Here is a 57,671-nt window from a genome sequence, read left to right as displayed (position 1 = left end):
GGCCCGCCGAGGAGCTGCGGGGGCGGCTCGGCGTGCCGGTGCACGTGGACAACGACGCCAACCTGGGCGCGCTCGGCGAGATGGTCTGGGGCAGTGGCCGGGGCGTGCGCGACCTGGCGTACATCAAGGTGGCCAGCGGTGTCGGCGCCGGTCTGGTGATCAGTGGGAAGATCTATCGCGGTCCGGGCGGCACCGCGGGGGAAATCGGACATATTACACTCGATGAATCCGGCCCCGTCTGCCGCTGCGGCAACCGCGGCTGCCTGGAGACCTTCACGGCCGCGCGCTACGTGCTCCCGCTGCTCCAGCCCAGTCACGGCACCGATCTCACCATGGAGGGCGTCGTGCGGTTGGCGCGGGACGGGGACCCTGGCTGCCGTCGGGTGATCGCCGACGTCGGCCGCCACATCGGCAGTGGAGTCGCCAACCTCTGCAACCTGCTGAACCCGAGCCGGGTGGTCCTCGGCGGTGATCTCGCCGAGGCCGGCGAGCTCGTGCTCGGGCCGATCCGGGAGTCCGTCGGCCGCTATGCGATCCCCAGTGCGGCACGTCAACTGTCCGTTCTCCCCGGGGCACTTGGAGGCCGTGCCGAGGTGCTCGGAGCGCTCGCCCTCGCACTGAGCGAGATGGGTGATTCGACCCTTTTGGACGGCACGGCGACCGGGTCGCTCACCGCGGCGACCCCTGCCTTCACTTAGAGAACGGATGGCACCGTTGCCATCTCGTTAAGGATTTACTTCTTGACGTCGCACGTGTGGCCGAGTTGACTTCCAGCCACCTCGGCCGCAACGACGCGGCCTCGTCAGGGAGGTTTTGTAGAAGTGAACACGCGTATGCGTCGTGCCGCCGTTGCCATCGCCGCCGGTGCGATGGCCGTCTCGCTCGCCGCTTGCGGCAGCGCCGCCGAGTCCGGTGACAAGAAGGACTCGGGCGACTCCGCCGCCAAGGGTGATGACATCAAGGTCGGCCTGCTCCTGCCGGAGAACCAGACCGCGCGGTACGAGAAGTTCGACAAGCCCTTGATCGAGAAGAAGGTCAAGGAGCTCACGAACAACAAGGGCGAGGTCGTCTACGCCAACGCCAAGCAGGACGCCAGCCTGCAGAACCAGCAGGTCGACACGATGATCACCAACAAGGTGGACGTGCTCATCGTGGACGCGGTGGACTCCAAGGCCATCGCCGGCTCGGTGAAGAAGGCCAAGGACCAGGGCATCCCGGTCGTGGCCTACGACCGCCTCGCCGAGGGCCCGATCGACGCCTACACCTCGTTCGACAACGTGACCGTCGGCAAGACCCAGGGCGAGGCCCTCCTCGAGGCCCTGGGCGACAAGGCCAAGGACGGCCAGATCGTCATGATGAACGGGTCCGCCACCGACCCGAACGCCGCCATGTTCAAGGAGGGCGCGCACTCCGTCCTCGACGGCAAGGTGAAGGTCGGCCGCGAGTACGACACCAAGGAGTGGAAGCCGGAGAACGCCAACTCCAACATGGAGGGCGCCATCTCCGCCATCGGCAAGGACAAGATCGTCGGCGTCTACTCCGCCAACGACGGCATGGCGGGCGGCATCATCACCGCCCTGAAGGCCGCCGGCATCGACGACATCCCGGTCACCGGCCAGGACGCCGAGCTCGCGGGTGTGCAGCGCATCGTCACCGGTGAGCAGTACATGAGCGTCTACAAGCCGTACCCGCAGGAGGCCGACGTGGCCGCGGAGATGGCCGTGCTGCTGGCCCAGGGCAAGTCGCTGGACTCCATCGCCAAGGACAAGGTCGACAGCCCCACCACCAAGGCCGTCCCCTCCGTGCTCGTCCCGGTCGTGTCGCTGACCAAGGAGAACATCAACGACACCGTGATCAAGGACGGCATCTACACCGTCCAGGAGATCTGCACGGGCAAGTACAAGGCCGCCTGCGACAAGATCGGCCTCAAGTAAGCAGTCCCCAAGTCCCGTGAAGATCGAGGGAGTCCGTGACCCGGACTCCCCGCACGGGACCGACTGCCACGCGCTCCGCCGGCGCCCCGCACACATCAGCCCCGCAAGCTACGCGGGGCGCCGGACGGAACACCCCCCCAGAAACTTCTGCACAACCTCCCGCCGGGTCAGGCGGCGAAGGAGATGGTTCACGTGTCCGCTACGCCCGTGCTGGCGTTGCGCGGGGTCTCCAAGCGTTTCGGTGCCGTCCAGGCGCTCACCGACGTAGAGCTTGAGGTCCACGCCGGTGAGGTGGTCGCCCTGGTGGGCGACAACGGCGCCGGAAAGTCCACGCTGGTCAAGACGATCGCCGGCGTGCATCCCATCGATGAGGGATCCATCGAGTGGGACGGCAAGGCCGTCCAGATCAGCAAGCCGCACGACGCCCAGAACCTGGGCATCGCGACGGTCTACCAGGACCTCGCGCTGTGCGACAACATCGACGTCGTCGGCAACCTCTACCTGGGTCGGGAGCTCCGCAGGCGCGGAGTCCTGGACGAGGTGGAGATGGAGCGCCGCTCCCGCGAGCTCCTCGACACCCTGTCGATCCGCATCCCCAGCGTCCGGATCCCGATCGCCTCCCTCTCCGGCGGTCAGCGCCAGGTCGTGGCCATCGCCCGGTCCATGCTCGGCGAGCCCAAGCTGGTGATCCTGGACGAGCCCACCGCCGCCCTTGGCGTCGAGCAGACCGCGCAGGTCCTCGACCTCGTCGAGCGGCTGCGCGAGCGCGGCCACGCGGTCATCCTCATCAGCCACAACATGGCCGATGTGAAGGCCGTGGCGGACAAGGTCGCGGTCCTGCGCCTCGGGCGCAACAACGGCGTCTTCGAGGTCAAGTCGACCTCGCAGGAAGAGATCATCTCCGCCATCACGGGCGCCACGGACAACGCCGTCACCCGTCGTGCGGCGCGCACCAATGGGGAGATCAAGAAGTGAGCACCGAGAAGACCTCCACCCCCGCCGAGGACCACGCCGTGGAGAACCCCGAGGCGGCCGCCGCCGCGGTCACCGTGGTCGACCCCCGGCTGCTGGTGCGCGAACAGGGCCTGATGGGCTACTGGAACGAGTTCAAGCGGAAGATGAAGGCCGGTGACCTCGGCTCCATCCCCGTCGTGGTCGGCCTGCTGATCATCTGGGCCATCTTCACCAGCCTGAACTCCAACTTCCTCACCGCCGGCAACTTCTCCGACATGTCCGTCGCCATGGTCGGCACGGGCATGATCGCCGTCGGTATCGTCTTCGTCCTGCTGCTCGGCGAGATCGACCTGTCGGTCGGCTCGGTCAGCGGTGTGGCGGGCGCCGCCTTCGCGGTCATGAACGTCACGAACGGGATGAACGAGGTGCTGGCCCTGGTGCTGGCGATCCTCACCGGCACGGTGGCCGGCGCCATCCACGGCTTCATCTTCGCCCGCATCGGCGTCCCGGCCTTCGCCGTGACGCTGGCCGGACTGCTGTTCTGGCAGGGCTTCATGCTGCAGATCCTCGGCGACAACGGCACCATCAACCTCGACTCCGAGGGCCTGGTCGTCAAGCTGACCAGCTACTACTTCTCGGACGTGGCCGCCGCGTACGGCCTGGCGCTCGTCGCGACCGTGGGGTACTTCCTCCTGGCGTTCTTCGACAACCGCCGCCGTGAGGCCGCCGGTGTGCCGTCCCGCCCGCTGAACGAGATCATCGTGCGGACCGTGCTGCTCGCGATCCTGGCCTTCGCCGCCGCGATCGTGTTCAACCAGTACAAGGGCCTGCCGCTGGCCGTGGTGATCTTCCTCGCGTTCCTGGTGTTCACGGACTTCGTGCTGCGCCGCACCGCGTACGGCCGCAAGGTCTTCGCGCTCGGCGGCAGCGTCGAGGCGTCCCGCCGCGCCGGCATCAACGTGGAGATGGTCCGGATCTCGGTCTTCGCGATCGCCGGCACCTTCGCCGCGATCGGCGGCCTGTTCGTCGCCTCGAAGATCGCCTCCGCCAACCAGGGCGCGGGTACCGGTGAGTTCCTGATGAACGTCATCGCCGCGGCCGTCATCGGCGGTACGTCGCTCTTCGGCGGCCGTGGCCGCACCTGGGACGCGCTGCTCGGTGTGATGGTGATCATCTCGATCACGTACGGTCTGGCGCTGGAGGGCATCGCCTCGCCGGTGCAGTACATGATCACCGGTGGTGTGCTGCTGGCGACCGTCGTCATCGACGCGGTCACCCGCAAGACCCAGAAGACGGCTGGGCGCGCGTAGCGGCTCGACCGCAGGCCCGCGCCCCCGGCGTGCTGCTGTTGCCCGGTGCCTTCGAGGTGCCGGGCAACAGCCGTGTCGTAGGACGGGCGCATCCGGGGTACTGCTGACCGGGTGACGCACGACGCACGGCCCGGAGTCCGTCCGGCGGAGCGGAACATTAGACTCGACCCGCCCGGCAACAGCTCGATCAGCTCTACTGCAAGGAGGCACGGGTGCCGCTGCTGACCCGCATCAGGGGACCGCGCGATCTGGACCGGCTCAGCCGGGAGGAGCTCGACCAGCTGGCCGGGGAGATCCGGACCTTCCTCGTCGACGCGGTCTCCAAGACCGGCGGCCACCTCGGTCCCAACCTCGGTGTGGTGGAGCTCACCATCGCCCTGCACCGGGTCTTCGAGTCGCCCAAGGACAAGGTGCTCTGGGACACCGGCCACCAGTCCTACGTGCACAAGCTGCTGACCGGCCGGCAGGACTTCTCCCGGCTGAAGATGAAGGGCGGCCTGTCCGGCTACCCCTCGCAGGCCGAGTCCGAGCACGACGTCATCGAGAACAGCCACGCCTCCACCGTGCTCGGCTGGGCCGACGGCATCGCCAAGGCCAACCAGATCATGAAGCGCGACAGCCACGTCGCCGCGGTCATCGGCGACGGCGCGCTCACCGGCGGCATGGCCTGGGAGGCGCTGAACAACATCGCCGACGCCAAGGACCGCCCGCTGGTCATCGTCGTCAACGACAACGAGCGCTCCTACTCGCCCACCATCGGCGGCCTCGCCAACCACCTGGCGACCCTGCGCACCACCGACGGCTACGAGCGCTTCCTGACCCGCACCAAGGAGGTCCTGGAGCGCACCCCGGTCGTCGGCCAGGCCCTCTACGACACCCTGCACGGCGCCAAGAAGGGCCTGAAGGACTTCATCACCCCGCAGGGCATGTTCGAGGACCTCGGCCTGAAGTACGTCGGCCCCATCGACGGCCACGACATCGAGGCCCTGGAGTCCGCCCTGGCCCGCGCCAAGCGCTTCGGCGGCCCGGTGATCGTGCACTGCCTCACCGAGAAGGGCCGCGGCTACCAGCCCGCCCTGGCGGACGAGGCGGACCGCTTCCACGCCGTCGGCAAGATCCACCCCGACACGGGCCTGCCGATCGCCAGCTCCGGCGCCGACTGGACGAGTGTCTTCGGCGAGGAGATGGTCAGGCTCGGCGAGGAGCGCGAGGACGTCGTCGCGATCACCGCGGCCATGCTCCAGCCGGTAGGCCTCGACAAGTTCGCCAAGCGCTTCCCCGACCGCGTCTACGACGTCGGCATCGCCGAGCAGCACGGCGCCGTCTCCGCGGCCGGCCTCGCGCACGCCGGGGTGCACCCCGTCTTCGCCGTGTACGCCACCTTCCTCAACCGCGCCTTCGACCAGGTGCTCATGGACGTGGCCCTGCACAAGTGCGGCGTGACGTTCGTGCTCGACCGGGCCGGTGTCACCGGCACCGACGGCGCCTCCCACAACGGCATGTGGGACATGTCGATCCTCCAGGTCGTCCCCGGGCTGCGGCTCGCCGCCCCGCGCGACGCCGACCAGGTGCGCGCCCAGCTCCGCGAGGCCGTCGCCGTCGAGGACGCCCCCACCGTGGTGCGCTTCTCCAAGGGCGCCGTCGGCCCCGCCGTGCCCGCCGTGGGCCGTGTCGGCGGCATGGACGTCCTGCGCGAGCCCGGCACCGACACCCCCGACGTCCTGCTGGTCTCCGTGGGCGCCCTCGCCCCGATGTGCCTGGAGATCGCCGCCCTCCTCGACCGGCAGGGCATCTCCACCACCGTCGTCGACCCGCGCTGGGTCAAGCCCGTCGACGAGGCGATGGCCCCGCTCGCCGAGAAACACCGCGTGGTCGTCACCGTCGAGGACAACTCCCGCGTCGGCGGTGTCGGCTCCACGATCGCCCAGGCGCTGCGCGACGCCGGCGTGGACGTGCCGCTGCGCGACTTCGGCATCCCGCCGCGCTTCCTCGACCACGCCTCCCGCGCCGAGGTCATGGCCGAGATCGGACTGACCGCCCCCGACATCGCCCGCCAGGTCACCGGCCTGGTGGCGAAGCTCGACGGCGGGTACGAGCGGTCGTCCGCGGACGCCGTCGACCCGGTGGAGCCGGCCCGCGACTGACCCGCGCCTCCCGCGTCGCCCGGACGGGCCGCCCGCGTCCTTGTGAAAAGTGGCGCGGGCGGCCCGTTTGCGTGAGGGTGCCCGTACCGGGGCATACGACCTACGCCCCCTCTCGATCATGTCGAGGACGCCACGCGTGGGAGGTACCCGTGACCAGCCCTCTCTTCCGGACGAAGAACGTCGAGCAGTCCATCCGCGACACCGAGGAACCCGAGCACGCGCTCAAGAAATCCCTGTCCGCGCTGGATCTGACCGTCTTCGGCGTCGGTGTCATCATCGGCACCGGCATCTTCGTCCTCACCGGTACGGTCGCCAAGAACAACGCCGGGCCCGCCACCGCCCTGGCCTTCGTCGTGGCCGGTGTCGTCTGCGCGCTCGCCGCGCTCTGCTACGCCGAGTTCGCCTCCACCGTCCCGGTGGCGGGCTCCGCGTACACGTTCTCGTACGCCTCCCTCGGTGAGCTGCCGGCCTGGATCATCGGCTGGGACCTGGTCCTGGAGTTCGCGCTCGGCACGGCGGTGGTGGCCGTCGGCTGGTCCGGCTACATCCAGTCGCTCATGGCCAACGCGGGCTGGGAGATGCCCGCGGCGCTGGGCAGCCGCGAGGGCGCCGACGCCTTCGGGTTCGACATCCTCGCCGCCGTCCTGGTGCTGGTGCTCACCGGCATCCTCGTCCTCGGCATGAAGCTGTCCGCCCGCGTCACCTCGGTCGTCGTCGCCATCAAGGTGACCGTGGTCCTCGTGGTGATCATCGCGGGCGCCTTCTTCATCACCGCCGACAACTACGACCCGTTCGTCCCGGACGCGAAGCCGGTGCCCGCGGGCCAGAGCCTCGACGCCCCGCTCATCCAGCTGATCTTCGGCTGGGCCCCGGCCAACTTCGGCGTGATGGGCATCTTCACCGCCGCCTCGGTGGTGTTCTTCGCCTTCATCGGCTTCGACATCGTCGCCACGGCCGCCGAGGAGACCAGGAACCCGCAGCGCGACATGCCCCGCGGCATCCTCGGCTCCCTGTTCCTCTGCACCGTGCTGTACGTCCTGGTGTCGATCGTCGTCACCGGCATGCAGCACTACAGCGAGCTGTCCGTGGACGCCCCGCTGGCGGACGCCTTCAAGGCCACCGGGCACCCCTGGTTCGCGGGCTTCATCAGCTTCGGCGCCGCCGTCGGCCTGACGACCGTCTGCATGATCCTGCTGCTCGGCCAGACCCGGGTCTTCTTCGCGATGAGCCGCGACGGACTGCTGCCGAGGTTCTTCTCCCGGGTCCACCCCCGGTTCAAGACCCCGCACCGGCCGACGATCCTGCTCGGTGTCCTCATCGCGGTCCTCGCCGGCTTCACCCCGCTGAACGAGCTCGCCGCGCTGGTGAACATCGGCACCCTGTTCGCCTTCGTGATCGTCGCGATCAGTGTGATCATCCTCCGCAGGACCCGGCCCGACCTGCACCGCGCCTTCCGCACCCCCTGGGTGCCCGTGCTGCCGATCGTGTCGGTCGCCGCCTCCCTGTGGCTGATGCTGAACCTGCCCGCCGAGACCTGGGTCCGCTTCGGCGTCTGGATGGCGATCGGCGTCGTCGTCTACTTCCTCTACAGCCGCGGCCACAGCCGGCTGGCCCGGGGCGAGGGCGAGGAGCAGCCCTCCACCCCGCCGTCCCGCTGAGGGCCCCCGGGCGTGCCGTCGAAGTGGCCGGCCCGCCCGGGCCTATCGCCGTACCGTGCGCGGGCCCGTGACGTCCGCGCCCAGGGACGCCACCCTGCGGCGCAGTTCACGGTCCGCCGTGACCACCAGGACCGGGCGGTCGCCGGCCTCCGCCACCAGGGCGACCATGCGGTCGTCGCCGCTGCCGGGGGCCGGCTCCACCCGGACCCCCGGAACCGACTCCACCCCGCGGGCCGCTCCCTCGGTCACCAGCACGATCTCCACCGGACCTGAGCGGTCCGGCAGACCCTCCGCCGCCAGACGGTCGCGCAGCCGCTCCGCGGCCCCGCGCCGGTCGCGCCACCACCCGTCGGGCACCGACCCGACGACATTCGCGGCGTCGACGATCACGAGCAGGGCGGCGGCGTCATCCATAGCGCAAGGGTCCCACGCGAGGGCCCGCCTTCCGGGAGGGCGGGCCCGCCCCGCCCACACCCCGCGAACCAGCTTCCGTAAGGTGAACTGGTGAACGGCAACTGGCTCCTCCGCGGCCGCGACGGCCGCCTCACCGTCTATCTGCCGTCGGACGACGCCGTCCTGTGCCGCGCGGAACTCGCCCCCGGCGGCCCCTGGGAGGCACCCCGCCGGGTCGGCGGCGACCAGGGACTCCACCCGGGACCGGCCGTCGGGCAGGGCGCCGACGGCTACGCGCACCTGGTCGCCTGGCGGCCCACGGCGTCCGGCGAGTCGGGACTGGTGCACTCCACCCACTTCCGCCCGCGCCTCGCCCCGCTGGACTGGATCCCCGTCGGCCACCCCGACAAGAAGGGCGACCGCACCGGGGCCCCGGCCGTCGCCGTCGACGGCCGGGGACGCGCGCACGTCTTCGTCCGCAACAAGGGCGGCGGGGTGAGCCTGCTCGCCCAGAAGGAGAAGGGCGGCTGGGACCCGTGGCGGGACCTCGGGGGAGAGGGCGTCCAGGACCAACTCGCGGCCGTCACGGCGGAGTCGGGACTGATCGGGCTGTACGCGGCCGTCCCGGGCGGGATCGCGCACTGGCGTCAGGAGGAGCCCGGCAAGCAGCCCGTGCGGACGGACGGCACCGATGCCTCCGTGCGTCCGGGCACCCTCCGCGCGCTGGCCACCTCCGCCGCGCACACCACCCTCTTCTTCACCGACGAACAGGGGGAGTTGTGCGCCTGGCGCCCCGGCGCCGATCCGGTGCCCCTCCTCGCCGCGGCCGGCCCCGGCCACGTCTCCGCCGTACGCTGCGCCATCGAGGGGCACGACTGTACGGTGCTCGCCCAGCGCTCCGCGAGCGGCCGCGTCGCGTTCGCCGCCTATCCCACCGAGCAGGAGCGGGCGGGCGCCTGGTGGACCGAGTCGGGTCCTCGGCTGCCTCCCGACGCGAAGGTGGCCGTGGCCCTGGACGAGCGCGACGAGCTCGTCGCGGCCACCCTCGCCCCGTCCACCGGCACCCTTCTGTTCACCCGCCGCAAGGACGAACCGGGGCTGGCGCTCCGGGCGTGGCAGGAGGTCTGAAGACGCTCCGACAGAGGCGGAACCGTGCAGGGGTCGCCCCATCATGTTCGTCAAATGTTCGATCTATGATGGTCTGCGCTCAGCCTCCGCGTAGAACCACTGCTCAGGAGGATGACAGGTCAGTCGCGTCCAGCGGCAGGAGGGGCAGGTCACGTCATGCGGACCAGATCCGGGCGCGGCACGGCCCGCGGCAGATCGGCCGACCGGCCCATCGACGCACGGAGCGAGCGGCAGGCCGCCGAGGAGACCCTCGACGGCCGCTGGCTCGTCCTCGGCAAGGACAACAGGCTCACCGCCTACGCCCGCACCCGCACCGGGCTGCTGCGCTGGACGGAGACCAGGCCCGGGGGTCCGCACTGGTCGGAGCCGGAGTTCTTCCCGGTCCCGGACCTCACTCATGTGTCGGTGGCGCAGGGCGCGGACACCTACGTCCACTTCCTGGGCCGGCGTGCCCGCGGGGACGACGGCCCGCCCGCCGTCGACATCGTCCACGCCATCCAGTACCAGACCGCCCGGCCGGTCACCGAGTGGCGGTCGCTGGGCAATCCGCACAAGGACCGGGAGCGGGCCGCCCGGCTCGGGGCACCGGTGGCCGCGGTGAGCGCGAGCGGCCGGGTGCACGTCCTCGTACCCAACGCGGGCGGTGGACTGATGCTCCGCAGGGAGGGCGCCGGTGGCAAGTGGGAGCCCTGGGCGGACCTCAAGGGCAGCGGGGTGCGGGACGGTTTCGCGGCGGTCGCCCATGCCTCCGGCCGCATCGAGGTGCTCGCGGGCAACCGGGCGCACGCCATGAGGTGGTGCCAGCCGGCGGCCGACGGCGACCTGGGCCAGGAGCCGAAGATCGCGCTGCGGGTGACGCCCGGCACCCTCGCCCTGCTGGAGACGGCGCCGGACCGGGCGACGTATTACTGGGCCGACGAGGAGACGGGCCAGCTCCTCGCCCATCGCCCCGGCAGCTGGGTGATCCCGCTCGGCGGCGCGTCGACCGGCGACCGGGTCGCGGTGCTGCGCGCGGTGCTCGACGGGTACGACTGCACGGTGCTGGCGCACCGGGGACTCGACGGGCAGGTCATGCTCGCCGTGTGCGGCACCGAGAACGAGGGGGCGGGCCTGTGGTGGTCGCCCACCGGTGAGTTCGGTGCGGGCGCCCCGGCGCTGGCCCTGGACGCCTACGGCCGGGTCGTGCTCGCGGTGATCGGCCCGGACGGGGCGCTGCGCGTCGCGCGGCAGGGGGCGGGTCCGGGCCTGTCACTCGATCCGTCGGTGGGTGTCTGACGTACGCACGGCTGTCCGGCGGGGGAGGAGCCCGGTCCTCTCCCCGCCGGACAGCCGCCGTCGACGCGCTCCTTGTGCTCTCCCGGGCGTTCCGGCGCCTCGGGGCCGGCGGTTCAGGACGTGGCGCCGCCCGTGGCGGGAGACTTCTTGGCCGACTCCGGGACGTCCTCGTCCTTGCGCAGCGCCTTCCACAGGTCGTCCGCCTGCGGCTGGGCCGGCACCACCCGGTTGGGATCCTGGGTGTCGTAGGCCACCGGCAGCATGATGGTCTCCATGGAGGCCGGGTCGACACCGTTCAGGCTGCGGCCGAACTCGGCGAGCTCGGTCAGGGAGGCCAGCTCCGAGTCGGTGGTGAGCGCCGAGGTGAGCTGGTCGGCGATCTTGTAGGTCTTGGTGGGGCTGCCGAACAGGTCCTGGCGCTTGATCTCGCTCAGCAGCGCGAGCATGAACTGCTGCTGGAGGCCGATGCGGCCGAGGTCGCTGCCGTCGCCGACGCCGTGCCGGGTGCGGACGAAGGCCAGTGACTCGGTGCCGTCCAGTTCGTGCGTGCCGGCGGTCAGGTCGAGACCGCTGGAGGAGTCGTGGATGTCCTCCTCGACGGTGACCGTCACCCCGCCGATCGCGTCCACCAGGTCCTTGAAGCCGGCGAAGTCGATCTCCATGTAGTGGTCCATGCGGATCCCGGACATCTGCTCCACCGTCTTGACCACGCAGGCCGGGCCGACCTGCGAGTAGATGGAGTTGAACATCACGCGCTTCGCCGACGCGACCTCGGAGCCGTCCTGCTTGGAACAGGCGGGCCGGGTCACGAGGGTGTCGCGCGGGATGCTCACGGCGACGGCTTCGGTGCGGCCTTCGGGTATGTGCATCACCAGCGCGGTGTCCGAGCGGGCGCCGGAGACCTTGCCGGTCTTCAGTGCGGCGTTGTCCCCGGAGCGCGAGTCGGAGCCCAGGACCAGGATGTTCTGCCCGGAAGTGGGCAGCTTCTCGGGGCGGTCGCCGCCTATCGCCTCGTCGAGGTCGACGCCCTTGATGTTGTCGTTGAGGTCGCTGTACAGCCAGTAGCCGGCACCGCCCGCGGCCAGGACGAGCAACACCAGGCTCAGCGCGATCCAGCGCCAGACACGGCGTCGTCGCGGCGGCCGGACCGACCGCCGACCCGAGGTCGGCCGACGGCCGGAGGGCGCACGTCTGGACCGGCGGGGGCTTGTCGACTCCGTCGGGGCGTGCGTCATGGACCTCGGTCCTCTCTCGTCTGCCGGCTCGCTGGTCCGGGCATGGGTGCAGGCCACGAGTGGGGGGAGAGACCGGGCCCCGCCGCGACGATGGCCGCCGAGGCGTTTCCGAACTATAGACCGATTGTCGGGTGAGTCGGCCGAGGGCTCCGGACATCTGCCTGATGTCCGATGTTCAGGAGCATGTCAGGGAACCGTGTAGTTTCTGTCATAGGTGACTACTGTTGACAGCCATCCGAACCCTTGGTGAAGATATGACTGTCCTGTGAAGGTTTAACGTTCATGTGAACTGCGCCGGCCGTGTGCCGGTGTCAGATGTGGTCGTGCATCGAGCCGGGGGGCACGAGGGCTCACGGCCACCAGTGCTCACTCCGGCGTGTCCCGGGTGAGGAAAGGGTGGGTGGCTGTGCCGCTGCGTGCGTCGTCCCTTTGGGGGGCAGTGGCGTGACGGCCGTATCCGACTTCCCCGCCCAGCGAACGGCCGGGACGGCGGGTCCTCGACGGGACGCCGACGCCGGACCGCGGCGTTCCGCCGTGTCGGCGCCCACGACGTTCACCGCCGAGCACGGCGATGTCTACGTCGAGCCGGGGCTGACGCCGCTGGCGGCCCGTGAGGCCAACCGCGCGGCGCTCTCCGCCCTGCTCGACATGGTCGGCGTCCCCCACTTCGCCGTCCGCGGCACGGTCGACCACGGCACGGTGATCGGCGTGGCCGAGGAGGACCGCGAGCGCGTGCTGCAGGCGGTGTTCCGCGGTCTGGGGCAGTTCCCGGGACACCTGACCGTCGTGGATCCGGACGCGCCCCGGCCCGCCAAGCCGGTCTCCTCGCGCGATCCCCGGGCCTGGCGAGAGGTCGCCGACGCGCGTGTGCTCCAGATCAGCTGGTACCGCACCGACCCGGGCCGGCACCTCCTGCTCCAGCACGAGTACGGCTGTGCCATCGAGTTCTGGCAGCGGCAGGGCACGCACCTCGTCGCCCCCCGTGCCAACCGCGCGACCTGGGCCGTGGCCGCCGACGGCGGGAACGTCATGGGCGCCGCCCGGCTGTTCAGTCGGTTCGTCTCCGACTGGACCCCGCCGCACCTCGCCCCCGCGCTGCCCACCCGCCCCGAGTTCCTGGTGAACTGCGCCGACGACATCGCCTTCGCCGTCGACGCCGTCTACACCTGGGTCGACGGCAACGACCCCGCCTGGCAGCGGCGCAAGGCGCAGGCCAAGGGTGAGGTCTACCACGCGGAGTCGGCGAGCGACGCCCGCTTCATCAGCCGGGACGAACTGCGTTACTCGGTGCGGTCCATCCACCTGTTCGCGCCGTGGATCCGGAACATCTACGTGGTCACCGACGACCAGGTCCCCGCCTGGATGCGCGAGGACGTGCCCGGGATCCGCATCGCCACCCACCGGGAGATCTTCCGCGACCCGGAGGACCTGCCGACCTTCAACTCGCACTCGATCGAGAGCCAGCTCCACCACATCGAGGGGCTCGCCGAACACTTCCTGTACTTCAACGACGACATGTTCATGGGCCGTCCGGTGGCCCCGCACGCCTTCTTCACCCCGAACGGAACGGCCCGCTACTTCCCCTCGCGCAACCGCATCCCGCAGGGTCCGGTCGCCGAGACCGACACGCCGGTGGACGCGGCGTGCAAGAACAACCGGGCCCTCTTGAGCAAACGTTTCGGCAAGGTGATCACCCAGCCCATGGAACACATCCCCTACGCCCTGCGCCGCTCGGCGATGGAGGAGGCCGAACTCGAGTTCCCCGAAGCGTGGGCGCGCACCTCGGCCAGCAGGTTCCGGGCCATGACCGACCTGTCCCCGACCTCGTCGTTCGCCCTGTACTACGCGGCGCTGACCGGGCGGGCCCAGCCGGGGTCCATGCCCTTCACCTACATCCAGCTGGCCGTGCCGGACCTGGCGGACCGGCTGCAACGCCTGCGCGACGGCCGGGACCAGGACACCTTCTGTCTCAACGACGCCTTCTCGACCCCCGAGGACATCGAGGCGCAGCAGGAACTGCTGGACGACTTCTTCACCTCCTACTTCCCCACCCCCAGTCCTTTCGAACGATGAGACGGAGTTCATGACGTGTCCCATCCGGCGTCGATGAGCTCCGCGGCCCACGTCTACCGGCGGTTCGTCCCCCAGCCGGTGCGCTCGGCGGCCGCGACCACGCTCCCCGCGGGCGTGCGGCGCAAGGTCAAGGGCGGCCTCGCGCGCACCCTGAGCCGCCGCGAGGCCCGACTGCACCGCAAGGCCCTGCGGCGCGTGCGCCGAGCGGGGCTCGGCCAGTCCGAACGCCGTACGCAGGCGCCCGACGGCAGGGTCGCCCACGTGCACACCGGCCTCACCGTCGACCTCGCCCGCCGGCTCGACCACGACCTGGTCACCCACGCGCTCGACACGGCCGAGGTCCCCTGGTTCGCGGTGCCCGCCCTGGACGACCGCCGGCTCTGCATCGCCGTCGAGCAGCGGGACAAGGGCACGGTGCGCCGGGTGCTGCGCGCACTGCTGGAGGAACACACCGGCTACGTCGTCTCCGTCTCCCCGGCCGCGGGCGACACCCGCGAGATTCCGGGCAGCCACATCAAGGCGTGGAAGAACTACGGCAAGGCCAGGGTGATCCGCCTGACCTGGCTGCGCACCGATCCCACGGAGCACCTGTGGCTCGGCGAGGACCAGGGCATCGAGATCGAGTTCTGGACCGCCAACACCGACCTGCCCCACGAACGGCTCATCGGTCCGCGCCCCAACCGGGTCCAGCGCGCGGTACCCGCCGAAGCACCCGGCATCGAGATCGGCCTCGACCGGCTGTCCGGTTACTGCGACATCGACGGCGACCTGGAGCCGACGATCACCCTGGAGGACTTCGACGTCGTACGGCTGGAGGAGATCTCCTTCCCCGTGGACGCGGTGCTCCTGTGGCAGCACCCCACGCCATGGGGCGAGGAACTGCTGCGCGCAGCCCTGCGGTCCCTGCACCAGTACGCGCCCTGGGTCGACGTCGTGCACGTCGTCGCCCAGGCGGAGCCGCCGGCCTGGCTGAAGGCGGACGAACGGCTCAGCGTCGTCCGCGCCCGGCCCGGCGCCGAGTGGCAGCTGGACCAGCTCCCCGACGTGGCCGACCACTTCCTCCTGCTGCGTCCCGGGGCACTGATCGGCCGCCCGGTGCGTCCCTTCGACTACTTCACGCCCAGCGGCGGAACCCGTCCGCGACGCGGCCCGTGGAACGCTTCGGAGTCCTTCGCCGAGTGGGTCCGTGCCGCCTACTCCGCCACGGGCCGCCTCACCGGACACGGCTACGCCCAGGGCCCCCAGCCCTACCGGGCCGACACCCTCACCCGGCTCGTGGAGGCGGGGGCGCGCCCGCTGCCCGTCCCGGACGACCAGCTCCTGCCCGCCGTGCCGGGAACCCACCCGATGGACGGCATGACCCACCACTTCGGGTACGTCGCCGGCCTCGCCGACCCGTCGGGAGAGGCGTCGATGGCGCTGCACGCGGCACTGCCCGGCATCGGCACCCGCCTGGAGCGGCTGCTCGTCCGCCGTGACCTGCAGCAGCTCCAGTTCTTCGGGCTGGGCACCGAGGAAGCGCGAGCCGGTGGCGGAACCAAGGCCGTCGTGCGCTTCCTGCACCAGTACTTCCCCGTCCCCAGCGTCTTCGAGCACGACCGCCCGGGGACCTCCACAGATCCGGACAACCACTCGTGAGCACAGGCAACCCCGAGGCGTCCGCCGCGGTCGGGGCCTACCGCAGCCTGGTCCCCGCGGGCCTCAGACGCCGTATCGCACGCCGTGTCCCCCCGCGGCTGCGCACGGTGCTCAAGCACCTGCTCCGCCGACTGCACGTGTTCTCCCTGGCACCCCGGCTGTTCCGCGGCGTCCGGGCCCGCCGCCGCTGGCCGCACCTCTTCGGCGAGGGCGAGCGGCTCGCCGCGCTGGCCGGACACGGAGACCGGATCGTCCTCGTCCGGCCCACCGTCTCACCGCTCGGTCTGCGCGAGGCCAACCTCGAACTGGTCGTGACCGCGCTCGAGGAGGCGGGCATCGACTACTTCGCGATCCGCGGGACCTCCGACTTCCGTTCCTGCCTCGCCGTGTCCGCGGCCGACCGCGACCGGGTCGGCAGGGCTTTGGAGCGCTGCGCCGGGCACAGCCCCGTGTATCTGCGGGCCTGCCGTGGGGAGACGGCACAGGGCAGGGCGGTGCTGGCGGGCTCGCGCCCCGGCCGGCAACTGGCCCGGCACGCTGCCGTACTGCAGATCGGCATGGTGTGGAGCGATCCCACCGGCATGCTCGTGCTCGGCCTGGAACACAGCTGCGACATCGAGTTCTGGCGACCGGAGGACGGACGCCTCGTGGCGCCGCGCCCCAACCGCGTCACGGAGGACGTGTCGCTGCACGAGGCCCGCGTCACCGTGCCGGTCAGCCGGCTGACCGGCTTCGCCGCCCTGCACACCCGCCGCACCCGCTCGGTGCGCACCGTCCAGGCGTGTGCGGACGCCCTGCCCGAGGACGTCCGCTTCCCCATCGACGTCGTCTACACCTGGGTCGACGGCAACGACCCCGCCTGGCAGCAGCGGCGCAGCGTCTACGGGGGCGGCTACCACACCGAGTCGGCGAACGCGGCCCGCTACATCAGCCGCGACGAACTGCGCTACTCCCTGCGGGCTCTGGAACAGAACGCCCCCTGGGTACGCCACGTCTACGTGGTGACGGACCGGCAGCGTCCGGCCTGGCTCAACGACAGCCACCCGCGCCTGACCGTCGTCGACCACTCCGAGATCTTCGCCGACCCGGCGGCGCTGCCCACCTTCAACTCGCACGCCATCGAGAGCCGCCTGCACCACATCAAGGGCCTGGCGGAGCACTTCCTCTACCTCAACGACGACATGTTCCTCGGCCGCCCCGTCACACCCCAGGACTTCTTCCTGTCCAACGGCATGACCCGCACCTTCTTCTCGCCGTCCCAGGTGCCCCGCTGGGACTCCAGCCCCGTGGACCGGCCGGTCGACGCGGCCGGGAAGAACAACCGGCGGCTGCTCCTGGAGAACTTCGGCACGGTCATCGTCCAGAAGCTGCGGCACGCGCCCTACGCCCTGCGCCGCAGCGTGCTGCAGGAGATCGAACGCGAGTACCGGGAAGCGCACTGGCAGACCTCGCACAGCCGGTTCCGCAGCCCCACCGACATCTCCATCCCGTCGTCGCTCTACCACTACTACGCCTACTTCACCGGCCGGGCCGTGCCGGCCGACATCAAGTTCGCGTACCTCGACCTCGCCAAGCCCGAGATCCAGCGCCGGCTCGGCATCCTGCTGGCCCGTCGCGACCGGCAGGCGTTCTGCATCAACGACACCCTCTCCGACGGCAACGACACCGACCGCCAGACGGCGATGCTCGGCGCGTTCCTCGAGTCCTACTACCCGGTGCCCAGTCCCTTCGAGCGGAAGGAGCGCGAGGTCCGGTGAAGATCTCCTTCCTCATCAACAACATCTACGGCATCGGCGGCACCAACAGAACCGTCATCAACCTCGCCGAGGCCCTCTCCGTCCACCACGACGTGGAGATCGTCTCCGTCTTCCGGCGCGCGAACACCACCAAGTTCGAGATATCCCCGCGCATCACGGTCCGGGCGCTGGTCGACCTGCGTCCGGGGTCGGCCGACCGCGGCGCCGCGGGCAGCAAGGAACCGAGCGAGGTGGTCCCGCGCCAGGAGGAGTTCTACGCCCAGTACAGCCGGTTCACCGACGAGCGGATCATCCGGGAACTGAGGAGGACCGACGCCGACGTGGTCGTGGGCACCCGGCCCAGCCTCAACCTCTTCGTCGCGGCCCACACCAGGGAAGGCACCCTGCGCGTCGCCCAGGAGCACATGACCCACCTGGCCATCCCGCCGGCCGTGCGCGCCGAGATGGCCCGGGTCTACCCGCGGCTGGACGCGATCACGACGGTCACCGAGGCCGACGCGCGCTCCTTCATGGAGAACACCCCGATCCCCGGCATCTCGGTGGTCGGCATCCCGAACAGCGTGCCGCAGCCGACCGTGGAGCCCTCCGACTGCACACGCAAGATCGTGGTCAGCGCCGGCCGCATGCACCACATCAAGCGGTACGACCTGTTGATCCGCGCCTTCGCCGGCCTGGCCGAGGAGTTCCCCGACTGGCAGCTGCGCATCTACGGCGACGGCGGCGAGGCGGGCAAGTTGCGGGCGCTGGTCACCGAACTCGGTCTGAGCGGCCGGGCGCTGCTCATGGGCGGGTTCTCGCCGATCGAGTCCGAGTGGGCCAAGGGATCCATCGCGGCCGTCACCTCCAGCGCCGAGTCCTTCGGCATGACCCTGGTCGAGGCGATGCGCTGCGGGCTGCCCGTGGTCTCCACCGACTGTCCCGTGGGCCCCCGGGAAATCCTCCGTGACGGTGAGGACGGCTTCCTGGTGCCCAACGGAGAGGTGGAGGGGATCGCCTGGGGGCTGCGCCGCCTCATGGCCGACGAGCCGCTGCGCCGTGCCATGGGCGAGGCCGCGCTGCGCAACGCGGCCCGCTACGACCCGGCTGCCGTGGCGGCCCGCTACGTGGAGCTGTTCGAGGACGCCGCCCGCCGCCGGGCCGCCGCCGTCCGCGGCTACCGCGCACCCGCCGGTCCGCGCAAGGCGGCGGCCGACCGGGCCACCGTGCCGCCGGCCGCCCTCGGCGCGGCGACGGTGGACGTCACCGCCGACGGCGCGGGCTGGCTGCACTTCAGCGCCGACGGCCCGGGGGAGGGCCGCCACCGCTGGCAGTACGTGCTGCGCCACAAGCCTTCGGACGGCGACCGGCGCCCCGACCTGCCACTGCGTACCTCCCGCGCCCAGCTGGACAACGGCGGCACCCGCTACACCGCCGCCCTCAGCCCCGCGTCCCTGGACGAACTCGGTGACGGACGCTGGCAGGTGACGATGCGCTCGCCCAAGTCGGCGCACGTCCACATGAAAGCCGGCCTCCGCGACACCCGGGCGCTCATCGACGCGCGCGCACGCCTCGTCGGCCGTCCGCCGACCGGACCGACCACCTGGAACCTGCCCTACGCCCAGCCCAACGGCCGGCTGATGCTGCGCACGGTGCTGCGCGAAGAGCACGCCGAGTGCACCGGAGTCGAGATCGGCGACGGGGCCATCACCCTGCGGGGCGTGCTGTGCGGGGGCCGGCGGATCGAGCCGGGAGCACTGTTCGTCATCAGCCGCCGCGGCCGGCACGGCAAGAACTTCACGGTGCCCGTGCAGGTGCTCGGCCGCCAGGCGTTCCGCGCCGAGGTGCCGGTGCGCCGGGTCGTCGACCACCGGCTGGAGCGCTGGGAGGACTGGGACTGGTGGCTGCAGCCGGACCCGCGGGACCGGCACAAGATGCGCGTGTGCCACCTGCTGGAGGACTTCCCCGACGTCAAGGGCGCCTATGCCTACCCGTCCCTGCCGCTCGTCGGGGACGAGGCGTCGGAGCACGCCGTCGTCCACCCGGTCCGTCCGGTGTGGGTGCGGCCCTACTGCTCGGCCTCGGGAGCCATGGCCATGAACGTGGTCGACCGCTAGGAATGGGAAATCAGTGAACCGAACCATCTTCGTCCTCGGGGACTCCGTACCCGCCCCGCGGACGGACGAAGAAGCCCCGATGGCGGGCTGGGGGCAGAAGATCGAGGACCTTCTGGTGGGGCCGGTCGCCGTGGCCAACTACGCCCGGAGTGCCATGACGACGCGGAAGTACTTCACCGAACGCTTCCCCGCGATGCTCAACCGGATGCGGCGCGGCGACATCGTGCTCATCGGCTTCGGCGGCGTCGACCACATGATCCACAACGGTATGCGCTATGTGCCGCTGCCCGAGTACCAGGAGTTCCTTCGGCTGTTCGTGCAGTACGTCCACGCGGAGGGAGGCGTGCCGGTCCTGGTGACCCCTTGCGCGCGCTACGCCTTCGCGCCCACCGGTGAGGTGCTGAACACGCGGGGAGAGTACCCGCGGGCCATGCTGGAGGTCGCCGCCGAGCTGGGTGCTCCGGTGATCGACCTGACCGGCCGCACCATGGAACTGTGGGCCCAGATCGGACCGACCCGCCTGCGTCAGTACTTCTCCTGGGTCGACGCGGGGGAGCACCCGCTCCACCCGGACGGACAGATCGACTCCTCCCACCTGAACCACGCCGGCGCCTTCCAGGTGGCCCGCGTCGTCGTGTCCGAACTGTGCAACCTCGGCATCCTCGACAAGGCGGACGTGGACGTCACCACGCTCATGACGCCGCCGACCCTGCCGCCCGTCTCCACCGAGTTCACCATCCAGTCACCCGAGTCGGCGCTCCACTACGCGCAGCCGGTCGGCGGCCCCCCCGCCGTGTCCAAGCCGGCGGCGGACGCGCTGGCCGGCCCCATGGTGAAGTTCTCCGGAACCGCGGCGCCCGGCACCGACTACGTCCTCTTCTTCGAGCAGGGCCAGTACATCGGTGGCACCCAGGTCGGCGGCGCCGGCCAGTGGATCTGGCGCCGCTCCGTCAACTGGACGGCGGGGGAGCACGTGGTCCAGTGCGTCGGACTGCGCGGCGACGGCTGCTCGCCGGTGCTGGAGCGCCGGTTCACCGTGCGCACGGAGGTGCTGCCGCCCGTGATCTCGGTGCCCTCGGAGGGAGCGTTCTGCGGGCCCCGGCCCCGTTTCTCCGGAAAGGTCCAGCCCGGCGCCACGAAGGTCGTGCTGATGGAACGCGGCCTGCTCATCGGGGCGACCGGTGTCGACGAGAAGGGCGAGTGGGGGTTCAGGCACGGTCACCCCTGGCGTCCCGGCACCCATACGGTGGAGGCGATCGCCCTCTTCGGAGCGGCGGAGTCGGCGCCGGCCAGCACGACGTTCAAGGTCGTCGGCGTTCCGGAGAACAGCCCCATCCGCTCCTTCGGCGTCTCGCGCCACGCGTGCGGTGACGTGTGCGAGCACCGTCCCTTCACCGGCGACTGGTAGGCGCCGGGCACCGCACCGAACGCCCGATGGGCCGTACCGGACTCCTCCGGTACGGCCCATCGGCGCGAGGTGGGGGCGATGTTACGCCGGGACCGAGGCCACCCCCGGCTCCAGGAACCGCTTCCCGTTCACCCGCTCGGAGACGCCCTCGCGGTCCAGGTACGGCGTGATGCCGCCCAGGTGGAAGGGCCAGCCGGCGCCCGTGATCAGGCAGAGGTCGATGTCCTGGGCCTCGGCGACGACGCCCTCGTCGAGCATCAGGCCGATCTCCTGGGCGACCGCGTCGAGCACCCGCGCCCGTACCTGCTCCTCCGTCAGGACGGTGTCGCCCTGCTGGAGGAGGGCGGCGACCTCCGGGTCCAGCTCGGGCTTGCCGCTGTCGTAGACGTAGAAGCCGCGCTTGCCGGCCTTGACGACGGCCGCGAGGTTCGGGGAGACCGTGAAGCGGTCCGGGAAGGCCCGGTTCAGGGTCTCGGAGACGTGCAGGCCGATCGCCGGGCCGACCAGCTCGAGGAGGACCAGCGGGGACATCGGCAGGCCGAGCGGCTCCACCGCCTTCTCCGCGACCTCGACCGGCGTGCCCTCGTCGATGACGTTCTGGATCTCGCCCATGAAGCGGGTGAGGATGCGGTTCACGACGAACGCGGGGGCGTCCTTGACCAGTACCGCGGTCTTCTTCAGCTTCTTGGCGACGCCGAACGCCGTGGCCAGCGCGGCGTCGTCGGTCCGCTCGCCGCGGACGATCTCCAGGAGCGGCAGGATCGCGACCGGGTTGAAGAAGTGGAAGCCGACGACCCGCTCGGGGTGCTTCAGCTTCGATGCCATCTCCGTCACGGAGAGGGAGGAGGTGTTCGTCGCCAGGATCGCGTGGGCCGGGGCGACCGCCTCGACCTCCGCGAACACCTTCTGCTTGACGCCCATCTCCTCGAACACGGCCTCGATGACGAAGTCCGCGTCCGCGAAGCCCTCGGCCTTGTCCAGGACACCGCTCACCAGGGCCTTGAGGCGGTTGGCCTTGTCCTGGTTGATGCGGCCCTTGCCGAGCAGCTTGTCGATCTCGGCGTGGACGTAGCCCACACCCTTGTCGACGCGCTCCTGGTCGATGTCGGTCAGGACGACCGGCACCTCCAGACGGCGCAGGAAGAGCAGGGCCAGCTGCGAGGCCATCAGGCCGGCGCCGACGACGCCCACCTTGGTGACCGGGCGGGCCAGGTTCTTGTCCGGGGCGCCGGCCGGGCGCTTGCCGCGCTTCTGCACCAGGTTGAAGGCGTAGATGCCGGAGCGGAGTTCGCCGCCCATGATGAGGTCGGCGAGCGCGGTGTCCTCGGCGTCGTAGCCCTGCTGGAGGTCGCCGTTCTTGGCGGCGGCGATGATGTCGAGGGCGCGGTAGGCGGCCGGGGCCGCGCCGTGCACCTTGGAGTCGGCGATGAAGCGGCCCTTGGCGACGGCCTGGTCCCAGGCCTCGCCGCGGTCGATCACCGGACGCTCGACGACGATCTCGCCCTTGAGGACGGCCGCCGTCCAGATCAGCGACTGCTCCAGGAAGTCCGCGCCCTCGAAGATCGCGTCCGCGATGCCGAGTTCGTGGACCTGCGCGCCCTTGAGCTGCTTGTTCTGGTTGAGGCTGTTCTCGATGATGACCGAGACGGCCTTCTCGGCGCCGATCAGGTTCGGCAGCAGGGTGCAGCCGCCCCAGCCGGGGACCAGACCGAGGAAGACCTCGGGGAGGGAGAAGGCGGGGAGGGCCGCGGACACCGTGCGGTAGGAGCAGTGCAGGCCGATCTCGACGCCGCCGCCCATCGCGGCGCCGTTGTAGTACGCGAACGTCGGCACGGCCAGCTTCGACAGCCGCTTGAAGACGTCGTGGCCGCCCTTGCCGATGGCCAGCGCGTCCTCGTGCCGCTTCAGCAGCTCGACGCCCTTGAGGTCGGCGCCGACCGCGAAGATGAACGGCTTGCCGGTGACGCCGACGCCGACGATCTCGCCGTCCGCGGCCTCCTTCTCGACCTGGTCGATGGCGGCGTCGATGTTCGCCAGCGACTGCGGGCCGAGGGTGGTCGGCTTGGTGTGGTCGTGACCGTTGTCCAGGGTGATCAGCGCGAACCGGCCCGCGCCCAGGGGCAGGTCGAAGTGGCGTACGTGCGCGCTGGTGACGACCTCGCCGGGGAACAGCTCGGCCGCACCCTTCAGAAGCTCTGCGGTGGTGCTCACTTGTCCCCCTCGAAGTGCGGGTTCTCCCAGATGACCGTCGCGCCCATGCCGAAGCCGACGCACATGGTGGTCAGGCCGTAGCGGACGTTCGGCTGTTCCTCGAACTGGCGGGCCAGCTGCGTCATCAGGCGGACGCCGGAGGAGGCCAGCGGGTGGCCGAAGGCGATGGCGCCGCCGTACTGGTTGACGCGCGCGTCGTCGTCGGCGATGCCGTAGTGGTCCAGGAAGGCGAGGACCTGGACGGCGAAGGCCTCGTTGATCTCGAACAGGCCGATGTCGGAGATGGACAGGCCCGCCTGGGCCAGGGCCTTCTCCGTGGCCGGGATCGGGCCGTAGCCCATGACCTCGGGCTCCACACCCGCGAAGGAGTAGGAGACCAGGCGCATCTTGACGGGCAGGCCGTTCTCGCGGGCGAAGTCCTCGCTCGCGATGATCGAGGCGGTGGCGCCGTCGTTCAGACCGGCCGCGTTGCCGGCGGTGACCCGGCCGTGCACGCGGAACGGGGTCTTGAGGTTCGCCAGGTTCTCCAGCGTGGTGCCCGGGCGCATCGGCTCGTCGGCGGTGACCAGGCCCCAGCCCGTCTCGCCGGCCTCTTCGTTGGTGCGGCGCACCGAGACCGGCACCAGGTCGGCCTGGATCTTGCCGTTGGCGTACGCCTTGGCGGCCTTCTCCTGGGAGCGGACCGCGTACTCGTCGGCGCGCCGCTTGGTGATGTGCGGGTAGCGGTCGTGCAGGTTCTCCGCGGTCATGCCCATGAACAGGGCGGACTCGTCGACCAGCTTCTCGCTCACGAAGCGCGGGTTGGGGTCCACGCCCTCGCCCATCGGGTGGCGGCCCATGTGCTCGACACCGCCCGCGACGGCGACGTCGTACGCGCCGAAGGCGACGGAGCCGGCCACCGTGGTGACGGCGGTCAGGGCGCCGGCGCACATGCGGTCGATGGAATAGCCCGGGACCGAGGTGGGCAGGCCCGCGAGGATGCCGGCCGTGCGGCCGATGGTCAGGCCCTGGTCGCCGATCTGCGTGGTCGCGGCGATGGCGACCTCGTCGATCTTCTTCGGGTCGAGACCGGGGTTGCGGCGCAGCAGCTCCCGGATCGCCTTCACGACGAGGTCGTCGGCGCGGGTCTCGTGGTAGATGCCCTTCGGGCCCGCCTTGCCGAACGGGGTACGGACGCCGTCGACGAAGACGACGTCCCTGACGGTACGAGGCACGATGGCTCTCCTCCAGGGTACGGGACGCTGAGCGCTTGCTTACGGGTCATGCTACTTGTGGGTAACGTGACTGCCCAGCCCCGCCGCCCGGAGCGGTGAACATCACACGTCCGGCGGCGTCCGGCGGGGGCGCGTCACGGTGGGGCCGTGGACCCCCGGGGGGTCAGCACGGGGGTCGGCACGGGGTGCGACCCCGGCCCTTCACCGGTGATCACACCGAACAGCGTTCGCGCCACCTCCGCCCCGAACCCGTGCACATCATGGCTCATCGCCGACAGCGTCGGATGCGTCAGCCGGCACAGCTGCGAGTCGTCCCACGCCAACAGCGACACGTCGTCCGGCACCCGCAGCCCCATCTCGGCCGCCACCGAAAGACCCGCCACCGCCATGATGTCGTTGTCGTACACGATCGCCGTCGGCCGGTCGCCCGGCGCGGCGGCCAGCAGCGAGCGGGTCGCCCGCGCGCCCGCGTCCCCGGAGAAGTCCGTGGCCACCTGCCACGCCCGCGCCGGCGGCTCCAGCGCCCGCACCGCCTCGTCGAACGCGGTCGTGCGGATCGACGTGTGCCCGAGCGCCGCCGCGCCGCCCACCCGGGCGATCCGCCGGTGCCCGAGCGCCGCCAGGTACCGCACCGCCTCGGTCACGGCCGTGGCGTCGTCCGTCCACACGGAGGTCAGCCCGCCCGTCAGCGACGGGTGCCCGACGGCCACCACCGGCAGCCCGAGCCGCTCGGCCACCGCCGGGCGGGGGTCGCCGGCCCGGAAGTCCACCAGGATCGACCCGCCGATCTGCCGGCCCCTCCACCACGACTCCATCAGCCCGACCTCCTCGTCCGGGCTGCGCACCAGCCGCAGCAGCAGCGAGCAGGACCGTTCGACCAGGACGCTCTCCACTCCGGAGATGAACTCCATGTAGAACGGCTCCAGGCCGAGCAGCCGGGCGGGCCGGCACACCGCGAGGCCCACCACGTCCACCCGCGACCCGGCCAGCGTGCGCGCCGTCGGGCTCGGTGCCCAGCCCAGTTCCCGCGCCGCCCGGAAGATCCGGTCCCGGGTCGCCTCCGACAGGCCGGGTTTCCGGTTGAAGGCGAGGGACACGGCCCCCTTGGACACGCCGGCGCGCGCGGCGACGTCCTTGATGGTGACGCGGGGGGTCGGCGTTGCCGTCATCGAGTGGGCTCCACGCAGTACAGGGCGCAACGGGCGGTGTCCGGGTCCGGAGTCTTCCAGCCCCGCACCCCGATGGTCACCTCTTCTCCGGGCAGCAGGGTCACCAGCCCCCGGTCGGCCACCGCCTCCGGGTCCAGCCGGTCGGCCTGGAGCAGCAGGTCCCGCACGAGGGTGCGGGCCGTGACCGTGATCCCGCCCGGCGCGAGCGCGACCTCGAACTCGGGCCGCGGGTACGGTATCTCCCGGTCCGGCACCGGGAAGTGCACCGCCCTGATCCCTCCCCCGCTCTCGGCTTCGCTCGAGCGGGGGGACCCCCATGCGTCGGCGACCAGGAACTCCTTCGGACCGGCCGGAACCAGACCGTCCGGGACCTCGGTCACCGCCACCGTCCGCCCCTCGGCGGCCAGCGCCGGGCCCGCCTCCCCGAGCACCGTGCCGTCCACGGACATCCTGCGCAGCCGCAGCGTGCCGTGCCAGGCCTCGGCGGACTGGTTGACCGCCGCCACCGCCAGACCCCCACCGTCGGCGCGCACGGTCAGCAGCCGGTCCGCGTACAGCCGCCGCAGCTCGTGGTAGAGCGGCTTCTCCCGCCCGTCGCCGTCGATCGCGGCCCACGAGGTCACCGGCCAGCAGTCGTTCAGCTGCCACACCACCGTGCCCGCGCACACCGGCCAGTGCGAGCGCCAGTGCTCGATCCCGGCGGCGATCGCGCGGGCCTGGTTGACCTGCGTCAGATAGTGCCAGCGGTCGAAGTCGCCCTCCGGCACGGCGAAGTGCCGGGCCAGCCCGCGCTCCAGCTTGCCGTTGCCGTCGTCCGCCTTCTGGTGGTGCAGCATGCCGGGGGAGTCCGGGGCGAGCTCCTCCCCGGGCAGCGCCCGGCGCAGCGTGGCGTACGCGGGCGGCGCCTGCCAGCCGAACTCGGCCACGAAACGCGGCACATGGAGGCGGTAGTCGGCGTAGTCGGCACGGTTCCACACCTCCCAGGAGTGGTGGGTGCCGTGCGCCGGGTCGTTGGGGTGGTGCCGCCAGGACCCGGACCAGGGGCTGCCCGCCGTGTACGGCCGCGTCGGGTCCGACTCCGCCACGATCCGCGGCAGTACGCCCAGGTAGTACCCCTCGCCCCAGGAGTCCCCGGCCAGCCCCGGCTCCCAGTCCCAGTCCCGGAACCCCCACAGGTTCTCGTTGTTGCCGTTCCACAGCACCAGCGAGGGATGCGGCATCAGCCGTACGACGTTCTCCCGGGCCTCCGCCTCCACCTCCCCGCGCAGCGGCTGCTCCTCGGGGTAGGCGGCGCACGCGAACGGGAAGTCCTGCCAGACCAGCAGCCCCAACTCGTCGCAGGCGTCGTAGAAGTCCTCGCTCTCGTAGATCCCGCCGCCCCAGACGCGGACCAGGTCCACGCCCGCGCCGGCCGCCTGCTCCAGCCGCCGCCGGTAGCGCTCACGGGTGATCCGGGACGGGAAGACGTCGTCCGGGATCCAGTTGACGCCCCGCGCGAACAGCCGCTCCTCGTTGACGACCAGGGTGAACCCGGTGCCGCGGGCGTCGGCCGAGGTGTCCAGCCCCACCGTCCGGAACCCGATCCGGCGCCGCCACGAGTCCAGCGCGTCCTCGCCGTCGAACAGCGTCAACTCGACGTCGTACAGCGGCTGTTCGCCGTACCCCCGGGGCCACCACAGCCGTACGTCCGGCACCCGCAGCCGTACGGTCCCCTCCGTGCCGTCGAGCTCCGCGCGGGCGCGCACGCCGCCGACGCCCGCCTCCACGGCGAGCGGTGCCCCGCCCCGGGAACGCTCCACGTCGACGGCCAGCTCGACCTGTCCCACGCCGTCCTCGACGGTCACCAGCGGGCGCACCCGGGAGATCCGGGCCGTCGACCAGTGCTCCAGCCGCACCGGCCGCCAGATCCCGGCCGTCACCAGCGTCGGCCCCCAGTCCCAGCCGAACGAGCAGGCCATCTTGCGCACGTACTGGTACGGCTCGGCGTACGCCCCCGGCCGGTCGCCCAGCGTGCCGCGCACCGCCTCGGCCTCGGCGTAGGCGGACGCGAACCGCACGGTGAGCCGCCCGCTCAGCCCCGTCACGTCGAAACGGTACGAGCGGTGCATGTTCCGCGTCCGGCCCAGCGTCCGGCCGTCGAGCAGGACCTCGGCGACGGTGTCGAGACCGTCGAAGACCAGATCCGTCCGCTCGTGCGCGCCCGCTCCGGCGGTCAGTTCCGTCTCGTACGTCCAGTCCCGCCGGCCCACCCACGCCACCTCGGTCTCGCTTCGGCCGAGGAACGGATCGGGGATCAGCCCGGCCGCCAGCAGATCGGTGTGCACGCACCCCGGCACCGAGGCGGGGAGCGCGTCCCCCGTGCCGTCCGGGTGTCGCAGGGTCCATCCCTCGGTGAGCGGTGTGACCTGACGCATGCACACTCCCTAAACCGGTCGAGCCCTGTCGGGGCAGCATTTTGACATCGTTGTCTTAATAGAGACTTTACCGGTTCAGCAAGTGGCTGCCAGAGTGCCGAACCAGCCAACCCACTCGTGCTCGTCCGCCCCGTGAACGGAGCTGGTGCACATGAACCGCCGCAAGGTACTCCCCGGATCGATCGCCGTCCTCGCCCTGCTGGCCTCCGCCTGCACGGGCTCGGGAGGCTCCTCGAAGGGTGCGGACGCCGAGGCCCCCGACGACCCGTCGGCGGTCGAGGGCTCGATCACGGTCCTCACCCACCGGACCGACCTGGTGCAGGACGGCACGATGAAGAAGTACGCCGCCGAGTTCAACAGGACCTACCCCGGGGTGAAGGTCGAGTTCGACGGCCTCACCGACTACGAGGGTGAGGTCAAGATCCGCATGAACACGGAGAACTACGGCGACGTCCTCATGATCCCGGCGGTCATCGAGAAGAAGGACTACCCGAAGTTCTTCGCCTCCCTCGGCACCCAGGCCGAACGCGCCGCCAAGTACCGCTTCACCGACTACTCCACCGTCGACGGAAAGGTCTACGGCCAGAGCCCCCTCGGTGTCGTCCCCGGCTTCCTCTACAACAAGAAGGTGTGGAGCGAGGCCGGCGTCACCGACTGGCCCACCACCCCGGCCGAGTTCCTCGACGACCTGAAGGCGATCAGGTCGAAGACCGACGCGGTGCCGTACTACACCAACTTCAAGGACATGTGGCCGCTGACCCAGTGGACCAACGTCAACGGCTCCGTCAGCTGCGACACCGGGGCCACCACGAAGCTCGCCGAGGGCGACCCCTGGGCCGAGGGCGCCGACCTGCGCGTCGGCGACACCCTGCTCCACGACATCGTCAGCGGCGGACTCGTGGAGAAGGACCCGACCACCACCAACTGGGAGGCGTCCAAACCCAAGCTGGCCAAGGGCGAGATCGCCACCATGTGGCTCGGCTCCTGGGCCGTCGTCCAGATGCGGGACGCCGCGGAGCAGGCCGGCACCGACCCCGCCGACATCGGTCTCATGCCCTTCCCCGCCCAGCGGGACGGCGCCTTCTGCGCGGTGACCTCCCCGGACTACCAGCAGGCCGTCAACGTCAACTCCGACCACAAGGAAGCCGCCCGCGCCTGGATCGACTGGTTCACCGACAAGTCCGGCTACGCGGCGGCCAACCTCGCCCTGTCCCCGCTGAAGGACGCCCCGCTGCCCGACATCCTCAAGCCGTACGAGGAGCAGGGCGTCAAGCTCATCGACCTCGACGACACCAAGGGCGGTGAGGTGAAGACCATCGACAACCAGTCCGAGGTCGGCATCTACAAGCCCGATTACCGCCAGGAACTCGTCGACCTCGCCCGCGGCGCACGCGAGGGCGGCCTGGACGACCTCCTCGGCGACCTCGGCGAGCGGTGGGCCGAGGCGCGGAACTCGCTGGGGTCCTGATGACGGACACCACCCGCAAGGCGGCGCGGTCGGCAGCCCCGGCCGCGCCCGCCGGGCCGAAACGGGCGGCGCCCGCCCCGCGCCGCACCCGGCTGACCCGCCGCCTCACCCCGTGGCTGTTCCTGACCGCCCCGCTGGCCCTGCTCCTGACCTTCACCTACGCGCCGATCGCCAACATGCTCGCGTACAGCCTCACCGACTGGGACGGCGTCAGCCCGGAGCTGAACTGGACAGGCACCGAGAACTACGCCGAACTCCTCACCCGATCCGAGCTGTTCGAGGTCTTCTTCGTCAGCGGCTACTACCTCGTCGCGTCCGTGGCGCAGATCGTCCTCGCCCTCTACTTCGCCACGGTCCTCAGCTTCAACGTCCGCTTCCGGAACTTCTTCAAGGGCGTGCTGTTCTTCCCGTACCTGATCAACGGGGTGGCGATCGGCTTCGTCTTCCTCTACTTCTTCCAGGACGGCGGCACCCTCGACTCCGTACTGCGCCTGCTCGGCGTCGAGACCGACCACGCCTGGCTGGGCACGCCGTTCTCCGCGAACACCTCGCTCGCCGGCGTCTCCGTCTGGCGCTACCTGGGCCTGAACTTCGTCCTCTTCCTCGGCGCGATCCAGTCCATCCCGGGCGAGCTGTACGAGGCGGCCGAGATCGACGGCGCCACCCGCTGGCACCAGTTCCGGCACATCATCGCGCCCGGCATCAGGCCCATCCTGGGCCTCAGCGTCATCCTCTCCGTCTCCGGCTCGCTCTCGGTCTTCGAGATCCCGTACATCATGACCGGCGGCGCCACCGGCACCGAGACCTTCGTGATCCAGACCGTGAAGCTGGCCTTCCAGTTCAACAAGACGGGCCTCGCCTCGGCCGCCGCCGTCGTCCTGCTGCTGATCGTCCTGGCGGTCACCTGGGTGCAGCGGCGCATCGTCCCCGACGAGAAGGTGGATTTGGTATGACCCGCCGCACCGTGGTCCGCACGCTGGTGTACCTGTCGCTGGTCCTCGCGACGCTCGTCGTCCTGCTGCCGCTCACCGTGGTCTTCCTGACCTCGCTGAAGTCCTCGGAGGAGATGGCGGACGGCAGCGGGGCGCTCGCCCTGCCCGACGACCCGCTGAACTTCGACAACTACGTGACCGCGTTCCGGGACGGCCAGATGCTGTCCGCGTTCGGCAACACGGCGGTCGTCCTGGTCGTCGCCGTCGGCGGCACGATCCTCATCGGCTCGATGACGGCGTACGCGATCGACCGCTTCCACTTCCGTTTCAGGAAGCTGGTCGTCGCCCTGTTCCTGCTCGCCGCACTGGTCCCCGGGGTGACCACCCAGGTGGCGACCTTCCAGATCGTCAACAGCCTCGGCATGTTCGACAGCCTGTGGGCGCCGATCGCGCTCTACATGGGCACGGACATCGTGTCGATCTACATCTTCCTGCAGTTCATCCGCTCCATCCCCGTCTCCCTGGACGAGGCGGCCCGCCTGGACGGGGCGGGCGCCTTCACGGTCTACCGCAAGGTGATCCTCCCGCTGCTCAAACCGGCGATCGCGACGGTGGTGATCGTGAAGGGGATCAACGTCTACAACGACTTCTACATCCCCTTCCTCTACATGCCCTCCGAGGACCTCGGCGTGATCTCGACGTCCCTGTTCCGCTTCAAGGGCCCCTTCGGCGCGCACTGGGAGACCATCTCGGCGGGCGCGGTCCTGGTCATCCTCCCCACCCTGCTCGTCTTCCTCTTCCTCCAGCGCTTCATCTACAACGGGTTCATGAGGGGGGCGACGAAGTAGGGAGCCCGTTCGGCGGGAGGGGCTGCTCGTCGGCGGGGGCCGTGGGCAGGCGCAGGGCCAGCAGGGCCACGTCGTCGTCGTTGTCCACGGTGAGCTGGTCGGCGAGCAGCGCGTCGCAGAAGGCGTCCAGGGGGCGGAGGACGGCAGCCGAGGCGTGCAGCCGCAGCCGCTCCAGACCGACGGTGAGGTCCTCCTCGCGGCGCTCCACCAGCCCGTCGGTGTACAGCAGCAGGGTCGAGCCCGGCATCAGTGGCTCCACGGCGCTGGCGTGCTCGGGCCGGGGGTCCAGCCCGAGCATCGGGGAGTGGGCCGCGGTCAGGAAGCGCGCGGTGCCGTCCGCCTCGATCAGCAGGGGCGGCGGGTGCCCGGCGACGGAGTAGTGGAGCTGCAGGCCGCCGGAGTCCCGGCGTTCGACGCGGGCCAGGATGCAGGTGGCGGTGAACTCCAGGTAGAGGGTCTGCACGGCGACGTCCAGCCGGCGCAGGATCGTGCCGGTCGGTTCCTGGCGGTCCAGGGTGAGTCCGCGGAGCATGTTGCGCAGCTGGCTCATGGTGACGGCGGCGGGCAGGTCGTGGCCGGAGACGTCGCCGATGGTGAGGACGGTGGCGCCGTCGCGCAGCACGAACGAGTCGTACCAGTCGCCGCCGACCTCGGCGGCCGCGGTGCTGGGGCGGTAGCGGACGGCGATGCCGAGGCCGGGCACGTCCGGCGGATCGGTGAGCAGGCTGCGCTGGAGGGCCAGCGCCACCTGCCGGGTGCGCTGGTACTCCAGGGCGTTGCTGAGGGGGGTGTGGGCGCGTTCCAGGAGGGTCTGCAGCAGGCCGATCTCGGTCTGGCCGAGGGGAGGGCGGTCGCCGCTGGTGGAGACGGTGACCAGGGCGGCGGTGGTGCCGTCGACGACGACGGGGAACACCACGACGCTGTTGACCCCCTCGGCCAGCCAGGGGTCGCCGTCGGGCGGGGCGAGCTCCGGCGGGGGTTCGCCGGGCGGGAAGACGGCGTGCAGCGGGCTGCGCCGGTCGGCGGTACGGGCGAGCGGGCTGCCGGGCCGCAGGTGCTCCTCGCGGTGCGGGGGCAGGTCGGGCAGGCCCTCGCAGGTGGTCGCGGTGATGCGCTGCGCGGTCAGCGGGGTGCCGGGCAGCCGGTGCAGGGCGTGCGGGAGGAGGTGGACGGTGCAGCTGTCGGCGATGTCCGGCACGATCACATCGGCGAGGGCGGTGAACATCTCGTCCAGCCGTACGATGCCGGCCGTGGCGGTGACGGCCCGCGCCAGCAGTGCCTCACGGCGGGTCTCCTGCCACTCCTGCTCGACGTCCGCGCAGGTGCCCATCCACTCGATCACCGTGTCCCCGTCGCGCACCGGTGCGGCGTCGACGGCGAAGTGACGGTAGCCGCCGGCGGCCAGCCGCAGCCGGTAGGTGTGGGTCCAGCGGGGCGCCTGCTCGTCCAGTGCCCGCTGCCACGACGCGACGGCGGCGGCGCGGTCGTCGGGGTGGAGGGCGTCGATCCATCCGTCACCGCGGAACTCCTCCCAGCTCTGCCCGGTCACCCGCTGCCAGCCGGGACTCGGCTCGGTCACCCCGCCCTTGGGGCCGGTCACCCACACGATCTGGGATCCGGCGTTCACCAGACTGCGGTAGCGCTGCAGCACGCGGCGGCGCTCCTCGGACAGGACGCGGATCCGTTCCTCGCTGGTCACCTGCTCGGTGACCTCCATGATCACGCCGAGCACGCCGGGCCGGCCGTCGCTCATCGTGGCGTGGGAGATGCTGAACGTGAAGTAGCGGGTCCCGCCGTCCACCGGGCCGGGGTAGGCCAGGTCGATGGGCACGGCGGTGAGCACCTCGGCCGTGCCGGTGGCGAAGACCCGGTCGAAGATGTCGAAGTAGCCGGACTGCTCGAGGTCCGGAAAGGCGTCGCGGATGGTCCGGCCCAGCGGGCGGTCGCCGAAGATCTCGCGGTAGATCCGGTTGGTGTACGCGAGCCGGTGTTCCGGTCCCCGCGTGAAGACGACGCCGATCGGGGCGGGGTCGAACATCTCGAGCCTCATGGGGCCTCCACCTGCCCGTACCCGGGAGCGAACGTGGTGGGCAACGTGTGCCGCACGTAGCGGGCGACGTGTGCCCAGTACCCCGCTCCCGGGTTCCGACGCGCGTCCGGCGCGTACGCGGTGGGTCAGCGCGCGGTCTGCGTGTGGACGTACTCCACGAGACGGGTCAGGGCGTCCGGGTCGGTGGACGGCATGACGCCGTGGCCGAGGTTGAAGACGTGGCCCTCCAGGCCGGCGGCCGTGTCCAGGACCTCCCGCGCCTTCGTCTCGACGGCCTCCCGGCCGGCGAACAGCACGGTCGGGTCCAGGTTGCCCTGGAGTGCCTTGCCGGGGCCGACGCGGCGGGCGGCCTCGTCCAGCGGGACGCGCCAGTCGACGCCCACGACGTCCGCGCCGGCCTCGCCCATCAGGCCGAGGAGCTCACCGGTGCCGACGCCGAAGTGGATGCGCGGGACGCCGTGACCGGCGACCTTGCGGAACACCTTCGCCGAGGCGGGCAGCACCGAGCGCCGGTAGTCGGCCGGGGCGAGCGCGCCGGCCCAGGAGTCGAACAGCTGGACGGCGGAGGCGCCGGCCGCGATCTGCACCTCGAGGAACGCGGCCGTGATGTCGGCGAGGCGGTCGAGCAGGTCGGCCCACAGCTCCGGGTCGCCGTACATCATCGCCTTGGCGTTCTCGTACGTACGGGACGGGCCGCCCTCGACGAGGTAGCTCGCGAGGGTGAACGGGGCGCCCGCGAAGCCGATCAGCGGGGTGGACCCGAGCTCGCGGGTCAGCATGCCGATCGCCTCGGTGACGTAGGAGACGTCCTCGGGGGTGAGGTCACGCAGCCGGGCGAGGTCGGCGCGGGTGCGCACGGGCTGTTCGACGACCGGGCCGATGCCGGGCTTGATGTCGAGGTCGAGGCCGATGGCCTTGAGGGGGACGACGATGTCGCTGAAGTAGATCGCCGCGTCGACGTGGTGGCGGCGCACCGGCTGGAGCGTGATCTCGGTGACCAGCTCGGGACGCATGCAGGAGTCGAGCATCCCGATGCCCTCGCGGACCTTGCGGTACTCCGGCAGTGAGCGCCCGGCCTGCCGCATGAACCACACCGGCGTGTGCGGCACGGGTTCGCGGCGGCACGCCTTGAGGAAGGCCGATTCCCGGACCGTGTCGTTCCTGACGGGATCGGGGGTCGAGGTCGGCGTCTGGCCCGTCGGGCTCGCGTTGGCACTCACACGGCAAGTCTCGCACGACCCGCCGGCGCGCCCGGACCCCAGGGCCCGCGGGGCGGGATCCGGACACCGCCGGGCGGCGCGGGTGTCCCTCCCTGCGCCGGGGGCCCGTTCCGCTTAATCTTCCCCGCATGGCTGCGGCTCAGGGACGACTGTCGGACGGCGCTGGCGGAATGGACGAGCGGAAGGAGTCCGGAGGGGACCCCGGACAGGGGGGTGCGGGGGGTGCGGGAGGTGCGCCCCCGCCGCCCTTCCGGGCCGCTGTCGAGGCGCTGCGCTGCGCGCGGTTGCGGCCGCAGATCGAGGTGGAGCCCGCGCCCGCTCCGAAGCGGCTCGCCCCGTACGCGCACGCGCTGGAGGCCACGGTCGTCGACGGCGAGCAGGACCTGGCCGACGGCCGGCTGGTGCTGCTGCACGACCCGGCCGGACACGACGCCTGGCGGGGTGCCTTCCGCCTGGTGACGCTGGTGCGCGCGGAGCTGGAGCAGGAGATGGCGGCGGATCCGCTGCTGCCGGACGTGTGCTGGTCCTGGCTGACCGGCGCGCTGGCGGCGCGCGGACTGACGTACGGCGAGCCGAGCGGCACGGTGACGCGCGCGAGTTCCCACTACTTCGGCGGCCTGTCCGCGCGGCCCGCCGCCTCGCAGATCGAGATCCGGGCCTCCTGGACGCCCCGGGAGGGCCTGGGCGGGGTTCCGGACGCGGCCGCCCACCTGGTCGCGTGGTCCGATCTGCTGGCGCAGGTCGCGGGGCTGCCGCCGGCCGCTCCGGGGGACGCGTCCGTGGTGACGCTGCCGCAGCGGAGGGGACCGCAGTCCCGCTGAGCTCCCCGCCGGGTGCTCCCGGCAGTCGTCAGCGCCATCTCTTTGTCGACACGGCCACTTTCGGAAGCTTTGCGACGCGGATCGAAACCGTTCGGTCTTCGAATGATCGCTCGTGCGTCCGAATTGCTCGGATTGTTACTCATCCCTTCGTGATCATTCGTTAAAGGACACCAGGTTTATTGCCGAAGACGACTGTGACCTTGAAAGCACGGTTCGTCCCGGCTCCACCCCCCACGAGCCGCCCCCGTCCCGCACCCCAGGAGGCCTGGTGTCCGTTCTCCTCGAGCAGCCCGCAAGCCTGGTCGCCTACCGCCCGAACAAGCCGACCGCCATGGTGGTCGTGGCCGACCCGCGCGTCCGTTCCACCGTCACCCGCCATCTGTGGGCGCTCGGTGTGCGCGATGTCATCGAGGCCTCGTCCGTCGCGGAGGCTCGTCCCCGCATCGGCAACCCCCGCGACATCTGCGTCGCCGAAGTCCACCTGCCGGATGGTTCCGGCCTCACCCTCCTCTCGGAGACCCGCGCGGCGGGCTGGCCCAACGGCCTCGCCCTCTCCGCCGCCGACGACATCGGCGCCGTGCGCAACGCCCTCGCCGGCGGAGTGAAGGGATACGTCGTCACCGGCACCCGCACCAACCTCGGGCTCCCCACCCGTCCCGGTGCCGCCCCCATCGGCGCCGCCGCCCGCCTGCACCGCCGCCCCCCGGGTGCCCCGAGCCACCCGGGCGGCTACCGGGAGCTGTCCGGCCGCGAGGTCGAGGTGCTGCGGCTGGTGGCGGAGGGCCAGTCGAACAAGGCGATCGGCGTGTCGATGGGCCTGTCCGCACTGACCGTCAAGAGCCACCTCGCCCGCATCGCCCGCAAGCTCGGCACGGGTGACCGCGCCGGCATGGTGGCGGTGGCCCTGCGCACCGGCATCATCCACTGACCGCTTCCGGCCACTTCTGACCGCCTTCACCCGTCCGCCCCCTCCACCCCCCACGGGCTCGCGAACACCGCCTTGCACCCTCCCGACCGGAATACGACCCGCCGGCGCCCGTCACGGAACACAACCGTCGGCGGGCGCCTTCGTGGCACGGATACCCTTGACAGGTGACCGACGCCCACGACACCGCAGCAGACCGTTCACTGCGCACCACCGGAGGCGCCCCTCCGGACGACGGCGGATCTTCTGTTACGGAGGCGCCGATCCCCTTGCTCGAACCGCGCGAGGGCATCCCGCCCGTGATCGCGGACGAGGCCGCCCTCGCCGAGGCGGTCGCCGCCTTCGCCGCGGGCAGCGGTCCCGTCGCCGTGGACGCCGAGCGCGCCTCCGGCTACCGCTACGGCCAGCGCGCCTACCTCGTCCAGCTGCGCCGCGAGGGCGCCGGGACCGCGCTGATCGACCCCGTCGCCTGCCCCGACCTGTCCGGTCTGGGCGAGGCGCTCTCCGACGCCGAGTGGGTGCTGCACGCCGCCACCCAGGACCTGCCCTGCCTCCGCGAGATAGGCATGGTGCCCACCGCCCTCTTCGACACCGAGCTGGCCGGACGCCTCGCCGGGTTCCCCCGGGTCGGGCTCGGCGCGATGGTCGAGAACGTGCTCGGCTTCGTCCTGGAGAAGGGCCACTCCGCCGTCGACTGGTCCACCCGCCCGCTGCCCGAGCCCTGGCTGCGCTACGCCGCCCTCGACGTCGAGCTCCTGGTCGACCTGCGCGACGCGCTGGAGAAGGAGCTGGACCGGCAGGGCAAGCTGGACTGGGCCCGGCAGGAGTTCGACGCGATCGCCTCGGCCCCGCCGCCCGAGCCCCGCAAGGACCCCTGGCGGCGCACCTCCGGCATGCACAAGGTGCGCCGGCGCCGGCAGCTGGCCGTCGTGCGGGAGCTGTGGCAGACCCGCGACCGGATCGCACAGCGCCGGGACGTCTCCCCGGGCAAGGTGCTCTCGGACGCGGCGATCGTGGAGGCCGCGCTCGCCCTCCCGGCCAACCTCCACGCCCTCGCCGCGCTCAACGGGTTCGGGCAGCGCGTGGGGCGGCGCCAGCTGGAGCAGTGGCAGGCGGCCGTCGACCGGGCGAAGGCGCTGAGCGAGGCGCAACTGCCCCAGCCCGGCCAGCCGGTGACCGGCCCCCCGCCGCCGCGCGCGTGGGCCGACAAGGACCCGGCGGCCGCGGCGCGGCTGTCCGCGGCCCGGGCGGGGATCAGCGAGCTCGCCGAGCGGCTGAACATGCCGCCGGAGAACCTGATCACGCCGGACACGGTGCGGCGGGTGTGCTGGGAGCCGCCGGCCACGGTCAGCGCCGAGTCGGTTACCTCGGCACTGACGGCGCACGGGGCGCGTGCGTGGCAGGTTGAGCAGGTCACGCCTGTGCTGGTTGCCGCGCTGTCCGCGAAGGGGGCGTAGCGGGACCCCGCCGCTGTTCCGGAGGGGCGTGGCGGGACTCCACCGCTATCCCCGGCCCGGTCGCGCCCGCCGCCCGAAGACGATGCCGCGAGGCTCGGGCGGCGGGGGAGTGCCCCGGCGCAGCGGCCAGGCGAGCAGCATGCCGGCCACGAAACCGACGACGTGCGCCACGTACGCCACCGTCCCGGCGTCGGTGACGCCCTGGCCCGACGAGTACACCGCCTGGAGCACGAACCACAGGCCCAGCACGGTCCAGGCCGGCAGCCGCAGCGGCAGGAAGATCAGGAACGGCACCAGCACCCAGACGCGCGCCTTCGGATACAGCACCAGATAGGCGCCCAGCACCCCGGCGATCGCCCCGGAGGCGCCGATCAGGGGCTCGCCCGAGTCGGCGTTCAGCAGGGAGAAACCGTACGAGGCCGCGTAACCGCAGACGACGTAGAAGAGCAGGAAGCGGACGTGCCCCATCCGGTCCTCGACGTTGTTGCCGAAGATCCACAGGAACAGCATGTTGCCCAGCAGGTGCAGCCAGCCGCCGTGCAGGAACATCGCCGTCAGGACGCTCAGCTCCGGCGACTTGTCGTAGCCCGGCGCACCGATCACGCACCCCGGGCCCTGCGGGCCCACCCCGGTGCCGCCCGTGGGCACCAGCTCCGGCATCCGGTGGTGGATCAGCTCCCGCGGCACCACCGCGTAGCGGTCCAGGAACGCCTGCAGATGGCACAGGTCGGCCAGACCGCTCCCGCCGGTCAGCGAACCGACGACACCCGGCGTGAGGACGACGAAGACGACGACGTCGGCGGCGAGGAGCGCGTACGTCACCCAGGGGGTGCGCCGCGCGGGATTCACGTCATGGACCGGGATGACCACGTCCCCCGTGTGCCCGGGCGGTGGTCGGTGAATCCGCGGCGCCGCTGAACACCGCCGTCCGGCCGTGCGTATGACTCGTCGACCGTCCGCGGCCCGGGGAAGGGGCCGCGGGGCCGACCGGGAGGAACAGGCGATGAACGACCGAGTGCCCACCGCGATGCACGCGCTGCCCGACGGCGAGGCCGAACTCACGCTCGTGGTGCGCCTCCCGTGGGAGGACGTCGCCCGGCTCGGCCAGGAGGCGGGGCGGCTCGCCTCGCAGCTGCGGCGGCCGGTGACGCTGGACGAGGCGGTGAGCCATCGGCTGCGCTCGGTGCGGGGGGCCGCGCACGCGAAGCCGCCGGTACCGGCGCCCGCACCGGCGCCGGACACCGGTGCGTCGGTGGCGTCGTTGCCGTCACGGCCTCCGGCGGAGCAGGCGCGGCAGGTGATCGAAAGGATCAACGGGACCGCGTGAGGGTTCGCCGGACGGCGCCGTAGGGGTCCGGTCGCGTCGCGCCCCTCCTCATACGGTCGGCCTGATCTTCGCCGCCGCCTTCCTCGCCGCCACCAGGACCGGGTCCCAGACCGGGGAGAACGGGGGAGCGTAGCCCAGGTCCAGGGTCGTCATCTGATCCACCGTCATGCCGGCGGTGAGGGCGACCGCCGCGATGTCGACGCGCTTGCCCGCGCCCTCGCGGCCGACGATCTGCACGCCGAGGAGCCGGCCCGTGCGGAGTTCGGCGAGCATCTTCACCGTCATGGGGGAGGCGTTCGGGTAGTAGCCCGCGCGGCTGGTCGACTCGATGGTGACCGACTCGAACCGCAGGCCCACGCGGTGGGCGTCCTTCTCCCGCAGCCCGGTGCGCGCGATCTCCAGGTCGCACACCTTGCTGACCGCCGTACCGACCACGCCCGGGAAGGTGGCGTAGCCGCCGCCGACGCCCGCGCCGATGATCTGGCCGTGCTTGTTGGCGTGCGTGCCCAGCGGGATGTGCCGCTGCTGCCCGGAGACCAGGTCGAGGACCTCCACGCAGTCGCCGCCGGCCCAGATGTTCTCGTGCCCGCGCACCCGCATCGACCGGTCGGTGAGCAGTCCGCCGTGTTCCCCCAGGGGAAGTCCGGCGGCCCGTGCCAGGGCCGTCTCCGGGCGCACCCCGATGCCGAGCACGACGACGTCCGCCGGGTACTCGGCGTCCTCGGTGGCGACCGCCCGCACCCCGCCGTCGTCCCCCGTGCGCAGCCCGGTGACCTCGGCGTCGTTCACCATGGTGATGCCCATGCCCTCCATGGCCTCGCGCACCAGGCGCCCCATGTCGGGGTCCAGGGTCGCCATCGGCTCCTCGCCGCGGTTGACGACCGTCACCTCGTAGCCGCGGTGGAGCATCGCCTCGGCCATCTCCACACCGATGTAACCCGCCCCGACGACCACCGCGCGGCGCCCGCGCGTGCGGGACAGCGTGTCGAGGAGGGCCTGCCCGTCGTCGAGGGTCTGCACGCCGTGCACCCCGGGGGCGTCCATGCCGGGCAGCTCCGGGCGGATCGGCCGCGCACCGGTCGCGATCACCAGTTTGTCGTACGACGTCCAGGACTCGGCGCCGGAATCGACGTCCCGCGCGCGTACCCGCCCCCGGTCGGGGTCGAGTTCCGTGACCTCGGTGCGCAGCCGCAGGTCGATGTCCCGCGCGCGGTGCTCCTCGGCGGTGCGGGCGATCAGCCGGTCCCGGTCGGGGACGTCACCGCCCACCCAGTAGGGGATGCCGCACGCCGAGAAGGAGGTGAAGTGGCCGCGTTCGAACGCCACGATCTCCAGCTCGTCCGGACCCCTCAGCCGGCGGGCCTGTGACGCCGCGGACATCCCCGCGGCGTCACCGCCGATCACCACCAGGCGTTCCCTCGCACCGCGCGCATCGCTCATGGTCATGCGAACACGCTACGGGGGAAGGGGATTTCAGGCCCGCCCGGGGCCCTCAGGCCTCCCCGTCCCCGTCCCCGTCGGACGCCGGGCGGGGCGCCGACGACGGCACCGGCCGGGCCACCGGCAGCGGGCCGAGGGCGGTCGTCACGGGCGCCGGCTCCGGCCGCCGCGGCAGCCGGGGGCGTACGACCTTCAGCCACAGCAGGACGAGCAGCGCCGCCACCGCCGCGAACGGCAGCACCGCGCCGAACGCCACCGCCAGCCAGCGCAGCATCGTCACGAACGCGTCCCAGCCGCCCGCGAGGGCGTCCGTGAACCCCGGATCGTCGTCCTTCGCCGTCTCCTCCACCGGAGTCTCGGACAGGGACAGGGTGATGGTGGCCAGGCTCGTACGGTCCTTCAGGGACGCCTGCTGGGCGAGCAGGGCCTCCAGGTCGGCCTGGCGGCTGCTCAGCTCGCCCTCCAGGGTGACCACGTCACTGAGCCTGGTCGCCCGGTCCATCAGCTCGCGGATGCGGGCCACGCTGGCCCGCTGGGTCGTGATCCGGCTCTCCACGTCGACCACCTGGTCGGTGACGTCCCGCGCCTTGGCGCTGCGTTCGAGGAGCTTGCCGGTGCCCTCCAGATCGGCGAGGACCTCGTCGTACTTCCCGACGGGCACGCGCAGCACCACGCGCGTGTGCTCGTGGCCCTCCTCGTCCCGGTCGGTGGTCTCGTCACCGACGTAGCCGCCCGCGGTCTCGGTCGTCGTCCGGGCCTCGTCCAGCGCCTTCGGGACGTCCTCGACCCGCACGGTCAGGGAGGCGGTGCGGATGATGTGGTCCGCGGTGGCCTTCGGCGGCGCGGTCGCCCTCGCGCCGTCCGCCGCGCCGCCGGGGGCGCCCTGCTTCGCGTCCTCCTGCGCGGCCTGCCCTTCCGCGGGCGCGACGGCGGCCTTGTCGGCGGCCCCGGACCCGGCGGAGTCGTCCGCGCCGCTGCACCCGCTGACGGCGAGGGCCGCCGCCAGCAGGACCCCGGCCAGGGCGTGGGCGGGACGTACGGATCGTCGTGTGCGCATAAGGGGCTCCCCCGGTGTCGTGACGACTGACGCTCCTTCGACGCGGCAGGGGCGCGGAACGTTGGCGCCGGACGGTCCCGATGCGGTCACGGTAGGGACTCGGCGGGGCCACATGGCCCTGGCGGGAGTGCGGGGGGCGTTTGAGAGGGTGGAGTCATGAGCGGATCACATGCGGGCTCCGGGCAGCACGTCGTCGTCGTCGGAGCGGGAATCGCCGGGCTGGCCGCCGCGCATCGGCTGCGGGAGCACGGGGCGCGGGTCACCGTGCTGGAGGCCTCGGACCGGGTCGGCGGCAAGCTGCTGCCGGGCGAGATCGCGGGCGTGCGCGTCGACCTCGGCGCCGAGTCGCTGCTGGCCCGTCGCCCCGAGGCGGTGGGCCTCGCCCGCGCGGTGGGCCTCGCCGACCGGCTCCAGCCGCCGGCCACCGCCACGGCCTCGCTGTGGACCCGGGGCGCCCTGCACCCCATGCCCAAGGGCCACGTGATGGGCGTGCCCGGCACCGCCGAAGCCCTCGCCGGCGTCCTCTCCGACGAGGGGCTGGCCAGGATCGGGCGCGACGCCGACCTGCCCCGCACCGAGGTCGGCGACGACGTGGCCGTCGGTGAGTACGTGGCGGCGCGCGTCGGCCGCGAGGTCGTCGACCGCCTGGTGGAGCCCCTGCTCGGCGGGGTGTACGCGGGCGACGCGTACCGCATCTCGATGCGCTCGGCGGTCCCGCAGCTCTTCGAGGCCGCCCGCACCCACACCTCCCTCACCGAGGCGGTCCGGGGGATCCAGACCAGGTCCGCCGCCGCGCCGCAGCCGGGCCCCGTCTTCACGGGCATCGCGGGCGGAGTGGGCACCCTTCCGCTCGCGGTCGCCGACGCGCTGCGGGCGGGCGGCACGGAGATCCTCACCGGCACGCCGGTCACGGAGCTGCGCCGGGAACCGCGGGACGGCTGGCGGGTCGTCGCCGGGGACCGCGCCCTGCACGCCGACGCGGTCGTCGTCGCCGTCCCCGCCCCGGCCGCCGCCGGCCTGCTGCGCGCCGAGGCGCCCGGCGCCGCCGCCGAGCTCGCCGGCGTCGAGTACGCCTCCATGGCGCTGATCACCCTCGCCTACCGCCGCGCGGAGACCGCCCTGCCCGAGGGCAGCGGATTCCTCGTGCCGCCCGTCGACGGCCGCACCATCAAGGCGGCCACCTTCGCCTCCGCCAAATGGGGCTGGATCGCCGAGGAGAACCCGGACCTGGTCGTCCTGCGCGCCTCCGTGGGCCGCCACGGGGAGACGGAGATCCTCGACCGCGACGACGCCGGCCTCGTGGAGGTCTCCCGGCACGACCTGTCGGCCGCCGTCGGCCTGGACGCCGCCCCGGTCGCCACCCGCGTCACCCGCTGGCAGGACGGCCTGCCCCAGTACCCCGTCGGCCACCACGCGCGCGTGGCCCGCGTCCGCGAGCACCTCGCGGGCCTCGCCGGGCTCGCCGTGTGCGGCGCGGCCTACGACGGCGTCGGCGTCCCCGCGTGCATCGCGAGCGCGTACGCCGCCGCCGACCAGATCCACGGTGACCTGCGCGCTGTGCAGCAGCTCACCGCCCACCCGGTGCAGAGCCTCCACGGAGGAGCAGGAGAATGAGGGACATGAGTGACGACGCCACCACCCCCGCCCCCGACCGGATCCCGAACAAGGGCAAGCTGGCCAAGGACCTCAACGAGGTCATCCGCTACACCCTCTGGTCCGTCTTCAAACTGAAGGACGTCCTGCCGGAGGACCGCGCCGGGTACGCCGACGAGGTCCAGGAACTGTTCGACCAGCTCGCCGCCAAGGACGTCACGGTCCGCGGCACCTACGACCTGTCGGGCCTGCGCGCGGACGCCGACCTCATGATCTGGTGGCACGCCGAGACGGCCGACCAGCTCCAGGAGGCGTACAACCTGTTCCGCCGCACCAGGCTGGGCCGCGCCCTCGAGCCGGTCTGGTCGAACATGGCGCTGCACCGGCCCGCCGAGTTCAACCGGTCGCACATCCCGGCGTTCCTCGCCGACGAGACGCCCCGCGACTACGTGAGCGTCTACCCCTTCGTGCGCTCCTACGACTGGTACCTGCTGCCCGACGAGGACCGCCGGCGCATGCTCGCCGACCACGGCAAGATGGCCCGCGGCTACCCCGACGTGCGCGCCAACACGGTCGCCTCGTTCTCCCTCGGCGACTACGAGTGGATCCTCGCCTTCGAGGCCGACGAGCTGCACCGGATCGTCGACCTCATGCGCCACCTGCGCGGCTCGGAGGCCCGGCTGCACGTCCGCGAGGAGGTCCCGTTCTACACGGGCCGCCGCAAGGACGTCGCGGAACTGGTCGCGGGCCTGGCCTGATCAGACGGCGGGCCGGGCCGCAGCGGCCCGCGGGCCCGCCGGAGCCGACGCCGGCTTCGGCTCGGGTTCCGGGTGCGGTGCGCAGGAGGCACGCCGCCCCGGGACCCGGCCGTCCAGCAGGTACGCCTCCAGGTGGCCGTGCACACAGGCGTTGGACCCGCCCGCGAGGCCGTGGCTGCCGGCGTCCCGCTCGGTCACCAGCGCCGACCCCGCCAGCCGCCGGTGCAGCTCCAGGGCCCCGTCGTACGGGGCGGCCGCGTCCCGCTCCGCCGCCAGGATCAGCGTCGGCGGCAGCGCGCCGCTGCCCGCGCGCACGTCCAGCGGCCGCTGCCGGGGCGCCCGCCAGTAGGCGCAGGGCAGGTTGGTCCACACATTGGCCCAGGTCTCGAAGGGCGCCCGGCGCGCGAGCCGGGTGTTGTCCCGGTCCCACACCGCCCAGTCCGTCGGCCAGGGCGCGTCGTTGCACTCCACGGCGAGGTACACCGCCCGCGCGTTCTCCGCCTCCGCCGCCGCCTCCGGATACTCCCGGGCCTGCTCGACCAGCGGGGCGGGATCGCCCTTCAGGTACGCCGACAGCGCGTGCGCCCGGTGCGGCCAGTGGTCGTCGTAGTACCCGGCCTTCAGGAACGCGGCCTGCAACTGTCCGGGCCCGACCTTTCCGCCCGCCGGCTCCTTCGCCAGCCGCGCCCGGGCCCTGTCGTAACTCTCCTGCACCTCGCGCGCCGTGTTCCCCAGCCCGTACACGGCGTCGTGCCGGGCGGCCCAGGCCCGGAAGTCCGCCCAGCGGTCCTCGAACGCCGCCGACTGGTCCAGGTTGTTGCGGTACCAGATCCGCTCCGGGTCCGGGTTCACCGCCGAGTCGAACACCATCCGCCGCACGTGCGAGGGGAACAGCGTGGCGTACAGCGCCCCGAAGTACGTGCCGTACGACGACCCGAGGAACGTCAGCCGGTTCTCGCCGAGCGCGGCGCGCAGGACGTCCAGGTCACGGGCGTTGTTGAGCGAGTTGTAGTGCCGCAGCGCGTCGCCGGTCCGCTCGGCGCAGCCCCGCGCGTACGCCTCGGCCCGCGCGACGCGCTCCCGCTTGTACGCCGCCGAGGGGTGGACGGGCGCCTTCGAGGGGCCCTCGAAGAACGTCCCCGGGTCCGTGCAGGACAGCGGTGCCGAACGGCCCACCCCGCGCGGGGCGTAGCCGACGAGGTCGTACGCCGCCGCGAGGCGCTTCCACTCGGGCAGCGCGCCCATCATGGGGAAGTACATGCCGGTGGCGCCCGGCCCGCCCGGGTTGTGGACCAGGGAGCCCTGCCGGGGCACCGCGCGCCCGCTGCCGCCGGGGTCCTTCCCGCTGGCCCGGGCGCGGCTGACGGTGAGTGAGATCTGCTCGCCGTCGGGGTGGGCGTAGTCGAGCGGGACGCGCAGCGTGCCGCACCGGACGGTGCCCGGCAGCTCCTGCCCGGCGGGGCACGGGCCGAAGTCGATGCCCTCGGCCGCGGCCCGCGCGGCGGCCGTCGCGGTGCCGCGCAGCTCGGCGGTGGGGGTTCCCGCGCCGGCCGGGGCGGCGGCCAGGGTGGTGAGCAGCAAGGACCCGGCGGCCACATGGACGGCGGCGGCGGTTCTCATCGGCGATCCCTTCGGTGCACGGTGGCGACAAAAGGGATGTTTCGTACATCGGTGGGGCGAGGCAAGCACCGTACGCCGGGGTGTCGGCGTCAATGCCCCCGGGGAGGCGTCCGGTGCGCGAAGGCCGCGCGCAGCTCCGGCTCGCCCACCGCGCGGATGCCGTGCACCGCGACGGACGTGAGATATGAGCGGTCGTCACCGGCGTCGCCGGCGCCGCGGGGCAGGGCACCCAGCAGGCGCTGACCGGCCGGGGAGGCCCAGGGCGAGTACGGGTGGACCTCGAACCGCGCGATGGCCAGACAGCCCAGCGCGAGGACCAGCGGCAGCGCGAACCACAGCGCGACGAGAAGGCGCGGCAGGTCCGACGGGACGGGCATGAGCAGGGCGGCCGCCCCCAGCCCGGCCACGGCCGGCACGGCGAGCCGCACCTGCCGCACCGCCTCGGCGACGGTCGTCCCGGCGCCGTCGGGCACCGCAAGGCCGGCGCCGACCAGCCGCTCGGCGATCCCGCGCACGGCGTCCGCGGTCGCCGCGGCGGCCCGCACCGGCGCGATCGGCGACTGCCCCTGAGGCCCTATCGCCCCTATCACCGACCGCTCCATCTCGTCCCGCCCGCACGGATCGACGACCGTGGCCCAGCCGGTGTGCGCGAGCAGCAGCCGCCGCTGACGGGCCATCGCGACGAGCGTGAGGTCGGCGACCCGCCCGGGACCACCGGACAGGAACGCGGCCTCGTACAGCGTCAGATCGCGCCCCGCCCCCGCGCCGGAGTCGGCCGCGGCGGCACCGCGCACGGCGGCCAGACACAGCCGCAGGCACGCCGTACCGGCGACGGCCCAGGCCAGGAGCAGAAGAGGCACCCAGAACATGAGTTGTTTGTAAGCGCGCGGCCGCGACAACACCATGCCCTGTTCACGATCCGGGACGGAGTGTTGCTGGTATGTGATGTTCCGCTCGGATCGCCGGGCGCCGGCGGTCAGCGCCGCAGCAGTACCCGCCGGGTGGCCCGCGCCAGCCGCACCGCCGGCCTGTGCGACCGCGGCCTCGCCCCCGACCGCTCCAGCCACCACTCCCGCAGCGCACGCCGCGCCGACGCGTCCTCGGGCCGTCCGGCCAGCACGTGCTCGGCGAAGTCCAGCGCGTCCCGCCGGTAGCCGCCCGTCATCGGCTGCGTCTGCGCGTACGCGAGGAAGGCGGCCCGGTAACCGCTCCCGAGGATCACCGGCAGCTCGGGCGCGACCTTGGCGACGACGTCGGCCCGCTTGGCGGCGAGCGCCCGCGCCTGCACCCCCATCCGCACCCGGTCGAACCCCTCCGGTACGGGCGCCTGGGCGACCAGCGCGGACAGCACCGCGGTCTGCGCGAGCGCGAGCCGCTCCCGGGCGGCCTCGGGGGAGCCCCGCCGCGGCTCGGGCCGGACACCCGCGACCGCCGCCGCGCCCGCGCCCGCTTCCCGTCGCCCCGCCCCCTCCTCGACCGCCCGCCGGATCGCCCCCAACTCCCGCTCCATCTCCTCCGCTTCCGGGAAGTTCTCGTCCCGCTCCAGCAGGACGCCGGGAGGGGAGACCCGGGAGGCGAGGTCGGTGAGGACCGCGAGCACGGGCTCCGGAACGGGGTGCGCGTGGCTGTCGTGCCACACGCCGTCCCGCTCGAACCCGCCCGCGACATGGACGTACGCGATGGCCTCCAGGGGCAGTCCGGCGAGCGCCTCGGCCGGGTCCTCGCCCCGGTTGACGTGGTTGGTGTGCAGGTTGGCGACGTCGATGAGGAGCCGTACGCCGGTCCGGTCGGCCAGCTCGTACAGGAACTGTCCCTCGGTCATCTCCTCGCCGGGCCACGAGAACAGCGCGGCGATGTTCTCCACGGCGAGCGGCACGGGCAGCGCGTCCTGCGCGATACGGACGTTCTCGCACAGCACGTCGAGGGCGTCACGGGTGCGCGGCACGGGCAGCAGGTGCCCGGCCTCGATCGGCGACGAGGCGGTCAGCGGTCCGCCCGCCCGGACGAACGCGATGTGCTCGGTGACGAGCGGCGACCGGAGCGTCTCGGCCCGCTCGGCGAGGGCGGCCAGCCGCCCCTCGTCGGGCCGCTCGGCCCCGCCGAGACCCAGCGACACCCCGTGCGGCACGACGGTCACCCCCCGCTCCCGCAACCGCACCAGCGACTCGGGCAGATGCCCGGGGCAGACGTTCTCGGCCACGACCTCGACCCAGTCGATCCCCGGCATGCCCTCGACGGCCTCCGCGATCTCCGGCCGCCACCCGATCCCCGTCCCCAACTGCACCATCGTCCCCTCCTCCACCGGTGTGTCCGGCCCCCGTAGGTGAGAGGGATATGGCCCCCCGGCACACCTCCGAACCGCGCCCGGCCGCCTTCAGAGCAACATTTGAGGTTAGGGGCGCGCGGGCCGGGCGAAGCCGGCGAGCGCGCGGAAGTCGTCCTCCCGGAGCCCGGTCCGCGGATCGACGTGGTGCAGCAGCCCGGTCCCGGGGTGGCGGGCGGCCACATACGCCCGGTCGAGCTCGCCCTGCTCGTCGTCCACCCAGGCGAAGGGCCGCCCGTCGGCGTGCTCCACCAGCGGACCGGTCTTCCAGTGCACCCCGTCGGGCCGCTCCTGGAGCAGGGCATCACCGAAGTCGACGAAGGGCAGCTCGGGCAATCCGAGCCGGGGACCTGTCCACCGATTGGCGTCCCCCATCCAGGTCGTCGCCCAGCACAGCTCGTACCCGAGCCGGAGGAGAGCCGGACCGTGCCCGGGATTGAGCCACACGCGCAACGGCCGCCGCGACGACAACGGCCCCCGGGCCACCGGCACCCTGAGCGTGATGTACCCGGCGGGGCGTCTCTCCGGCTGGGCCGCGTAGGGATTGAGCGGGCCGTCCACGTCGAGGAAGAGCAGCGGTCGGTTCATGGTGTCCTCCTGGTGTCCGTCGGCCTGGTGTCCGTGGGTCGTACGGGCGTGGACCAGCGCTCGGGCGGCCTGGCCGAGCGCGATGGCGCGGGAGCCGGTGGTGAAGCCGGTGAAGGACTGTTCCCAGCTCTCGTCGGGCCAGTGGCAGGTCACCCGGCCCTCGGCGGGCCGGTAGTGGGCGGCGCGGACCGTCCCCAGGCCCTCGTCGTACGCGTAGTGGTACAGCGGCGGCTTCGGCATCGCCGTCGTCACCGATGTCGACGGCGCGAAAGGTCTTCCGTGACCGGCTCGTTCCCCACGCTCCCTCACGGACCTCGGACGAAGTAGCGGCAACCTACCCGACTTCATGAGCAACTCCTTGTCCAGCCAGGCACGTTGACGCCCTCCAAGCTCGGTACTACTTTGCGAGAGCGCTCTCACACCCCCCACATCCGCCGAGCACCCTGCCCCGTGCGCCGGGCCGCCGCCCCCGGTCGAAGGCTCCCGCACACGGCCACACCAGGTGACATCAGGGCAGGAAGGCGCCCCACACAGGGAGCAGTCCGCCCATGAATCCCGTACGGAGATCCCGCCGGTGGCGTTCCGCCGCGGTGCTCGGCCTCGTCCTCGCGCTGTGCGCGCTGCTGCCGCGGACCGCGTCCGCCGGCGACACGGCGAGCGCGGCGGCCGGCATCTGCAACAAGTACTGCGACGGCCGTGACCCCGCCCTCTCCCCGGGCGACCGCACACCCGTCACGGCGACCGTCCACGCGCGGTCGATCGCCCTGCACTTCGACGACGCCGACGCGATGGGCTGGGCCTCCCTCGGCAACGGCGGTCCGGGCGACGAGGTCTGGCTCGACCGCTCCTTCGACGGCGGCCGGACCTGGAGTTCGGGAAGCCGGCTCGGCAACACCGGTGTTCCCCCGGGGCAGCGCGGGTGGCGCACCCTGATGTACAACGTGGACGACTGGGGCGCCCACGGCGTGGGCGCGCTGCGGGCCTGCGGCAAGGCCGGTGACCGCCCCGAGATCGCCTGCACGCCCTGGGCCCGCACCACCTGGAACGCCGGCGACCGGCGCACCGCCGCGGCCACCGGACTGATGACCTTCTACGACTACTCGACGGGCCTGTTCGACACCACCGGCTGGTGGAACTCGGCGAACGCGCTCACGGCCGTCATCGACAACATCCGCGCCTCGGGCACGGGCAGCTACAGGTACGCCGTCGCCCGCACCTACGACCTGAACGTGAACGCGCGGGACGGGCAGTTCCGCAACGACTACATCGACGACACCGGCTGGTGGGGACTGGCCTGGGTGGCCGCCTACGACCTGACCGGCGACAGCCGCTACCTCGCCACCGCCCGCGCGGACGCCGACCACATGGCCGCGTACTGGGACTCCACCTGCGGCGGCGGGGTGTGGTGGAGCACCGCGCGCACGTACAAGAACGCGATCTCGAACTCCCTCTACATCGAACTCAACGCAGCGCTGCACAACCGGATGCCGGGCGAGCGGACCCACCTGGACCGGGCGCGGGCCGGCTGGTCCTGGTTCCGGGGCACGGGCATGGTGAACGGCTCACACCTGGTCAACGACGGCATCGACCTAGGCACCTGCCGCAACAACGGCGACACGGTGTGGTCGTACAACCAGGGCGTGCTCCTCGGCGCCCTGACCGAACTGCACCGGGCCACGGGTGACGCCGCCCTGCTCACCGACGCACGGCGGATCGCCGACGCCGCCACCACCTCGTCCGCCCTCAACACGGCGGACGGCATTCTGCGCGACCCGTGCGAGAACGGCGACTGCGGAGCGGACGGACCGTCGTTCAAGGGGGCGCACGTACGGGGATTGGGCGAGCTCAATGCCGTACTCCCGGACCACCCGTACACCCCCTACCTCCGGCGTCAGGCCGACCGCGCCCACGCGAACGACCGCAACGCCCTCGACCAGTACGGGCTGCGCTGGTACGGGCCGCTCGACAGGGTGGACGCGGCGCGTCAGCAGAGCGCCGTCGACCTGTTCAACGCCGCGCCCTGACCGGCGGGAAGGAAGAGCCGGTGCCGGACCGGACTCACCGCCTCCTCGGACCGATCGCCTGCACCACGAAGAGGGGCGCCCTCCGACTGCGCCGCAGAGGCCGACCGCCGGTCACCCGACAGGGCACCACTTCCGACAGCGGGCTTCCCGATGACAGGGACCACGGGTTGCCCCCTGGTTTCCGGGAGGGGAACGCAGGTCGGAGTGTGCGTGATCCCGCGAACAGGGGCGTCGGTTCCGGGCTTTGCTGACGCCTGGAGCGCGGGCGCGGTCATGCCACGCCCACCCTGTGCCGAATCGGAGGACGCGGAGTGGTGACGACATCTGTGCTGGCCGGCTGTGTGCCCTGGGACCACTTCGGCATCACGTGCGTGCGGGGGCTCTCGCCCGACGAGGTGCTGTCCCGCCTGGATGTCACCGATCAGGCGCCGTACCCGCTGTGCACACCCGACGAGGCGTTCCAGCGGTTCGGGTGGGGCCATGAGACGCCTGCGGCACGGGTGTGTCGCAGCGGGGAGTGGACCTTCCTCCTGGACGTCGACGCACACGGCCGGCTGCTGCAGTCCTCGGTGCTCACCCGTCTGTCGGCAGACGCGGAGGCGGTGTCCGTGTGGCATCTGCTGGCTGGTACGACCCGCATCGCGCATGCCCGCGACGGGGAACTTCTGATCGAACTCGATGCCTGGGCGCAGCATCTGACAAAGGGCACGGACCCCTCTCGCGTCAACCGGGCTCTGGATGGTGTCGGGTTCTTCCGAGAAGATGACGACGACCATGACGACTGGGCATGGTCGGAGATGGCTCTGGTGGCACTGGAGCGTGAGTTCGGCCTGACGCTTTCACCGGACGTGGCCGGGGGAGCCCTTCCGACGGTCGGCCTCCAGCACCTGCAAGGATGACCGCCCTCGTCGCGGCCCACTCGGCCGGGTGCTCCGGCCCCGGCCCGGCGACCGTACGCACCGCGCGACGCCGGAGCTCAACGGGATACCTGGACGGACGTGCCATGACGTGGTCCCCTCACGGAATCGAGCGGAGTGCTCCGAGTCCGGCGGGGACGCCTCACCGCAACGCCGGATGGTCCGCCACCACCGTGCACGAGCCCGGGGCGATCTCGGTGAAGCCCGCGTCGCGGACCGTGGGGAGGCCGCCGGCCGTCAGGGCGGGCCAGCGGGCGGGGTCGGCGGTGCGGACGGCGAGGGGGAAGCCGGTGGCGTGCCAGGTGGCGCGGGCCTCGTCGGGGAGTCGCCACCAGGCCAGCTGGGCGGCGTGGCCCGCCTGGGCCATGGCCTTGCCGGCCGACATGTCGAGGGCGGGGTTGAGCCACAGGGTGGGGGCCGTCGGGTCCGCCGGCGGTACCGGGTCGGGATCGTCCAGGTCCGTGCCGGAGACCTGGAGGCGGGCCAGGTCCTTGGGCCAGCCGTCCAGGGGGACGGGCGGGAAGACGCGGACCTCCGCCGACTTGCCGGTGACCGTGATCCCCGGGAGGGCCTCCGCGCGGCGCCACTCCGCGCCGCGCGCCCGGCGCACCACCTTGCGGATGCGGGCGTCCTGCCAGTCGCGCATCGCCCGCGCCCACTCGCCCTCGCCGGCCGAGCGCTCGTCGGTCAGTATCACCAGGACCGCGCGGGCCGCCGTCTCCAGCGCGTCCGTACGGGCCGGGGGTGCCGCCCGCTCGATGCGGACCACCAGGGGCAGGACGAACTGGGGTGCCTCGTCGCGGGCGCCCGGGTCGGGGCGGAAGGGGCTGTCGGCGGAAGCCGTTCGGTTGTCGCTCACGGGGACAGTCTGCCAACCCGCGCGGCGGTCCCGTCAGCCCGAGCAGGACGTCCGCTCGGCCTCCCGCCACTCGCAGACCGGGCACAGCGTGATGCCCTTGTACGACTCCGGGTACTCCGTCGGTTCCCGGCACAGCACGCAGTCCGCGTACGGCGGGCCGTCGGCCTTGGGCGGCCGGGTGACGTCGATCAGGCAGTAGTCGTCGTCGGTGTCGCTCATGACTCAAGGGTAGGCCGCCCGGCCCGTCCGTTCGCCGCCGCGATCAGGTCGGAGACCTGCACGAAGCGGTAGCCCTGGCGGCGCAGCTCCGGGACGATCCTCCGTACGGCCCGTTCCGTCGTCGGGGCCGCGCTGCGGGTGCAGTGCAGGACGACCACGGAGCCGGGACGTACGCCGGCGAGGACCTGCTCGGCCACCGCCTCCGCGTCCGTGGCGAACGCGTCGCCGCCGACCACGTCCCACTGCACGGCCGTCACCCCGGCCGGGGTCAGCGCCTTGAGCGCCGCGCGGTCGTAACAGCCGCCGGGGAAGCGGAAGTACGGCTTCGGATCGGGCACGCCCACCTTCCGGAATGCCGCGTACGCCCGTTCCACGTCCGCCCGCATCCGGTCGGCGGAGACGGCCGGCAGGCCGTAGCAGTCGCCGGTGAAGGCGTAGTGGCTGTAGGAGTGGTTGGCGACCTCGAAGAGCGGGTCCCGGCCGATGGAGCGGGCCTGGTCCGGGTACTCCTCGGCCCAGCGGCCCGTCATGAACACCGTGGCCGGCACCTTCAGCGCGCGCAGGGTGGTGATGAGCCGCGGGTGGTCGAAGCGCTCGCCCGCCGCCGCCCTCGGACCCTGGTCGGCGGTCATGTCGGCGTCGAAGGTGAGGGCGACCGTCCGGCCGCCGGTGCGCGGGCCGTTGCGGAAGACCGGGGTCAGGCCGGACGGGCCCGGGGCGAGGGTGGGAGGGACCGAGGGCGCGGAGGGCGCGGGGCGGGGTGCCTGCCGGGCGGGGGGAGAGGCGGCGCAGGCGGCGAGGGCGGTGGCCAGCACGCATACGGCGGCTGCTCGACGTACGGGAGTGATCACCGTATGACGATATGAGCATCTTCATGGCGTTCGTGTTGTTGTATGTCCGGGCTGGGCCCTGCGTCACCCGGGTGGGCGGGCGCCCGCCCCTGCCGCACCGCCTCAGATGTCGCGCCGCTCCAGCGGTCGCGTCGCCGGGCCCTGGACGACCTTGCCGTCCGTGTCGAAGCGGGAGCCGTGGCAGGGGCACTCCCAGGCGCGTTCGGCGGCGTTGAAGTCCACCAGGCAGCCCAGGTGGGTGCAGCGGGCGGAGACGGCGTGCAGGGTGCCGTCGTCGTCGCGGTAGACCGCGAGCCGGCCGCCCTCCGCGCGGACCACGGCCCCCTCGCCCGGCGGTAGCGCCTCCACCGGCGGGGCCGGGCGCAGCCGGTCGCCGACGAAGTGCCGCGCGACCTCGGCCTGGGTCCTGAGGAAGGACGGGGCCTCGCGCAGGGCCGAAGCCAGTCGGCGCGGGTCGTACAGCCCGCTCCACTCGCACTCCCGGCCGGTGATCTGCGCGGTGAGCAGCAGGCCCGCCATCATGCCGCCGCTCATGCCCCAGCCGCCGAAGCCGGTGGCGACGTAGGTGTGCCGGGCGCCCGGGTGCAGCGGGCCGACCAGCGGCACGGTGTCGGTGGGGTCGTTGTCCTGGGTGGCCCAGGTGTAGGTGAGCTCCACGTCGGGGAAGTGCGTGCGGGCCCAGGCGGAGAGGCGGTCGAAGAGGGCGCGGGTGTCGCCCGTGCCCGGCGTGAAGTGCTCGCCGGTGATCACCAGGAGGCGGCGGGTGCCGTCCTCGCCGTAGGGGGCCGTGCGGACCGAGCGGGTGTTCTCCTCGGGGGTGATGTACATGCCGCCCGGGTCCTGGCCGGCGAGGACGGGCCCGGCGACGACCAGTTCGCGGCGCGGGGAGAGGCGGGTGAACAGCAGCGCCCGGTCGAAGACCGGGTAGTGGGTGGCGACCACGACGTCCCGGGCCGTCACCGTCGCCCCGGCCGCCGTCGACAGGCGGCACGGTGTGCCCTCCTCCAGGCCGAGGACGGTGGTGTCCTCGTGGATGCGCCCACCGTGCGCGACGATGTCGTCCGCGAGGGCCAGCAGGTACTTGCGGGGGTGGAACTGCACCTGGTCCGTCACCTCGACGGCGCCCGCCACCGGGAACGGCAGACCGGTCTCCGTCACGAAGGAGGCCGGCAGGCCCGCCTCCCGCGCCGCCGCGGCCTCCGCGCGCAGCTCCTCCACCCGGTCCGCGTCACGGACGTAGGTGTACGCGCTGCGGCGCTCCCACTCGCAGTCGACGCCGAGCTCCTCCACGACCCGGGCGGTGTGCTCGATCGCCTCGGACTGCGAGCGGGCGTACAGACGCGCGCCCTCGGTGCCCCGGGTGCGGCGCAGCTTGTCGTAGACCAGGGTGTGCAGGGCGGTGACCTTGGCCGTGGTGTGCCCGGTGACGCCGGCCGCGACCCGTCCGGCCTCCAGCACCGCGACGCTCTTCCCCGCCCGCGCCAGCTCCCGGGCCGTGCACAGTCCGGCGATGCCCGCGCCGATCACGGCCACGTCGACATCGAGGTCCCCGGTCAGTGCGGGGTGCCGGCCGCCCGGTGCGGTCTGGAGCCAGTACGAGCCGCCTGCCTGCTGCTTCTCCGTCATGCGGCGCCGAGTACCCCGGCGCCGCCGGTTCACCGTCCGGGCGGTCCTCTTGCACGGCGGCCGGCCCGGGACTAACGTACAACCAAATGGTTGTAGATGGGATCGACGAGACCGACGACACCGTGGACCGGCTGTTCCACGCCCTGGCCGACGCGACGCGGCGCGACATCCTCCGCCGCTGCGTCCGGGGTGAGCTGTCCGTGTCACGCCTGGCCGTGGCATACCCGATGAGCTTCGCCGCGGTGCAGAAACACGTCACGGTGCTGGAGCGGGCCGGTCTGGTCACCAAGGAGCGACGCGGACGGGAGCAGCTCGTGCGCACCGATCCCGATGCGGTGGGCCGGGCGCGGCAGGCCCTCGACGAACTGGAGTCGGCGTGGCGGGCCCGGGTGGACCGGATGTCCGGTCTGCTCACGGAGGACGTCACCGGGACCGTCGGCTCCGGGGCCCCGGCCCACGACGAGAACACGGACGAGAACACGACGGAAGGACCGGACGGATGACTGTCACCAGCGTGGACAAGGACGTCGACAAGCTGACGCTCACCCTCGTCGCCGACTTCACCGCTCCCGTGGAGCGGGTGTGGCGGCTGTGGGCCGACCCCCGGCTGCTGGAGCGCTGGTGGGGCCCGCCGGGCTACCCGGCGACCTTCGAGGACCACGACCTGACGCCCGGCGGCGGCGTGAAGTACTTCATGACCGGCCCGGAGGGCGAGAAGTACGGCGGCTGGTGGCGGGTCTCCTCGGTCGCGCCGCCGACCACCCTCGAGTTCACCGACGGCTTCTCCGACCAGGAGGGGAAGCCGAACCCCGAGATGCCGACCACCTCGGTACGGATGACGCTCACCGAGCACGAGGGCGGCACCCGGATGGAACTGCGGTCCGTCTTCGACACCCGGGAGCAGATGGAGCAGCTGGCCGAGATGGGCATGGTGGAGGGGATGAGCCAGGCCGTCGGCCAGATGGACGCGCTTCTGGCGGGCTGAACGCCGTGCCGGGACGGAAGGACGGCGCACCGCCCTTCCGTCCCGGTCGCCGTGCGGTCGCGGCTACCCGCGCCAGGGGCCCGTCACGGCGAACGTCGTGCCGGGGTCGTAGCAGTTGACGTACATCGTGCGGCCGTCCGGGGAGAAGGTGACCCCGGCGAACTCGCCCCACTCCGAGTCCTCGGGGGTGCCGCCCGCCGCGGTAGCGGCTGATGTGATCGCCTGGCGGTTGCGCGCCATCGGGTAGACCTCGCCCCGGCGCGTGACGCCGTAGACGTGCTGGGCGCCTCCGCCGTCCTCGCACACCATCAGGCCGCCACCGGGCGCGAGGCAGATGTTGTCCGGTGACTCGCCGGGCAGCTGGACGCCGGCGTCCGGGCCGAAGACGATCACCAGGGTGAGGTGGCGCCGGTCCGGGTCGTAGCGCCAGATCTGGCCGTGGTGGTCGGCCGCCGAACCCTCGGCGCTGCGGGCGAAGGACGACACGAAGTAGACCGAGCGTCCGCCCCAGTAACAGCCCTCCAGCTTCTGCGCGTGGGTGATGCCCTTCGGGCCGAAGTCCTGGTGGCGGATGGGTGTCTCGGCGGCCCCCGGGTCCGGTACGTCCACCCACTCGATGCCGTCGAAGCGGGCGCCGACGTCCTGGATCGAGGACAGGTCGGGCACCCCGGGCACCCGCATGGCCTGGAGCCGGCCGCCCGCGCGCAGCGAACCGGTGCCGCCCAGGGGTCTCTCCGGCAGGAAGCGGTAGAAGAGGCCGAAGGGCCGTTCGAAGGCGTCCTCGGTCTCGTAGACCACGCCCCGCTTCGGGTCCACGGCGACCGCCTCGTGCTGGAAGCGGCCCATCGCGGTCAGCGGTACGGCGCCCGTGCGGCGCGGGTCGGCGCCGTCGACCTCGAAGATGTAGCCGTGGTCCTCGGCGTAGCCGCTCGTGCCGGCCTTGTCCTCGGTCTCCTCGCAGGTCAGCCAGGTGTTCCAGGGGGTCGGTCCGCCCGCGCAGTTCACGGCCGTACCGGCGATCGCGACCCGTTCCGACAGCACCCGGCCGCGGTGGTCCAGGGTGAGTGCCGTACAGCCGCCCTTGCCCTCCGGGTCGTAGGTCAGGCCGTCGACCACCGGGACCGGGACCCTGCCGGTGGCGCGGTTCTCGTGGTTGCGGACCAGGTGGACACGGCCGTGGCGGCCGGCGAAGGCGGCCATGCCGTCGTGGTTGGAGGGGACCGGCCCCTCGCCGGAGCGCAGCGGGTCGCCCTCGCGGGAGAGGACCTCGTAGCGGAAGCCCTTCGGCAGGTCGAGCAGTCCGTCGGGGTCGGGGACCAGGGGGCCGTAGCCGCTGTGGCCGAGGTCCTGGGCGGCGGCGGTGCCGGTGAAGAGTTCGGAGAGGGCGCCGGTGAAGGCGATGCCGATGCCGAGGGCACCGGAACGGGCGAGCAGCTGACGCCGTGTCGCGGGGGAGTCGGTGGTGGGCCCGGTTTCTGACATGGGGAAACCTTCCTGCTGGCGGACAGGAACTGTGACCCGGTCGTGTCTATCACCTGGTGCGGGTCCCGGGAACCACGCGCGTAGCACGTGTCACGGCCCGGGGCGGGGGCCGTCGGGCTCCGGGCGGGGTTCCGGCGCGTGGCCCGGTGCGGGCTGCTGGGCGCGTTCGAGGAAGCGGAGGAGTTCGACGGGGAAGGGCAGGACGAGGGTGGAGTTCTTCTCGGCGGCGACGGCCACGATGGTCTGCAGCAGGCGCAGTTGGAGGGCGGAGGG

46 protein-coding genes and 1 pseudogene (1 of these 47 running past the window's edge) are annotated in these 57,671 nt (G+C 72.2%); 26 read left to right on the top strand and 21 right to left on the bottom strand.

The features are described 5' to 3' along the window. From AB0A94_RS02620 to AB0A94_RS02595, 6 genes are all read left to right on the top strand, one after another. Positions 1-698: the 3' portion of an ROK family transcriptional regulator gene (locus AB0A94_RS02620; RefSeq protein ID WP_361737698.1), read on the top strand. 514 nt of this gene lie to the left of the window's left edge; 698 of the gene's 1,212 nt are visible here — the last part of the coding sequence; its start codon lies beyond the left edge, outside the window; it ends in the stop codon at positions 696-698. 135 nt (positions 699-833) lie between these two features. Continuing rightward, positions 834-1,934, top strand: coding sequence for a sugar ABC transporter substrate-binding protein (locus AB0A94_RS02615; protein ID WP_217129294.1), 1,101 nt, complete (start codon positions 834-836; stop codon positions 1,932-1,934). A gap of 183 nt (positions 1,935-2,117) precedes the next feature. Next, positions 2,118-2,909, top strand: coding sequence for an ATP-binding cassette domain-containing protein (locus AB0A94_RS02610; protein WP_361737696.1), 792 nt, complete (start codon positions 2,118-2,120; stop codon positions 2,907-2,909). Then, positions 2,906-4,198, top strand: coding sequence for a sugar ABC transporter permease (locus tag AB0A94_RS02605; protein WP_361737693.1), 1,293 nt, complete (start codon positions 2,906-2,908; stop codon positions 4,196-4,198). The genes AB0A94_RS02610 and AB0A94_RS02605 overlap by 4 nt, the downstream gene beginning before the upstream one ends. Before the next feature lie 212 nt (positions 4,199-4,410). Next, positions 4,411-6,342 (top strand): 1-deoxy-D-xylulose-5-phosphate synthase, encoded by a 1,932-nt coding sequence (dxs, locus tag AB0A94_RS02600; protein ID WP_361737690.1) that lies wholly within the window; start codon positions 4,411-4,413, stop codon positions 6,340-6,342. Between the two features lie 149 nt (positions 6,343-6,491). Beyond that, complete coding sequence (locus AB0A94_RS02595) at positions 6,492-8,000, top strand: amino acid permease (protein WP_361737688.1); 1,509 nt, start codon at positions 6,492-6,494, stop codon at positions 7,998-8,000. A 42-nt stretch (positions 8,001-8,042) separates the two neighbouring features. Here AB0A94_RS02595 and AB0A94_RS02590 read toward each other — a convergent pair whose 3' ends face one another. Then, complete coding sequence (locus AB0A94_RS02590) at positions 8,043-8,414, bottom strand: NTP pyrophosphohydrolase (protein WP_361737686.1); 372 nt, start codon at positions 8,412-8,414, stop codon at positions 8,043-8,045. A 90-nt stretch (positions 8,415-8,504) separates the two neighbouring features. Between AB0A94_RS02590 and AB0A94_RS02585 the strand changes: the two genes are divergently transcribed. Further along, entirely contained in the window at positions 8,505-9,521 is a 1,017-nt protein-coding gene (locus AB0A94_RS02585; RefSeq protein WP_361737683.1) for a hypothetical protein, read from the top strand. Positions 9,522-9,677: 156 nt separating this feature from the next. Next, a complete protein-coding gene (locus tag AB0A94_RS02580) occupies positions 9,678-10,796 on the top strand; it encodes a hypothetical protein (protein WP_361737680.1) in 1,119 nt (372 codons plus the stop codon). 113 nt (positions 10,797-10,909) lie between these two features. Here the strand turns inward: AB0A94_RS02580 and AB0A94_RS02575 are convergent, their stop codons facing one another. Continuing rightward, positions 10,910-12,031 carry an LCP family protein gene (locus AB0A94_RS02575; RefSeq protein WP_361737677.1) on the bottom strand — a complete coding sequence of 374 codons (1,122 nt, stop codon included), beginning with the start codon at positions 12,029-12,031 and terminating at the stop codon, positions 10,910-10,912. A 444-nt stretch (positions 12,032-12,475) separates the two neighbouring features. On the opposite strand from AB0A94_RS02575, the gene AB0A94_RS02570 reads away from it, so the two are divergent. From AB0A94_RS02570 to AB0A94_RS02550, 5 genes are read left to right on the top strand one after another with little or no spacing between them, the layout of a single operon-like run. Continuing rightward, complete coding sequence (locus AB0A94_RS02570; protein WP_361737674.1) at positions 12,476-14,104, top strand: stealth family protein; 1,629 nt, start codon at positions 12,476-12,478, stop codon at positions 14,102-14,104. Positions 14,105-14,119: 15 nt separating this feature from the next. Then, positions 14,120-15,742, top strand: a complete 1,623-nt coding sequence (locus AB0A94_RS02565; protein ID WP_361737671.1) for a sugar phosphotransferase — start codon at positions 14,120-14,122, stop codon at positions 15,740-15,742. Then, positions 15,739-17,499 carry a stealth family protein gene (locus AB0A94_RS02560; protein WP_361737669.1) on the top strand — a complete coding sequence of 587 codons (1,761 nt, stop codon included), beginning with the start codon at positions 15,739-15,741 and terminating at the stop codon, positions 17,497-17,499. The genes AB0A94_RS02565 and AB0A94_RS02560 overlap by 4 nt, the downstream gene beginning before the upstream one ends. Continuing rightward, positions 17,496-19,592 (top strand): glycosyltransferase family 4 protein, encoded by a 2,097-nt coding sequence (locus AB0A94_RS02555; protein WP_361737666.1) that lies wholly within the window; start codon positions 17,496-17,498, stop codon positions 19,590-19,592. Before AB0A94_RS02560 ends, AB0A94_RS02555 begins: the two co-directional genes overlap by 4 nt. Before the next feature lie 13 nt (positions 19,593-19,605). Next, positions 19,606-21,000, top strand: coding sequence for a GDSL-type esterase/lipase family protein (locus tag AB0A94_RS02550; RefSeq protein ID WP_361737663.1), 1,395 nt, complete (start codon positions 19,606-19,608; stop codon positions 20,998-21,000). 81 nt (positions 21,001-21,081) lie between these two features. Here AB0A94_RS02550 and AB0A94_RS02545 read toward each other — a convergent pair whose 3' ends face one another. The 4 genes from AB0A94_RS02545 to AB0A94_RS02530 all read right to left on the bottom strand — a co-directional run bounded on the left by AB0A94_RS02545 (position 21,082) and on the right by AB0A94_RS02530 (position 28,008). Beyond that, positions 21,082-23,211, bottom strand: a complete 2,130-nt coding sequence (locus AB0A94_RS02545) for a 3-hydroxyacyl-CoA dehydrogenase NAD-binding domain-containing protein (protein ID WP_361737660.1) — start codon at positions 23,209-23,211, stop codon at positions 21,082-21,084. Beyond that, positions 23,208-24,425, bottom strand: a complete 1,218-nt coding sequence (locus tag AB0A94_RS02540; RefSeq protein ID WP_361737657.1) for an acetyl-CoA C-acyltransferase — start codon at positions 24,423-24,425, stop codon at positions 23,208-23,210. The genes AB0A94_RS02545 and AB0A94_RS02540 overlap by 4 nt, the downstream gene beginning before the upstream one ends. Before the next feature lie 134 nt (positions 24,426-24,559). Then, positions 24,560-25,594, bottom strand: coding sequence for a LacI family DNA-binding transcriptional regulator (locus AB0A94_RS02535; protein WP_361737654.1), 1,035 nt, complete (start codon positions 25,592-25,594; stop codon positions 24,560-24,562). Then, the gene (locus tag AB0A94_RS02530; RefSeq protein WP_361737651.1) at positions 25,591-28,008 is read right to left on the bottom strand and encodes a glycoside hydrolase family 2 protein; all 2,418 of its coding nucleotides are present in this window, start codon (positions 28,006-28,008) and stop codon (positions 25,591-25,593) included. The genes AB0A94_RS02535 and AB0A94_RS02530 overlap by 4 nt, the downstream gene beginning before the upstream one ends. A 151-nt stretch (positions 28,009-28,159) precedes the next feature. On the opposite strand from AB0A94_RS02530, the gene AB0A94_RS02525 reads away from it, so the two are divergent. The 3 genes from AB0A94_RS02525 to AB0A94_RS02515 are packed head-to-tail and all read left to right on the top strand — an operon-like array spanning position 28,160 to position 31,256. Continuing rightward, a complete protein-coding gene (locus tag AB0A94_RS02525) occupies positions 28,160-29,476 on the top strand; it encodes an ABC transporter substrate-binding protein (RefSeq protein WP_361737648.1) in 1,317 nt (438 codons plus the stop codon). After that, positions 29,476-30,429, top strand: coding sequence for a sugar ABC transporter permease (locus tag AB0A94_RS02520; RefSeq protein WP_361737645.1), 954 nt, complete (start codon positions 29,476-29,478; stop codon positions 30,427-30,429). The genes AB0A94_RS02525 and AB0A94_RS02520 overlap by 1 nt, the downstream gene beginning before the upstream one ends. After that, positions 30,426-31,256, top strand: coding sequence for a carbohydrate ABC transporter permease (locus AB0A94_RS02515; protein WP_361737642.1), 831 nt, complete (start codon positions 30,426-30,428; stop codon positions 31,254-31,256). The genes AB0A94_RS02520 and AB0A94_RS02515 overlap by 4 nt, the downstream gene beginning before the upstream one ends. Here AB0A94_RS02515 and AB0A94_RS02510 read toward each other — a convergent pair. Together AB0A94_RS02510 and hemE are read right to left on the bottom strand one after the other, a co-directional pair. Further along, positions 31,234-33,306 carry a SpoIIE family protein phosphatase gene (locus AB0A94_RS02510; RefSeq protein WP_361737639.1) on the bottom strand — a complete coding sequence of 691 codons (2,073 nt, stop codon included), beginning with the start codon at positions 33,304-33,306 and terminating at the stop codon, positions 31,234-31,236. The two genes, AB0A94_RS02515 and AB0A94_RS02510, sit on opposite strands and share 23 nt — an antisense overlap. A gap of 125 nt (positions 33,307-33,431) precedes the next feature. Beyond that, positions 33,432-34,526, bottom strand: a complete 1,095-nt coding sequence (gene hemE, locus AB0A94_RS02505; RefSeq protein ID WP_361737636.1) for a uroporphyrinogen decarboxylase — start codon at positions 34,524-34,526, stop codon at positions 33,432-33,434. Positions 34,527-34,654: 128 nt separating this feature from the next. On the opposite strand from hemE, the gene AB0A94_RS02500 reads away from it, so the two are divergent. From AB0A94_RS02500 to AB0A94_RS02490, 3 genes are all read left to right on the top strand, one after another. Beyond that, positions 34,655-35,347 carry a DUF3000 domain-containing protein gene (locus tag AB0A94_RS02500; protein ID WP_361737633.1) on the top strand — a complete coding sequence of 231 codons (693 nt, stop codon included), beginning with the start codon at positions 34,655-34,657 and terminating at the stop codon, positions 35,345-35,347. Between the two features lie 268 nt (positions 35,348-35,615). Further along, positions 35,616-36,275 carry a response regulator transcription factor gene (locus AB0A94_RS02495; protein ID WP_073930923.1) on the top strand — a complete coding sequence of 220 codons (660 nt, stop codon included), beginning with the start codon at positions 35,616-35,618 and terminating at the stop codon, positions 36,273-36,275. A 164-nt stretch (positions 36,276-36,439) separates the two neighbouring features. After that, positions 36,440-37,729, top strand: a complete 1,290-nt coding sequence (locus tag AB0A94_RS02490; protein WP_361737630.1) for a ribonuclease D — start codon at positions 36,440-36,442, stop codon at positions 37,727-37,729. A 45-nt stretch (positions 37,730-37,774) separates the two neighbouring features. On the opposite strand, the gene AB0A94_RS02485 is transcribed toward AB0A94_RS02490, so the two are convergent. Then, on the bottom strand, positions 37,775-38,599 hold the full coding sequence (locus AB0A94_RS02485; protein WP_361737627.1) for a rhomboid family intramembrane serine protease: 825 nt from the start codon (positions 38,597-38,599) through the stop codon (positions 37,775-37,777). A 133-nt stretch (positions 38,600-38,732) separates the two neighbouring features. Between AB0A94_RS02485 and AB0A94_RS02480 the strand changes: the two genes are divergently transcribed. Then, positions 38,733-39,056, top strand: a complete 324-nt coding sequence (locus AB0A94_RS02480) for a hypothetical protein (RefSeq protein WP_361737624.1) — start codon at positions 38,733-38,735, stop codon at positions 39,054-39,056. Between the two features lie 48 nt (positions 39,057-39,104). Here the strand turns inward: AB0A94_RS02480 and AB0A94_RS02475 are convergent, their stop codons facing one another. Further along, a complete protein-coding gene (locus tag AB0A94_RS02475) occupies positions 39,105-40,496 on the bottom strand; it encodes an FAD-dependent oxidoreductase (protein ID WP_361738442.1) in 1,392 nt (463 codons plus the stop codon). 52 nt (positions 40,497-40,548) lie between these two features. Continuing rightward, positions 40,549-41,553 carry a DUF4349 domain-containing protein gene (locus AB0A94_RS02470; protein ID WP_361737621.1) on the bottom strand — a complete coding sequence of 335 codons (1,005 nt, stop codon included), beginning with the start codon at positions 41,551-41,553 and terminating at the stop codon, positions 40,549-40,551. Between the two features lie 156 nt (positions 41,554-41,709). On the opposite strand from AB0A94_RS02470, the gene hemG reads away from it, so the two are divergent. Both hemG and hemQ read left to right on the top strand, forming a co-directional pair. Continuing rightward, positions 41,710-43,167, top strand: coding sequence for a protoporphyrinogen oxidase (gene hemG, locus AB0A94_RS02465; protein WP_361737618.1), 1,458 nt, complete (start codon positions 41,710-41,712; stop codon positions 43,165-43,167). 5 nt (positions 43,168-43,172) lie between these two features. Then, on the top strand, positions 43,173-43,904 hold the full coding sequence (hemQ, locus tag AB0A94_RS02460; RefSeq protein WP_361737615.1) for a hydrogen peroxide-dependent heme synthase: 732 nt from the start codon (positions 43,173-43,175) through the stop codon (positions 43,902-43,904). Here the strand turns inward: hemQ and AB0A94_RS02455 are convergent, their stop codons facing one another. The 4 genes from AB0A94_RS02455 to AB0A94_RS02440 all read right to left on the bottom strand — a co-directional run bounded on the left by AB0A94_RS02455 (position 43,905) and on the right by AB0A94_RS02440 (position 48,435). Further along, positions 43,905-45,524 carry an alpha/beta hydrolase gene (locus AB0A94_RS02455; RefSeq protein WP_361737611.1) on the bottom strand — a complete coding sequence of 540 codons (1,620 nt, stop codon included), beginning with the start codon at positions 45,522-45,524 and terminating at the stop codon, positions 43,905-43,907. It abuts the gene before it with no gap. An 89-nt stretch (positions 45,525-45,613) separates the two neighbouring features. Next, positions 45,614-46,393 carry a TIGR04222 domain-containing membrane protein gene (locus AB0A94_RS02450; protein ID WP_361737608.1) on the bottom strand — a complete coding sequence of 260 codons (780 nt, stop codon included), beginning with the start codon at positions 46,391-46,393 and terminating at the stop codon, positions 45,614-45,616. A 107-nt stretch (positions 46,394-46,500) separates the two neighbouring features. Next, entirely contained in the window at positions 46,501-47,811 is a 1,311-nt protein-coding gene (locus AB0A94_RS02445) for a DUF692 domain-containing protein (protein ID WP_361737605.1), read from the bottom strand. 105 nt (positions 47,812-47,916) lie between these two features. Next, positions 47,917-48,435, bottom strand: coding sequence for a hypothetical protein (locus AB0A94_RS02440; protein ID WP_361738439.1), 519 nt, complete (start codon positions 48,433-48,435; stop codon positions 47,917-47,919). A gap of 548 nt (positions 48,436-48,983) precedes the next feature. On the opposite strand from AB0A94_RS02440, the gene AB0A94_RS02435 reads away from it, so the two are divergent. Both AB0A94_RS02435 and AB0A94_RS02430 read left to right on the top strand, forming a co-directional pair. Continuing rightward, complete coding sequence (locus AB0A94_RS02435; protein ID WP_361737602.1) at positions 48,984-50,459, top strand: glycoside hydrolase family 76 protein; 1,476 nt, start codon at positions 48,984-48,986, stop codon at positions 50,457-50,459. Between the two features lie 314 nt (positions 50,460-50,773). Next, on the top strand, positions 50,774-51,358 hold the full coding sequence (locus tag AB0A94_RS02430; RefSeq protein ID WP_361737599.1) for a DUF6461 domain-containing protein: 585 nt from the start codon (positions 50,774-50,776) through the stop codon (positions 51,356-51,358). Positions 51,359-51,518: 160 nt separating this feature from the next. Here AB0A94_RS02430 and AB0A94_RS02425 read toward each other — a convergent pair whose 3' ends face one another. The 4 genes from AB0A94_RS02425 to AB0A94_RS02410 form a co-directional block, all read right to left on the bottom strand. After that, complete coding sequence (locus AB0A94_RS02425; protein WP_361737596.1) at positions 51,519-52,235, bottom strand: peptidyl-tRNA hydrolase; 717 nt, start codon at positions 52,233-52,235, stop codon at positions 51,519-51,521. Positions 52,236-52,268: 33 nt separating this feature from the next. Then, the gene (locus AB0A94_RS02420; protein WP_361737593.1) at positions 52,269-52,454 is read right to left on the bottom strand and encodes a hypothetical protein; all 186 of its coding nucleotides are present in this window, start codon (positions 52,452-52,454) and stop codon (positions 52,269-52,271) included. After that, complete coding sequence (locus AB0A94_RS02415) at positions 52,451-53,305, bottom strand: polysaccharide deacetylase family protein (RefSeq protein ID WP_361737590.1); 855 nt, start codon at positions 53,303-53,305, stop codon at positions 52,451-52,453. Before AB0A94_RS02415 ends, AB0A94_RS02420 begins: the two co-directional genes overlap by 4 nt. Positions 53,306-53,407: 102 nt before the next feature. Continuing rightward, positions 53,408-54,931 (bottom strand): FAD-dependent oxidoreductase, encoded by a 1,524-nt coding sequence (locus tag AB0A94_RS02410; protein WP_361737587.1) that lies wholly within the window; start codon positions 54,929-54,931, stop codon positions 53,408-53,410. An 86-nt stretch (positions 54,932-55,017) separates the two neighbouring features. Here AB0A94_RS02410 and AB0A94_RS02405 point away from each other — a divergent pair, with 86 nt between their 5' ends. Next, positions 55,018-55,434: a metalloregulator ArsR/SmtB family transcription factor gene (locus AB0A94_RS02405; protein WP_361737585.1), complete on the top strand. Its 417-nt coding sequence runs from the start codon at positions 55,018-55,020 to the stop codon at positions 55,432-55,434. Beyond that, positions 55,431-55,916 (top strand): SRPBCC domain-containing protein, encoded by a 486-nt coding sequence (locus AB0A94_RS02400; RefSeq protein WP_361737582.1) that lies wholly within the window; start codon positions 55,431-55,433, stop codon positions 55,914-55,916. The genes AB0A94_RS02405 and AB0A94_RS02400 overlap by 4 nt, the downstream gene beginning before the upstream one ends. A 63-nt stretch (positions 55,917-55,979) precedes the next feature. Here AB0A94_RS02400 and AB0A94_RS02395 read toward each other — a convergent pair whose 3' ends face one another. Both AB0A94_RS02395 and AB0A94_RS02390 read right to left on the bottom strand, forming a co-directional pair. Further along, the gene (locus tag AB0A94_RS02395) at positions 55,980-57,398 is read right to left on the bottom strand and encodes an alkaline phosphatase PhoX (RefSeq protein WP_361737579.1); all 1,419 of its coding nucleotides are present in this window, start codon (positions 57,396-57,398) and stop codon (positions 55,980-55,982) included. A gap of 90 nt (positions 57,399-57,488) precedes the next feature. Further along, positions 57,489-57,671 (bottom strand): annotated as a pseudogene (locus AB0A94_RS02390) (slipin family protein); the annotation flags it as partial.

It is taken from the genome of Streptomyces sp. NPDC044984 (assembly GCF_040646935.1).
Taxonomy (GTDB): domain Bacteria; phylum Actinomycetota; class Actinomycetes; order Streptomycetales; family Streptomycetaceae; genus Streptomyces.
Note: the sequence above shows the minus strand (reverse complement) of the source record. Positions and strands in the feature narration are given on the sequence as shown.

Excerpts from the sequence above, each read along its gene's own strand:
- AB0A94_RS02510 (WP_361737639.1), bottom strand. The coding sequence starts at position 33,306 with ATGAGGCTCGAGATGTTCGACCCCGCCCCGATCGGCGTCGTCTTCACG.
- AB0A94_RS02450 (WP_361737608.1), bottom strand. The coding sequence starts at position 46,393 with ATGTTCTGGGTGCCTCTTCTGCTCCTGGCCTGGGCCGTCGCCGGTACG.
- AB0A94_RS02590 (WP_361737686.1), bottom strand. The coding sequence starts at position 8,414 with ATGGATGACGCCGCCGCCCTGCTCGTGATCGTCGACGCCGCGAATGTC.
- AB0A94_RS02520 (WP_361737645.1), top strand. The coding sequence starts at position 29,476 with ATGACGGACACCACCCGCAAGGCGGCGCGGTCGGCAGCCCCGGCCGCG.
- AB0A94_RS02435 (WP_361737602.1), top strand. The coding sequence starts at position 48,984 with ATGAATCCCGTACGGAGATCCCGCCGGTGGCGTTCCGCCGCGGTGCTC.
- AB0A94_RS02535 (WP_361737654.1), bottom strand. The coding sequence starts at position 25,594 with ATGACGGCAACGCCGACCCCCCGCGTCACCATCAAGGACGTCGCCGCG.
- AB0A94_RS02515 (WP_361737642.1), top strand. The coding sequence starts at position 30,426 with ATGACCCGCCGCACCGTGGTCCGCACGCTGGTGTACCTGTCGCTGGTC.
- AB0A94_RS02525 (WP_361737648.1), top strand. The coding sequence starts at position 28,160 with ATGAACCGCCGCAAGGTACTCCCCGGATCGATCGCCGTCCTCGCCCTG.
- AB0A94_RS02395 (WP_361737579.1), bottom strand. The coding sequence starts at position 57,398 with ATGTCAGAAACCGGGCCCACCACCGACTCCCCCGCGACACGGCGTCAG.
- AB0A94_RS02400 (WP_361737582.1), top strand. The coding sequence starts at position 55,431 with ATGACTGTCACCAGCGTGGACAAGGACGTCGACAAGCTGACGCTCACC.
- AB0A94_RS02615 (WP_217129294.1), top strand. The coding sequence starts at position 834 with ATGCGTCGTGCCGCCGTTGCCATCGCCGCCGGTGCGATGGCCGTCTCG.
- AB0A94_RS02580 (WP_361737680.1), top strand. The coding sequence starts at position 9,678 with ATGCGGACCAGATCCGGGCGCGGCACGGCCCGCGGCAGATCGGCCGAC.
- AB0A94_RS02440 (WP_361738439.1), bottom strand. The coding sequence starts at position 48,435 with ATGAACCGACCGCTGCTCTTCCTCGACGTGGACGGCCCGCTCAATCCC.
- AB0A94_RS02420 (WP_361737593.1), bottom strand. The coding sequence starts at position 52,454 with ATGAGCGACACCGACGACGACTACTGCCTGATCGACGTCACCCGGCCG.
- AB0A94_RS02530 (WP_361737651.1), bottom strand. The coding sequence starts at position 28,008 with ATGCGTCAGGTCACACCGCTCACCGAGGGATGGACCCTGCGACACCCG.
- hemG (WP_361737618.1), top strand. The coding sequence starts at position 41,710 with ATGAGCGGATCACATGCGGGCTCCGGGCAGCACGTCGTCGTCGTCGGA.
- AB0A94_RS02470 (WP_361737621.1), bottom strand. The coding sequence starts at position 41,553 with ATGCGCACACGACGATCCGTACGTCCCGCCCACGCCCTGGCCGGGGTC.
- AB0A94_RS02480 (WP_361737624.1), top strand. The coding sequence starts at position 38,733 with ATGAACGACCGAGTGCCCACCGCGATGCACGCGCTGCCCGACGGCGAG.
- AB0A94_RS02610 (WP_361737696.1), top strand. The coding sequence starts at position 2,118 with ATGGTTCACGTGTCCGCTACGCCCGTGCTGGCGTTGCGCGGGGTCTCC.
- AB0A94_RS02455 (WP_361737611.1), bottom strand. The coding sequence starts at position 45,524 with ATGAGAACCGCCGCCGCCGTCCATGTGGCCGCCGGGTCCTTGCTGCTC.
- hemQ (WP_361737615.1), top strand. The coding sequence starts at position 43,173 with ATGAGTGACGACGCCACCACCCCCGCCCCCGACCGGATCCCGAACAAG.
- AB0A94_RS02405 (WP_361737585.1), top strand. The coding sequence starts at position 55,018 with ATGGTTGTAGATGGGATCGACGAGACCGACGACACCGTGGACCGGCTG.
- AB0A94_RS02575 (WP_361737677.1), bottom strand. The coding sequence starts at position 12,031 with ATGACGCACGCCCCGACGGAGTCGACAAGCCCCCGCCGGTCCAGACGT.
- AB0A94_RS02445 (WP_361737605.1), bottom strand. The coding sequence starts at position 47,811 with ATGGTGCAGTTGGGGACGGGGATCGGGTGGCGGCCGGAGATCGCGGAG.
- AB0A94_RS02475 (WP_361738442.1), bottom strand. The coding sequence starts at position 40,496 with ATGAGCGATGCGCGCGGTGCGAGGGAACGCCTGGTGGTGATCGGCGGT.
- AB0A94_RS02500 (WP_361737633.1), top strand. The coding sequence starts at position 34,655 with ATGGCTGCGGCTCAGGGACGACTGTCGGACGGCGCTGGCGGAATGGAC.
- AB0A94_RS02410 (WP_361737587.1), bottom strand. The coding sequence starts at position 54,931 with ATGACGGAGAAGCAGCAGGCAGGCGGCTCGTACTGGCTCCAGACCGCA.